This window comes from Rhizobium sp. CF142 (genome assembly GCF_000281145.1).
In the GTDB taxonomy this organism is placed as follows: Bacteria; Pseudomonadota; Alphaproteobacteria; order Rhizobiales; family Rhizobiaceae; genus Rhizobium.
Genome location: NZ_AJWE01000050.1, coordinates 1 through 43,976, shown reverse-complemented (window position 1 = coordinate 43,976; position 43,976 = coordinate 1). Strand labels below are relative to the sequence as shown.

Genomic DNA, 43,976 nt, shown 5'->3' with positions numbered 1-43,976 from the left:
GGCTCGCCCGCTTCGAGCCGGTCAAATTCGACGAACAGATCGTCGCCGCGGTCGAGGACGCCGCAAGAGCCCGCGCCCTGCCGTGCAAGCGCATGACCTCCGGCGCCGGCCACGATGCCCAGATGATCGCCCGCATCGCGCCATCAGCCATGATCTTCGTGCCGAGCAAGGGCGGCATCAGCCATAATCCGAAGGAATTCACCTCTCATGACGATCTCATCGCAGGCGCCAACATCCTGCTCGATGTCGTCAGCACACTTGCGCAGGAGGAATAGCGATGGATCTCGATCAATTGGTCGCGGACATGCGCGCCTGGAGACGCCACCTCCATGCCCACCCGGAATTTGGCTTCGAGGAAAAGCAGACCTCCGCCTTCGTCGCTGAAAAGCTCCGTGAATTCGGCCTCGATGATGTCGCGGAAGGCATCGGCGGCACGGGCGTCGTCGGCACACTGAAACGCGGCAACGGGAACCGCTCGATTGCACTGAGAGCCGATATGGACGCCCTGCGCATTCCGGAGCAGGCCGACCGGCCCTATGCCTCGCGCAACCCGGGCATCATGCACGCCTGCGGCCATGACGGCCACACCGCCATGCTGCTCGGTGCGGCCAGAATGCTCGCCAAAGACGGCGGTTTCGACGGCACTGTGCGCTTCATCTTTCAGCCCGCCGAGGAATGGGGCAAGGGCGCGCTGGCGATGATCGAGGACGGCATTTTCGAGCGCTTCCCCTTCGATGAGATCTACGGCATCCACAACCTGCCGGGCCTTCCCGTCGGTCATTTCCAGACGCGTCCCGGTGCCTTCATGTCGGCGGAGGATAATTTCGAGATCGTGCTCAAGGGCACCGGCGGCCATGCCGCCCGCCCGCATGCGACGAACGAGGTGCTGGTCGCCGCCTGCGCGCTGGTCGTGAACCTGCAGACCATCGTTTCCCGCCGCCTCGACCCAACCGATATCGGCGTCGTCTCCGTCACCGAACTCCTGACCGACGGCACCCGCAACGCCCTCCCTGGCATCGCCCGCATTCTCGGCGATGCCAGAAGTTTCCACCCCGACGTCAGCGCCGAAATAGAAAGGCAGATGCGCATCATCGCCGAAGGCACCGCACTGACCTACAATCTCTCGGCCGAAGTCACCTACACAAGGGAATTCATCCCCCTGTTGAACGACCCTGCCCTTACCGAAGAGGCCTTCGCGGCGGCCCGCGACATCTTCGAGCCCGGCAGCATCGAGCTCCGAAAGGAACCGATGACGGCATCGGAGGATTTCGCCCGTTTCCTCGATGTCGTTCCCGGCTGCTTCGTCTTCCTCGGCAATGGCGAGGCCTCCGCGCCGCTCCACAATCCGACCTTCGATTTCAACGATGACGGGCTCCTTTACGGCGCAAAATTCCACGCCGGCATCGTCCGCCGGCGCTTGCCGCAAAGCGGCGCCTGACCGGCGGCTCCAAGCCTTTCCGCCGTCGACGCCGCCGGCGCGGTTACCGATCGGGACGAATCCCGTTTCGCAAATCAACGTCATCAGCAGTCTTGCTCCTTGAGCCTCCTGCCCTAACTCCTTGGCTGATATAGGAGACGGCATGGACCAAGTTTTGAGCAAGAAGGCGGAGACCGGAATCGAAGGACTGGACGATGTATTATTCGGCGGGTTTACACGTCGTCATGTATTCCTGCTGGAAGGCTCGCCCGGCACCGGAAAAACAACCATCGCCTTGCAGTTTTTACTTGAAGGCGCTGATCTCGGTGAGAGCTGCCTTTACATAAGTCTTTCCGAAACCGAGGAAGAGTTGCGCGACAGCGCCGCCTCGCATGGAATGGAACTCGGCGACGGCATAAAAATCTTCGAACTCGTGCCGCCCGAAAGCCTGCTCGACGCCGATCAGCAGCAGAGCCTCCTCTATTCGTCAGACCTGGAGCTCGGCGAGACCACCAAGCTGATCTTCGAGGCCTTCGAGCGCATAAAGCCGCAGAGGGTCGTCATCGACAGCCTCTCGGAAATCAGGCTTCTCGCCCAAAGCTCCCTGCGTTATCGCCGGCAGATCCTGGCGCTGAAGCATTTCTTCGCCCGGTCGGATGCCACAGTCCTGCTCCTCGACGACATGACGTCAGATAATCTCGACAAGACCGTTCACAGTGTCGTTCATGGCGTGATCCATCTCGAACAGCTTGCACCCGATTACGGCTCGGAGCGTCGGCGGCTGCGGGTCATCAAATATCGCGGCCAGTCCTTTCGCGGCGGATACCACGACTTCGTCATCAAGACCGGCGGTGTGGCGGTATTTCCAAGGCTGCGCGCAATCGAGCACAAGACGGGCTTCGAGCGAACGACCCTCTCGAGCGGTATCAAGGAATTCGATGATCTCCTGGGCGGCGGGATCGAGCGCGGCTCCAGCACGCTGCTGATCGGTCCGGCAGGTACGGGCAAGAGCCTGTTTACCCTGCAGTTCGTCGATGCGGCGGTCAAGCGCGGCGAAAAGGCGGCTGTTTTTATCTTCGATGAAGAGCTTGGGCTGCTGTTTTCGCGCACGAGATCGATGGGTATCGATCTGGAGAAGATGCACGACGACAGACTGATCCATATCGAGCAACTGGATGCCGCCGAGCTGTCGCCCGGAGAGTTTGCGCAACGTGTCCGGGATCGGGTCGCCAGCTACGACGCCAAGACCGTCGTCATCGACAGTATCAACGGCTATCAGGCATCGATGCCGGAGGAAAACGCGCTCATCCTTCACATGCATGAGCTTCTCCAATATCTGAACCGCCAGGGCGCCAACACCTTCCTCACCGTTGCCCAGCACGGCCTCGTTGGCGACATGAAATCACCGGTCGATGTTACCTATCTCGCCGATAGCGTGGTCCTGCTGCGCTATTTCGAGGCGCTCGGAAAAGTGCGCCGCGCCGTTTCCGTCATCAAGAAACGCACCGGCCGCCACGAAGAGACTATCAGAGAATTCCACATCACCAATGAAGGGCTGACCCTCGGCGAGCCGCTCTCCGGTTTCCAGGGCGTGCTTCGCGGCGTTCCGACATTCATCGGAGAAAGACAGCCGCTTCTTGAAAACTCAGACGAGGACGGCCACCATTCCTAACAGCGATGCCATCGGCCTGATCCACGCTCCAATCGGGCGTGATGCGCAGATTGCAGCTTCGCTCCTGCTGGAAGCGGGCGTACAACCAAAAGCGACGACCGATCTATCCTCCTTGGTCGAAAGCCTTAATGACGACGTCGCCTTTGCTGTCGTCACTGAAGAGGCGTTACGTTCCGCCGATCTGCGCGCCATCTCCGCCTGGATCGAGCAGCAGCCGAGCTGGTCCGATCTGCCTTTCATTATCCTGACAAACAGGGGCGGCGGTCCCGAGCGCAATCCCGCAGCCACCAGGCTGTCAGAGGTCCTTGGCAATGTCAGCTTCGTCGAACGCCCGTTCCACGCAACCACCTTCATCAGCGTTGCCCGCTCTGCAATGCGCGGACGCCGGCGGCAGTACGATGCGCGTTTGCGCATGGAGGCCCTAGATGCAGGCGAGCGCCGGCTTCAGACGGCCCTGGAAGCCGGGCGGCTCGGCGCATGGGAACTCGACCTTGCGTCAGGCGTGCTGACGACCTCGTCGACCTGCAAGGCCATTTTCGGCCGTCGTCCCGAAGACCCGTTTACCTACAAGGATCTGCTAAGCTCCGTTCACCCCGAGGACCGGGAGCGCATGGAGGCGGCAGTGAGCAAGACAGTTGAAACCGGCGCGGATTATTCCATCGAATACCGGACCATCTGGAGCGATGGTTCCGTTCATTGGGCCGAAATCCGGGCGCAGCTCTATAAGGATCGCTCCGGCAAGGCGATCAAGATGGTGGGCGTCTCCGCCGACATCACGGCGCGGCTGAAGGCCGAGGAGCACCAGCGGCAGCTCAATGAAATACTGGAGGAAAAGGTCGCCGAGCGCACGCGCGAGCTGGAGCGGGCGCATGCCGTGGTGATGGCGGAAGTCAGCCAGCGCGAGCGCGCCGAAGAGCAGCTTCGCCAGGCCCAGAAGATGGAGGCGATCGGCCAGCTCACCGGCGGCGTGGCGCACGACTTCAACAATCTGCTGATGGCCGTCCTCGGCAATCTCGAACTGCTGCGCAAATATGTCGGAGACGATATCAGAGCCGCCCGCCTGATCGACGGCGCCCTGCAGGGGGCAAAGCGTGGCGCCTCCCTCACCCAGAGACTGCTGGCCTTCGCGCGGCGACAGGACCTGCGCATCGACCCGGTCGACATGCGCGCCCTGGTGCTCGGCATGGCGGACCTGCTGAAGCGCTCCGTCGGCTCCACAGTCCTGATCGAAACCACCGTTCCCGAGAATCTTCCTCTCGTCTCGGCCGATGCCAACCAGATCGAGCTGGCCCTGCTCAATCTTGCCGTCAACGCCCGCGACGCGATGCCAGACGGAGGCACGATCCGCATCGAGTTGAAGGAGGCGGAGCAGATTGCGCCGACCGATGAGCTTGCCGCCGGCAGCTACGTCGTCCTGACTGTCGCCGACCACGGCTATGGCATGGACAAGGAAACGCTGCAAAAGGCGATCGAGCCATTCTTTTCGACAAAGGAGCTCGGGAAGGGAACTGGCCTCGGGCTCTCCATGATCCATGGTCTGGCCCTGCAGTTGAAGGGCGACCTGAAGCTGGAAAGCATGCCCGGCAAAGGCACGACCGCCGAACTGTGGATCCCCGTCTCCACATCGGCCAGCGTCCATACCGAGCCTGATGACGCGATGCCGGCGGACCCAGACAAGGTCTCGGGCCCGAAGCGCATATTGCTCGTCGACGACGACATCCTGATCGCCATGAGCTCTGCCGATATGCTCACCGATCTCGGCCATGAAGTGGTCGAGGCCCATTCGGGGAAAGAAGCTCTCGAGTGCCTGGGCAGCGGCGCGGACTTCGATCTGATGATCACCGATTACTCCATGCCCGGCATGACGGGCGGAGACCTCGCCAAAGCCGCCCGCACCATAGCCCCCGGCTTGCCGATCCTCATTGCATCGGGATATGCCGAACTCCCGCCCGGGCTAGACCTTGACGTAGCCAAGCTCGGAAAGCCCTACACCCAGGATCAACTGGCTCAGGAGATCGGCAAGCTGATGGTCGCGCCCTGAGCAGGCCCGCAAACCGGTTGCCGATACGCAAATGCCTGCTGCGTCACCATGCCGGCCATTTTGCAGAAGACGGCCCATCGCTTTCGCGCTATGAAGATTATCGATAATCCTGCCCCATCCGACACGGAGATCCCTTATGGCTTTGAAGATCCTTTTCATTGGCGGCACCGGCCAGATTTCCTATCCCTGCGTCGAGCGCGCCGTGGCTCAAGGCCATGATGTCAGCGTGTTTAACCGCGGCCTGAGGGGCGATCCCCTGCCCGCTGGCGTCACTTCCATCGTCGGCGAACTTGGATCATCAGCCTATGCCGATCTCGCCAAGGCCAATTACGACGTCGTCGCCCAGTTCATCACCTTCACGCCGGATCAGATCGCCCGCGATATCGAGATCTTCTCCGGTGATTGCGGCCAGTACATCTTCATCTCGTCGGCCTCGGTCTATGAAAAGCCGGCCCGCCACTACGTGATATCAGAAGAGAAGACACCGGCAATCAATCCCTACTGGCCCTATAGCCAGGCCAAGATCGCCTGCGAGGAACTGCTGAAGAAGGCCGACAAGCTCGCCTGGACGATCGTGCGTCCCAGCCACACCGTCCGTACCGGCCTGCCCATCATGATGGGTGACAGCGACGTGATGGCACGGCGCATGCTGGATGGCGAGCCGACCATCGTCGCCGGCGACGGCCATACGCCTTGGACGCTCACCCGTTCGGTCGATTTCGCCGTGCCCTTCGTCGGCCTGTTCGGCAAGCAGAAGGCGCTGCACGATATCTTCCACATCACCAACGACCACGCCCATATCTGGGATGACATCCAGAAGGCGATCGCCAGGTTGCTCGGCGTCGAGGCGAAGATCGTGCATGTGCCGACAGACACGCTCGTCAAGTACAATCCGGAATGGATCGGCCCGCTGACCGGCGACAAGGCCTGGACTGCGATTTTCGATAATTCCAAGGTCAAGAGTGTTGCCGGCGATTTCACCTGCGCCACAAGCCTGGACGAGATCCTCGCCGAGCCGATCATGCACCTCAAGCAGCGTTTCGCGAAGGGCCGTCCGCCGAAGGGTGATTTCGATGCCCTGATCGACCGTATCTGCGCCGAACAGAGCGCTCTCGGCCAAGCGTAACTCTCCCTGGACCCGGCGCTCGCCAGACACGAGCTTCTGCACCGTGAAGAATGTGCCCTTCACGGTGGTATCGACGCCGAAGTCGAATTCGTCTTCCGACACCGGCTCGAAGGAGCCGGGTTTTGCCGTAGTGACGGCTTAAGCCCCGTTACGTCTCGAGCGCGCGAAGGCACTTCATCACCTCGCGCAGCCCCCGCGTCAGATGTTTGTCGCGCCGGATGACCATGCCGAGCTGGCGCACGAGCGGCGGCTGAACGGGTGACGTCACGAACCGGGCCCGGTCACGCTTCAGGGCAAGCCCCGGAAGTATCGACCATCCGAGCCCCGCGGCGATCAGTTCCTTGATCGCCTCGACGCTGCCGAACTCCATGGTCGGCTGGCTCCTGATGCCGGCGGCCTCGAACCATTCGTCGGTGGCCCGACGCGTATTGCCGCCCTCGTAGAGCATCATGATCTTGTCCTTGAAGAAGTCGGGCGCCGGGCCACCCTCCGGCATCGTGCTGCCCTTCGGCGCCACGGCGACAAGCTCATCCTCGTAGAAGGGCTCGATCTCTATGGAACGGCCAGCCGCCGGCAGCGTCACGACGGCGATATCGAGCGCGTTGGTTTCGAGATCGCGGATCATCTCGTCGGTATTGCCGACACGAACCACGATTTCCAGACCGGGCATGCGTTTCTTGACGGCGGCGATCGCGCGGGGAAGCAGGTGAATCGAGGCGGTGCCGCCGCTGCCGATCCGCACACGCCCCACCGCACCTTGCCTGTAAGGCGCCATCGCCTCCTCGGCCGCCGCGCATTCGCCGAGGATCCGGCGCGCATGGGCCAAGAGCTCGACGCCCGCCGCAGATGGCTGCGCCCGGCGACCAACCCGCTCGATCAGCCGAACCCCCATCCTCTGTTCCAGCAATTTCACCTGCAGGCTGACGGCCGGCTGCGTCAGCCCCGCTCTTTCGGCAGCAGCCGTAAAGCTGCCGAGATCGATGACGCTGACGAAAGCGGAAAGCTGGTCGAGATTCGGCATCAGAAGAATTCCTTATGGATTGCATAAGAACCATAAGCTTCCTTGCAGGCATGCGCCAGTCCATCTTGAGCGTCCAAGACGAGTGCTGGAGAGGCCTGATGACGACTGACGTGGAAATATCGAGAACTCCAGATCGCGCCCCGACCGGTGGCGTCATGCGCCGCTGCCTGATGGGCATCCGCCTTTACCTGAACAAGCGCCGCGAGAGGCTGACGCTCTCCTGCCTGTCCGACGACGAACTCCGCGATATCGGCCTCACCCCATCAGAGGCGAGGACGGAGGTCAACAAATCATGGTTCTGGGGATAGCAGCCACAATTTTAAAATGGCGCGCTTGGACTGGAGAAAACCGCTTTCTCCCTTATGTCACTGCCATCAGGGGAAAACACCAAAGGACCGCGCGATGCACAAGAACACGATCTGTGTCTGGTACGACAAGCACGCCGAAGAGGCCGCCCGCTTTTACGCCGGGATCTTTCCGGATAGCAAAGTCGGCGCCGTCCACCGCGCCCCCGGCGATTATCCCGCCGGTCAGCAGGGAGACGTGCTGGTCGTGGAATTCACGGTTGCCGGCATTCCCTGCATCGGCCTGAATGGCGGCCCCTCGATCAAGCATAGCGAGGCCTTTTCCTTTCAGATCTCGACGGAAAATCAGGAAGAGACCGACCGCTACTGGAACGCCATTGTCGGCAATGGTGGCCAGGAAAGCGAATGCGGCTGGTGCAAGGATAAATGGGGCGTCTCCTGGCAGATCACCCCGCGCGCCCTGATGGAAGCGATGCAGGCAGGCGGAGCCGAGGCAAAGCGCGCTTTCGACGCTATGATGACCATGCGCAAGATCGACGTCGCGGCAATAGAGGCAGCTCGGCGCGGCTGAGACAGCAGGTCCTGCAATTGCAGATCACGATGCCAGGGCGGCCGACTGATCTGATCCCTCGAACAAAAGCCGGGCCTGTTCCACGGGCATCGGCTTTCCGAGTTGAAATCGCTTCGAACACGGCCTGTTATCGGCGTGTTCGGCTTGATCTCTCGCTTACGGCACTTCCGGAAAGGTACCGCCGCTGATGGCACTGCCATCATTTCAAGGTGAGCGAATTCAGCTCGACGCCCGGGCATCTTCCATAAAATCCCGAAATCTTCCCCCAACCTCGCGAAAACAGGAGCCTCCCGATGGCCAATGCCCAATGCAGCTGCGGCGCGCTCAGACTGGCACTGCCGGAGAAACCAAATGTGGTGATCGCCTGTCACTGCATTGAATGCCAGAGACGAACAGGCGCCCCCTTCGGCGCCGGTGCCTTCTACCCGGCCGAAGCCGTCACCGTGTCCGGTTTCGGCAAGCAGTACACCCGCGATGCCGTAAGCGGCGGAAAGGTGCATTCCTATTTCTGCCCGAACTGCGGTTCATCGGTCTACTGGAAGGCCGACAACCTGCCGTCCATGATCGGCGTCGCCCTGGGGGCCATATCAGACATCAGCCAACTCCCGGCTCCGGCCAAATCGATCTTCGAACAGTCCAAACACCATTGGACGCAGATCGACGCTGCCGGTGAGCACTTCCAGCAAGGCAGCGTTGCGCGGCCGTCGAGTTGATACTTCGCTCTGCGATCTCAAGATTTCCAAAATTTCTAATTGAGATTGCAGCCGGAAGATGATTCCATGCCACCTGCGTCGCCTGATACGCCCGCCCTCTTCCCGATGCTGCACCTGAGAGGCTTAAGTCGATCATGTCGATTTCAGATGCGATCTACCGTCCGTTCGAAACGCTGATCCGGCCGCTCGATATCCCCTACCGTCCGCTGCCGTCAAAGGGGCCGGTGACGGTGCTGCTGCACTTCATCTCGATGTTTCGTGGCATCCTGATCGCGCTCGCCCTCTGCACCATGGCGATCGAGGCCATGAATCTGACGATCGTCTGGGGCCTGTCGGTTGTCGTCGATGGCGTCACGCAGCAGGGTGCCTCGGCTTTCCTGCGCAATGACCGGCCGCTGCTGATCTTGCTCGGCCTGATGCTCTTCCCTGCCATCCCTATTGCCTCCTTCCTCGTCAACACGCTGAATTCGCATACGCTCGGCATCGGCATGCCGGCTGCCATTCAGTGGCAGGGCCATAGAGCGGTGGAGCGGCAGGATCTCGCCTTCTTCCACGATCTCTATGCCGGCCAGGTCGCCTCGCGCCTGCAGCAGGTGGCCTCCGCCGTCCAGCAGCAGGTTATATCGGCCTTCCAGTCCATCCCGCGCTTCATCATGCAGATGGTCGGCTCCGTCATCCTTCTGAGCGCACTGTCCTGGCAGCTAGCGCTGCCGACCATCGTATGGATCACGCTCAATGTGCTGCTTGCAGTCAGGTTGGCACCTGTCTTCACTGAACGGGCACGCCGCTCCGCCAAGCGCCGCAGCCTGATTTCCGGCGCCATTACCGATCTCTACGCCAATATGCAGATGGTGAAACAATTCGCCGCCGAAGACAGCGAGGCGGGCGCTATCCGAGGCATCATCGGCAAGGCGATCAAGGCCCAACAAAGCGAACAGCGCATCTATCGGACCGCGGAGGTTATCGTCGTCGTCTTCAACATGATGCACTGGCTGGCCATCCTGTCGATCGGCTTTACCGGGCTCGTTGATGGCTTCGTCACGATCGGCGAATTCACTGCCGCCGTTTATGTTCTCAACCGGCTATCCGGTCACACATTTACATTCCTGCAAATGGGCCAGCAGATTTTCCAGGCGATCGGCACGATCAAGGACGCCATGCCGGTCATGACGACACCGCCGACCATCACCGACCGGCCGGATGCGCAGGACCTTGTCGTCCCGAACGGCGAAATCCGCTTCGACGACGTTCGTTTCGCCTACAAATCCGGCAAGCCCGTCATCGACAACCTGTCATTGACCGTCCGTCCCGGCGAAAAAGTCGGCCTCGTCGGCCTCTCAGGCGCCGGCAAGACGACGCTCGCCAACCTGCTCCTGCGCTTCTACGACATCAAAGACGGCACGATCCGCATCGATGGGCAGGATATCCGCTCGGTCACCCAGTCGAGCCTGCGCCGCGCCATCGGCGTCATCGCCCAGGACGTGGCGCTGCTGCACCGCTCGGTCGGCGACAACATCCGCTACGGCCGCCCGGAGGCCACGCAGGAGGAGATCGAGAGCGTCGCGAAGATGGCGAGCGCCGATATCTTCATCGCCGACCTCGCCGACAGCGAGGGCCGCAAGGGCTACGAGGCCTATGTCGGCGACCGCGGCATCAAGCTCTCAGGCGGCCAGCGCCAGCGCGTGGCGATCGCCCGCGTACTCCTCAAGAACGCACCGATCCTGGTGCTCGACGAGGCCACCTCGGCCCTCGACAGCGAATCCGAAGCCGCCATCCAGGAGCGGCTGAACCTCGTGATGGAAGGCAAAACCGTCATCGCCATCGCCCACCGGCTGTCGACCATATCGAGCATGGACCGCATCGTCGTACTCGACCATGGTCGGATCGTCGAGGAAGGCCGGCCGGAGCATCTGATCGAAGGCGACGGGCTGTTTGCCCGCCTGTGGAGGCGCCAGACGGGTGGTTTTATTCCGGAGGAGATCGAGGAGGCTGCGGACTAGCTGTTAGCACCAGGAGGTTGCCTTTGGGCAACGAGCCCCCTTTCCGACGCCGTGACTTGTCGACCATAAACTCGGACCAATCTCAGGGATCAACCCGGTCTGTACCCATCGCGTCCTCCCGCTCCAGCAGCCACTTCCCAAATTCCTGCATAACCTTCACCACAGGAACGAGCCGCTTGCCATCCTCGGTCAGCCGATACTCGACCGTCACAGGAACCGTCGGAAACACCGTACGCTTGATCAGCCCCGCATCTTCCAGCGCCCGCAGATCCAGCGTCAGCATGCGCTGCGATATACCCGGCACGCAGCGGCGCAACTCGTTGAAGCGCCGCGGCCCGTCGAGCAGGAAATAGACGATCAGCAACCGCCAACGGCCACCGAGCAGCCGCATCGACTCCTCGACGGTGCAGTTGGTGACGCTTTCCTTCATGTGGGTTTCTCCCGGTATAAAATATGTACCTACACCACAATATAATGCCTTCTTCAAAAAATATCCTACCCTTCTAGATTGGCCGCGAACCAGAATCCCGGTGGACATCGAAAAGGGAAAAACCATGAAATTATACTATCTTCCGGCCGCCTGCCCGCTCTCGCCGCACATCGTCCTCAACGAGCTCGGCATCGATGCCGAACTCATTGCGGTCGACAACAAGAAGCACACATTCGGCGCGGGTGAAGACTTCGAGGCGGTCAACCCGCTCGGCTATGTCCCTGCGCTCGAACTTGAAGATGGCGTCATCCTCACTGAGGGTCCGGCGATCATTCAGTACCTCGCCGATCTGAAACCGGAACTCGGCCTGGCGCCGGCCAATGGCACGATGGAGCGCTACAGGCTGCAGCAATGTCTGAACTTCCTGTTTTCGGAAATCCACAAGGGCTTCATTCCCCTGCTCTATGCGCGGCTTGCCGGCCCTTATGTCGAGACGGCGAAACCGAAGCTCGAAAAGCGCTATGCCCATATCGACGCCGAGCTTGCCACCCGCCCCTATATTGCCGGCGGGACCTTCACCGTTGCCGATGCCTATCTCTTCGCCCTCACTGGCTGGGGACAAGCACCGTGGCTCGCCTCCTACTACCGGGCAGACATTCACTTCGACGGCCTGTTGAACCTGCAGGCCTGGTACGAGCGGGTGCAATCCCGCCCCTCCATTCAAAAGGCGCTTCGGGCCGAAGGGCTCATGAAGGCTTAAGCGAGCGGCTTCGTCGCACAGATCGCGAAACGGTCCTGCACCATGCGCTCCAGCCCACGCAGGAAAGGCATCTTGCGTGCCTGTGCCCAGTGAATGTCAGAGAGCCTGCGGTCGACGATGATATTGTCGAAGCCCGCCTGGCGCAGCAGTTCGACGATCGCTTCGGCCGGCATCTGCTTGGAGAAATAGACGCGCGAACGGATGGCCTGGTGACGGGCCATCATCTCCGGCTTCATGTGGCTGACAGGCGCCTTGCCGGTCAGCTTCGTCCAGACTTTCTGCAGGCTTTTGACCCAGGTCTCCTTGCCCATGTTGCCGTCGACGATCAGCACCTTGCCGCCGGGCTTCAGCACGGAAAACCATTCGCGGAAGGCCGAGGGCGGATCGACCAGCGTCCAGACGAGATGGCGGTTGGTGATCACATCGTAGCTGTCCTTCGCCTCCATCGTGTTTTCCGCATCGCCCGAGACGAAGCGGATATCGGTGCCGCGCTTCTTCGCCTTGGCGCGCGCCTGCGCCAGCATCGCATCCGACCAGTCGAGCCCCGTCACATTGAAGCCCGCCCCATGCATGAGATGGGAAATGACCGCTGTGCCGCACGCAAGGTCGAGGGCCGCCCGCCCCTGCCCCTCGCCGAGATGCTTGCGGATCAGCCGCTGCCAACCGGCGCGCTCAGCTTCGGAAAAGATTTCGTGGCCGACACTCTCGTCGAACGTCGCCGCTCTTTCCGACCAGAAGTCCCGGATTTCATCGCGAATAGAGTAATTTGTGTTCATCGTGTTCATCATCTGCACTCCGGCCCGGCACTACTTTGGAAAAGCTCTAAAACATAAAACTTGATTCCAAAAGTCAATTTTTCTATGCCTCGGGACATTACCAAGGACGGGGAGAGTTTCCAGATGAATTTTATGAAATTGCTTGCGCTATCCGCAGTTGCAGTTGCGGGCCTGCTGCCACTTTCGGCCTTTGCCGATCCCTTCACCATCAAGGATGTGGCGGGCCGCGAAGTCACCTTCGACAAGCCGGTCGAGCGCGTGATTCTCGGTGAAGGCCGCATGCTCTATGCCGTCGCCCCGATCGAGAAGGACGATCCTTTCGCCAAGATCGTCGGTTGGCGCAATGATCTCTGGACGACCGACAAAGATGGCTTCAACGCCTATGTCGAGAAGTTCCCTAGGGGTAAGGACCTGCCCTTCCTCGGCAACCTGACGGATGGCACGCTGCAGACCGAGACGGTCGTGGCCCTCCACCCCGATGTCATGCTGCTGCCGATCGGCAACAAGAAGGCCGCCGACGAGGTGAAGCTCGAGGACATGCTGAACAAGATCGGCGTGAAGATCGTCTACATCGATTTCCGCGAGCATATCCTCGACAACACCGAGCCGAGTCTGAAAATCCTCGGCAAGATCTTCGGCCATGAGGATCGCGCCGAAGCCGTCGCCGCCTATTGGAAAGAGCAGATGGCGCGCGTCACCGACAAGCTGAAGGAAGCCAACCCTGGGAAGCCAAACGTCTTCATGTACCGCGCTGCCGGCCTCGTCGAATGCTGCGGCACCTTCGGCCCCGACAATTTCGGCCTGATGGTGGATTGGGCCGGCGGCCACAATCTCGGCTCCGATTTCCTGCCCGGCTATACCGGCTCGATCAATGCCGAACAGGTCGTCGCTTCCAATCCTGACGTCGTCGTCGTCACCGGCTCGAACTGGAGCCAGACCAAGGACGCCAAGGATTACGTCAATGTCGGTCCGGCCGCTGCCGCCACCATTGACGACAGCCGCAAGGCGCTGGATGCACTCGTGCAGAACCCGGCCTTCACCGGCTCCAAGGCGGTTGCCGATGGCAATGTCCACGCGATCTGGCACCAGTTCTACACGAGCCCCTACCAGTTCGTCGCCGTGCAGCAGATGGCCAAGTGGTTCCACCCGGACCTCTTTGCCGATCTCGACCCGGATGCGACGTTCAAGGAATTCCACGAGAAGTTCCTGCCTGTCGCCTATCAGCCGGGTTACTGGGTCGACGCCAAGGCCGGAAAGTAAGGCCAATGGCAGAGATCGCCGCCGTGCCGATCGAAACAGAAGCAGGTGGGGCGCGTTATCGCGCCCTCACCCGCCGCAAGCTGATGATCCTTTTTGCCATGACGGCAGCGCTCTGCCTGTCCTTCGCCATCGATCTCGCCTGGGGGCCGGCTCGCTACGGCCTCGATGAGGTCGTGACCGCCCTCCTCTATCCCGACTCCGTCTCGGCGCAGATCCGCGCCGTCGTCTGGGATATCCGCATGCCGGTCGCCGTCATGGCGATCGTCGTCGGCGCCTCGCTCTCGGTTGCCGGCGCGCAGATGCAGACGATCCTCGCCAATCCGCTGGCAAGCCCGTTCACGCTTGGCATTTCCGCTGCCGCAAGCTTCGGCGCGGCCCTTGCCATCGTCACCAGCGTGCCGATTCTGCCGGTTGCCGCCGGCCTGCTGGTACCGGTCAATGCCTTCATCATGGCGCTCGTCGCGACACTCTTCATCCATTTCATCTCGCAGGCGCGCGGCGTGTCTGTACAGACGGTCGTGCTGCTCGGCATCGCGCTGGTCTTCACCTTCAACGCGGCCCTCGCCTTCCTGCAATATCTCGCCTCCGAACAGGCGCTCTCGGCCGTCGTCTTCTGGACCATGGGCAGCCTGACCAAGGCCACCTGGCCGAAGATCTGGATCACGCTTGCCGTATTGCTGATTTCCCTGCCGCTCTTTGCCCGCCACGCCTGGGCGCTGACCGCGATCCGCCTCGGCGAGGACAAGGCGGCGAGCTTCGGCGTCAATGTGCGCCGCATCCGGCTGGAGACGATGCTCATCGTCTCGCTGCTGGCGGCCGTGCCCGTCAGCTTCGTCGGCACGATCGGCTTCGTCGGCCTCGTCGGCCCGCATATCGCCCGCATGATCCTCGGCGAAGACCAGCGCTTCTTCCTGCCGGGCTCGGTCCTCTCGGGTGCACTGCTGCTCTCGCTCACCTCCGTCGTTTCGAAGTCGATCATCCCCGGCGTCGTCTTCCCGATCGGCATCATCACCGCGCTGGTCGGCGTGCCTTTCTTCTTCTCGCTCATCCTCTCGAACAGGAGCCGCTTATGGTAGCGCTTCAGCTACAATCGGTCGGCGCCTATCACGGCCGCAAGCTCTTCGTCGAAAACGTGACCACGCCGAAACTGACGGCCGGCGAACTCGTTGCCGTGATCGGCCCGAATGCCGCGGGCAAATCGACGCTCTTCAAGCGCATCACCGGCCTCCTGAAAGGTCCGGGAAACGTGCTGGTCGAGGGAGCAAGGACCAGGAACGCCATCAGCTACATGCCGCAGGATACTTCGGCCAATGCCGTGCTGACGGTCTATGAATCGATCCTGCTTGCCCGCAAGCAGGGCCAGTCCTGGGGCGTCAGCGATCAGGATCTCAGGCTCATCGACGACGTCATGAAGGCGCTGAACATCGAGGCGATCGCCTTCCGCGATCTCGGCGTCTTGTCAGGCGGCCAGCGCCAGCTCGTCTCCATCGCCCAGGCGCTGGTGCGCGAGCCGGAGATCATGCTGATGGACGAGCCGACCAGCGCGCTCGATCTTCATCGCCAGGTGGAAGTGCTCGATTTCATGCAGCGCCAGGCCCGCAAACGCGGCATGATCGTGCTGATCGCCATCCACGACCTGAACCAGGCGCTGCGCTTCGCAGACAAGGTACTGATCATCCAGAACGGCCGCATGCGCGCCTGCGGCAAGCCGCGCGATGTCGTCACCGTCGACATGCTGCGCGAGGTCTACAAGATCCATGCCCGCATCGAGAAATGCTCCAGGGATCATGACCACATCATCGTCGACGGCACCGCGCATTAAGGCATGTCGCGCAAAAGTGTGAAGCGGCCTTTAGATAATCCGATGCTTGAACAAAAACCTTAAAGCGGCAGAGATGATTCCGTTTTCCTTCCGCCGCTCTAAGGGGGCGCCGGAAACCCGGCATGCCCATGTTTCAGACCATTATCGACCGCGCGGCAACGTCTGCTCCTGCCGCATGCCGTCCACGTCCTGAGCCTGGCGAAGCTCGCGCTCTGCGCGCTCCGTGGATTCCTCCACCGTGCGGTGATGTCCGGTCGGCATGATGTCGTCACGCAGTTCCTGATCGAGCGGTGCCTCGTCATTGAGATCATAGGCACGAACGCGCGGGGAATTCGGATCGAGCCGGCGGGTATGACGTCCGATCGGTGTGGCCGGGCCGGCCATACCGGCCGCACCGGCTGCAAAGACGTCATCCTGCACAGCACTTGCCTGCCGGGCACGCTCGGCATCATCAGCTTCACGAGCCCGGCTTGCATCATATTTCGAGGCTGCGAGAGCCTCGTTCGACTTGCTGATATTCCAGCCCTCTGCGCGCCAGATGTCCGCACGTTCGTCCATGTCGACGGAGCCTTCGTCGTCGAGAATGTCGTAAGCGATACCGTAGGTCGCCTCGTCGACCTCGACAGAGATCAGAAAGCCGCCACGGCGCAGGCCTTCGGCATAGACCGACCGGTCTTCATCCGGAAACAGCCAGTCCTCCAGCTTCGACCAGAAACCGCCACGGTCGTCGCCGGCAACGCCGGCCTTGTCGCCATCCGCTTCATATCCCCGCATCATTCTGACACCAGTGATACCCAGGTTCTTCAGCCGGTCGATCGCCCTGTCGGCATCGTCACGACTGTCGAAGAAAGCGGTCAGCGTACTGTGGCCCCCGCCGCCTGAGAATTCGGGGCCGCTATCATTATGGAGATTACTCATTGGGATTCTTCCTCCAGGTCTTTCCTCTTCGCAAACGGGCGAAAAAGCTCGATGTTCCCACGCGCTCGCGGAAATGCGATCTGCCTATGAGCGCAATGTCCTGAATCCGGCTCGGACCTCCTGGGCGAAGAGTTCCGGCTCCTCCCAAGCTGCGAAATGCCCGCCTTTTGCAGCCACATTGTAATAGATCAACTGCGGATAGGCTCTGCCGAGCCAGTGCCGCGGCGGGCGGTAAACCTCGCCGGGAAAGACCGTGACCGCGACCGGAACCTTGACCGGCTCCAGCTTTGCGCCGGCCGCGACATTCTCCCAGTAGATACGCCCGCTCGAAGGCCCGGTGTTGGTGAGCCAGTAAAGCGTGATATTGTCGAGAATGGCCTGGCTGCCGAGCGCCTGTTCAGGATCTCCGCGGGTAAACACCCAGTCGGCGATCTTGTCATAGAGCCAGGCCGCAAGCCCCACGGGAGAATCCGCAAGTCCATAGCCGATCGTTTCCGGCCGGGTTCCCATGATCGCGGCATAACCGAAGCCATTGGCGAGGAAATCCCGGGCTTCCATGAAAATCACCTTCTCCTCCGGTGACAGGCCGTCGGGCGCCGGCGCCCCGCTCATCAGCGCCTGAGCGGCGTCAGGCGGAAAGGTGGTGGCGCGCTCGACCCTGTTGACGTGGATGCCAAGCAGCCCCTCCGGCGCCTGCCGCCCCAGCGCATCGCTGATGATCGCGCCCCAGTCGCCGCCCTGCGAGACATAGCTGGTATAGCCGAGGCGTTTCATCAACGTGTCCCAGGCGGCCGCGATGCGTTGCGGGTTCCAGCCCTTTTCCGTGGGCTTGCCGGAGAAGCCGAAGCCGGGGATCGACGGGATCACCAGATGGAAGGCATCGCCAGCCATGCCGCCATGCGCGGTCGGGTCGGTCAGCGGGCCGATCACGTCTATGAGCTCGAATATCGACCCCGGCCAGCCATGCGTCATGATCAGCGGCAGAGCATTCTCGTGGCGCGAGCGGACATGGATGAAATGGATGTCGATGCCGTCGATCCCGGTCACGAATTGCGGAAAGGCGTTCAGCCGCTCTTCAGCTTTGCGCCAGTCATAGGAAGACTGCCACTCATCGACCAGCGCCTTCAGCCTTTCCGGCTGCACACCCTGCGAGCGGTCACGTACCGTCTCTCCGTCGGGCCACCGGGTGGCGGCAAGCCGACGCCGGAGATCGGCAAGCGCCGCCTCGGGAATATCGGCCCGGAACGGCCGGACCTCGCCAGCAGGAGCCTCTGCATCGACAGGATCGGCCGCAGCTACAGGCGACGAAAGTATCGCCGTCAGCCCGGCTGCCGTGCCTGTCAGCAACAGCGAACGCCGCGACATCTGCAGTCTCTCGATCGATTGCTCTTTTCCCATGACACGCATCCTTTCCAGCGGAAGGTTCGCAGGCTCATCCGAGCCGCCGATATCATGCGCCTGAAATGCCCACGAAGCGACTATCAGGCCTCGTCCGGCCCGGCGCGACGTGGAAAGAACATGCAGCCTTCAGATAAGCAGTTCCACCCGATCCCCAGGAAAGCGGGTAATAAGAAACTGGATCGGCCGTCCTTCCGCGTCCACATCGATGCCCTCCGCTCTCAAGAGCACCGCGCCGGGCGACAACCCCAGCTGGATAATCTCTTCGGCCTCGGCATGCCTGATAGTGATGCGGGTCGAATGGCGGGTGTAAGTCTCCACGCCGAAGCCCTGCAAAGCCGCCGTGATCGACAGGCGCGCGGCATAGGCCTCCGCGATACCGTCAAATCTCTCCCGCGCAAACCAGTGCGTGCTGCGTGAGAACGGCGCCTCATCCACGAAAGCCATCGTCTCCATCCGGATGACTGGCGCTCCGGGTTTGATGTCGAGACCCTTGGCGACCTCGGACGATGCCTGCTCTTGCGCCTGCGACATCAGTGCCCCACGCACCTGCCGGTCTTGTCCATCAACCCCTTCGGAAAACCGCGTTCGCGGTCCGATGCGGTAAAACACCCGCCGCGCATCCTGCACGAAAACACCGCGCCCCTGCTCCGCGCGGATGACGCCCTCCTGTGCCAGCATCGCCAGCGCCCGGCGCACCGTATGCCGGTTTGCCGAAAAGCGTTCGGCAAGCTTCGCCTCCGTCGGCAGCCGTTCCCCGCGCGCCAGCCGCGCGCCGACGATATCCAGCCGTATTTCATCGGCGATCCGCCGCCACAGCGCGACCCCCGCCAGCTTGGATTTCTGTTTTTTGTCACCAACCGTCATCGTAGTTTAATATCCATATATTATTCAAATACTTATAACGGTATTTATCTATTAAACTATACAAGTTACAAGCTGATGAAGGGCCAACATCCATGAACTCGAACGAGCTCTACAATTTCGGCTATCTCGACGAGCAGACGAAAAGGATGGTCCGCCGCGCCATCCTGAAGGCGATCGCCATTCCCGGCTACCAGGTGCCCTTTGCGTCGAGGGAAATGCCGATGCCTTACGGCTGGGGAACGGGCGGCGTACAGTTGACCGCCTCCATCATCGGCCCCGATGACGTGCTGAAGGTCATCGACCAGGGCGCCGACGACACGACGAACGCCGTCTCCATCCGCAGCTTCTTCGCCAAGGTCGCCGAAGTCGAAACCACGACGCATCTCTCTGAAGCCTCGATCATCCAGACCCGTCACCGCATCCCCGAACAGCCGCTGAGGGAGGATCAGATCCTTGTCTATCAGGTACCGATCCCCGAACCGCTGCAGCGTTTCGAGCCGAAGGAGACCGAAACGCGGAAGATGCATGCCAATGCCGATTACGGGCTGATGCATGTCAAGCTCTACGAGGATGTCACCCGGCACGGCAGGATCACCATCAACCGCGATTACCCCGTCATGGTCGAAGGCCGCTACCTCATGTCGCCGACCCCGATCCCGACCTTCGACAATCCCCGCCTGCACAGGATGCCGGCCCTGCAGCTTTTCGGCTCCGGCACGCAGAAACGGATTTACGCCATCCCGCCCTACTCGCAGGTGGAAAGTATCGATTTCGAGGATCACCCGTTTCGGATTCAGGAGTTTTCGGAGCCATGCGCGCTTTGCGGCAAGACCGGCGTCTACCTCGACGAGATGATCATGGATAACAGCGGCGGGCGGATGTTCGTCTGTTCGGATACGGATAATTGTGAGAACAATCGGAATCCTGCATGAAAACCGTCCGCATCGCTGCCGCCCAAACTCCTGAATACCGCGAGGATGTCGAGGCAGCACTGACATGCGCGCTCGAGGTGATCCGTCAGGCCGAAGCCGAGGGCGCACGGCTCCTCTGCTTTCCCGAAGGGTTTCTGCAGGGCTATCTGACAGAGCCGGAGGCGGCACGGCGCGCCGCGATGGGTCTCGCATCGCCGATGTTCAAAGCCGTGACGAACCGGCTTGCTGCTGCCGGCCCCATGATTGTGATGGGCATGATCGAGTCCGAAGGCGAAGCGCTGTTCAACACCGCCGTCGTCATCGAAAAGGGCAAGCTGATCGGCCGATATCGCAAGGCGCATCTGCTCAAGGGAGAACGGTTCTTCCAGCCAGGCACCGAGGCGCCCGTCTTCACGGTCGATGGCCTGCGGTTCGGCATCAATATTTGCTACGATACCGGTTTCCCCGAGGCCGCCCGCAAGGTCGCACTCACAGGCGCATCCCTCCTCGTCTGCTGCGCCAACAACATGATGCCCCGCGCCAATGCCGAGAAATTCCGGGACGTACACAATGCCGCCAGAGGCGAGCGCTGCCGGGAAACCAGCCTGTGGCTCATCTCCGCCGACGTGACGGGAGAACGCGAGGGACGCATCGGCTGGGGGCCGACGGCGGTGTTGAACCCCGCGGGAGACGTGGTAGCGCAGTTGCCTCTGGAAGCTCCCGGGTTGCTGGTGTTCGATATCGAAAGTGAGCCGTGATGCTTGCCGACGGGTCTGGCCATTCACGGCACGCGATGTCAATGCTGGCTATATCTGATCGACACAGCCCAGGCGACAAGGTCGTCTTCTTCGCTGTGCAGCCGTTTCATCAACCGCTGCACCGGCCAGCAGGTCGCTCCATTTCCAAACTTCAGCGCCACATTCACTTCACCATTGGGGTCGCCGTCATCGGTGACCCAGTCCCCACCAAGCTCCCGGCGCAATAGCAGCCGAGCGCGAAAAGCCTTACACCCAGATTCTCCGACAGCAGGCCACCTGGCAGAGGCTGCCCGCCAACCGTCTGATCCCGAAAAAACCTTTCGAGCTCTGCAATGCTATCGGGCGCAAAATTGGCATCATATCCGGAGCTCAGCAGCGCCTTCGCGATCCATTCGGCGCCTATGTCAATATCGTCCTTCAGGCTGGAACGCTTGGCCTGCAATGTTTTCTGATGATTGAAAAAGCGGAGGAGAAAAGCGGTAAATCCACCGAACGTGAAACGTGTTGGCAAACATATCCCCGGGATTCGAACTACATTTCGCTTCACAGATACCTGAGAACCTTGCGTTCCAACAGGTTGACCAGCACTGGGTCCATGAATTCGTAGTCGTCGGGAATGTCGAGGCAGATAATGCGCTTGCCGTTCAGCGACTTGCGGAATTTGCGGGTGAGTTTGCTGCGATGCGCCTTCTCCATCACGAAGATGATGTCGGCCCACTCCACTTGTTCCGCATCGAGTGGATTGCAGGCGTCGTTATTCGTTCCTGCCGACGACACTTCGATGTCCTCGCGCGCGGAAAACACCTGCTCGGCGGTTGGGCTTCGCAGCTTGTTCTGGCTGCACACGAACAGCACGTTTCGAGATTTGATCGACATATCGGAGCCTGTCCGCAAAGGGATCGAACGGATGATTGCACCAGCATAAGCACCATCCTCGCCCCGGCAAAGCAGATTACGTCGCCGGGATACCGCAGGAAAGGCCGCCTCCCCGCGCCCCCAAGACCGCATCACGCCTTCGTTACCACCCCGCCTGTAACAACCCGCCCTCCCGTTGCGAATACCCCGACGTGCCCCGCTGAAACAGGGGCGTTTCAAGCAACGGAGACTACCAATGTTGAAGACTTCCATCAGCACCGCCCTTCTTGCCGGCGCAATCACGTCAGCTCTTGCCACGATGGCAAGCGCCGCCCCGCTGACCAAGGCTGAGGCCGCTGCTGCAACCGCGGCCCACAAGGAGAAGTGCTACGGCGTTGCGCTGAAGGGCCAGAATGATTGCGCTGCCGGTCCAGGCACGACATGCCAGGGCACCTCGGTCAAGGATTTCCAGGGCAATTCGTGGAAATTCGTCCAGGGCGGCACCTGCGCCTCGCTCGATATTCCGGGCGGCCGTCATGGCGCGCTGAAGCCGCTGACGCGCGACATCTAAGCCGTCGGAAACAGACGAAGATCAAGGAAAGCGGAGGCGAACATGGCAAACGTCAGCATGACGAACAACCTTCCCATGGAGACGGAAAGCACCCTCCGCTTTCCGACATTTTCACTTGCCGGCCAGGCCGGTACCAGCTTCAAGCCGGAGCATCTTGCAGCAATCTCAGCCGTATCAGGCCCGCAGGGTTTCTTCGAAGTTCATGCCGAGAATTACATGGGCGCCGGCGGCCCGCCGCATCGCGCGCTCGAAAGGGTGCGCCGCGACCACCCGATTTCACTGCATGGCGTCTGCATGTCGCTCGGCGGCCCGCAGCCGCTCAACAAGGATCACCTCAAGCGGTTCAAAAACCTCGTCGACCGCTACGAACCAGCGCTGGTGTCTGAGCATCTTGCCTGGTCGACGCATGCCGATACCTATCTGAACGACCTGCTGCCGCTGCCCTATACGGCCACAACGCTTGCCCATGTCTGCGATCATGTCGATCAGATGCAGAACGCCATCGGCCGGCCGATCCTGCTCGAAAACCCGTCCACCTACGTACTCTTTGCGGAATCCTCCATGAGCGAGACGGATTTCATCCGCGAGATATCCAGGCGCACCGGCTGCGGCCTGCTGCTCGACATCAACAATGTCTTCGTCTCCGCCACCAATCACGGCTTTTCAGCATTGGAATACCTCCGCGATTTTCCGCTGTCTGGTGTCGGCGAGATCCACCTCGCCGGCCATGCCGAACAGGAGGATGACGAAGGCGAACTGCTTCTGATCGATAGCCATGACGGGCCAGTCGCCGATGCCGTCTGGCAGCTCTATGAAATTGTCATTGCCCGCTGTGGACCGATCCCGACCCTGATCGAATGGGACAGCAAGATCCCCGATTGGTCGGTACTGCGCGCCGAGGCGCTGGCCGCACAGGCGATCCTTGATCGGCACGCCAGAGACCGGGAGACCTTCCATGCCCTCGGCTGATATCCTGCCCATGCGCCGACCCGCGCCTGACTTCGCGGGACAGTTTTCCGCAGCCCTGCTTGCCCCCGATGCGCCAGCCCCTGACCTGGTGACAGGTCCGCGCGGCAAGCGGGCGGAGAAGCGCTACAATGTCTACCGCAACAATGTCACCGTCAGCCTGATCGCCGCATTGTCGTCGATCTTCCCGGCAGTCGAACGCATCACCGGGCCGGATTTCTTCCGCGCAATGGCTCGCTTCCATGTGCGCGAAACGCCGCCCACCTCGCCGCTGCTCTTCGAATACGGCCGGGATTTCCCCGATTTCATCGGCCGCTACGAACATGCGCAGGACATGCCCTGGCTGTCGGATGTGGCACGTATCGAGCGCGCCTGGCTGGATGCCTATCACGCCGCCGATGCGCCAGCGCTCAAGCCCGAAGCGCTTGCGGCCGTACCGCCGGAAGAGCTAGGCGGCGTGACGTTCCAGCCCCATCCCTCAACGCGGGTGATTTCATCAGTCCACCCGGCTGTCACCATCTTCGCCATGAACCGCGGCGCCGGGCCGGTCGGCCGCGTCGAGAACCGGCCCGAGGAAGGTTTGATCACGCGCATCGACGATGAGGTCACGGTTCGCCACCTGCCGCCGGGCGGAGCCGCCTTCCTCGGCGCGCTGCTCTCAGGCGAATGCCTTGCGGCAGCCGTCGCGGCGGGGCTCGAGGCGGAGCCGGCCTTCGATCTCTCCGGCATGATCGGCGAGATGATCGCAGCCCATACCTTTTCCACTATCAGGGCCTTCTCCCATGTCGAAATGGAGATTTTCAATGTCGAACATGCTTGATTCCCTACCTCGCAACAGGCCTCCCCACGGCGCTCTCTCCCCGCTGGCGCGGCTTGTGGCGACGGCTGACGGACTTGTCCGTGCCGTCGCCCAACCGGATGTCGTCCAGGCCGTCATCCGCGTGGCACTCGCCGTTCCCTTCTGGCGCTCGGGCATCCTGAAATGGGATGGCTTCCTGCAGCTGAACGATACGGCAATCGATCTCTTCACCCAGGAATTCATGCTGCATCTGCCGGGTGGGCCATACCCCTTCCCCATGCCTGCCGTCATGGCTTTCCTGTCCGGCTGCGGTGAGATCATCTTCCCGACGCTGCTCATCCTCGGCCTCGCCACCCGCTTTGCCGGCCTCGGTCTGCTGTTCATGACCTGCATCGTGGAGCTGACCGTTCCCGATGGCTGGCCCATCCACATCACCTGGGCGGCGATGGCGCTTGCCATCATGCGCTACGGCCCGGGCCGCCTGTCGCTCGACCATCTGATCGCGCGGATCTCAGGCGCTGCCAACAGCTAGAATTCACCACAGCAGCGATCCACATAAACACCCGCCCGGCTCCTCATCGCGCCGGGCGGCTTTTGTGCTTTGTTGCCGCACTACTCTTGCCGTTTGCCCGCCGATGCGCTCAATAGGCACCGACGCCGGCTCTGCCTCACGTGCCGCGTCATCAAAATTTTCAGGATGACGGTAACAAACACGTGGCCCCGTGCGTAGAGGTGAGTGGCGGATGAAATATTCGGCCCGCGAAGAGGAATGGGCGGCCTGGATGCGCGCGGCAATCGCCGGCGACGCAACGGCCTATGACCGTTTCCTGAAGGCCGTGACACCCTATCTGCGTTCGATTGCGCGCAGGCGCTGCGACCAGTTCGGTGCCCCGCCGAGCGAGGTGGAAGACGTGGTGCAGGAAGTTCTGCTGGCAGTGCACCTGAAGCGCGGGACCTGGGATGTTTCCCGACCCATCGGTCCGTGGCTCTCGACAATCGTGCGTAACAAGCTGATCGACAGCCTGCGCCGGCGTGGTCGCCATGTCAGCGTGCCGATCGAGGATGTGATGGAAACGCTCGAAGCCGACCACCAGGATGATGGCGCCGACCGCATCGATGTCGACCGCATGCTGGAAGGCTTGCGCGACCCGCAGCGCGAAATCGTGCGGTCGATCTCGCTCGGCGGCGCCGGCATCCGCGAAACGGCCGAGCGGCTACAGATGACGGAAGGCGCCGTGCGAGTGGCGCTGCACAGGGCGCTCAAAGGATTGGCGGCCCTCTATCGGAGCAACACGCGTGAAAACGGATGACCTGATCAACATGCTGGCAAAGGATGCGCGCGTCCGCATCCGCTTTGGCCGCGTCTTCATGATCGCACTGGTCATCGGCGTGGTGATTTCAGCCGCACTTCTTATCTCCACCATCGGCATACGCAGAAACATGGCCGAGATGATCGAGACGCCGCGTGTCCTCTTCAAGCTCGGCACCACCCTGCTGATCGCCGTAACCGCCACCCGCCTCGCCTTCCGGATCGGCAAACCAGGCGTCTCGCTGCGCTCGGCGGCCCTGACACTCATCCTGCCGCTAGCGGTTCTGATCGCCGGCATGGTGACCGAACTCCTCGTCGTGCCGCAGGCGGACTGGGCAAGCAGCATGGAGGGGCGTTTCTCCGCCTTCTGCCTGTTCTACGTCCCGACCCTTTCGATCGCACCGCTTGCCGCCATCCTTTATTCGGTCCGCCAGGGCGCCCCTGAAAATCCGGGCACGGCGGGTGCGGTGGCAGGTCTTGCCGCCGGCGGCATTGCGGCCGCCATCTATGCCTGGCACTGCCCCGACGACAGCCCGCTGTTTCTGGCGACATGGTATTCGATCGGCATCCTGGTGGCGACGGCAGCCGGATTCCTGCTGGGCCGAAAAATCCTCCGCTGGTAGCGACGCATGACGCTCTAACGCGTCCGCTTGCCCGTCAGCGCCTGCCAGGCGAGCCTCAGCGTATCGAGGCGGGAGCGAATGCGCTCCTGTTGCGGGATGGCCAGCCGGTTGCGAAAGTCGGCAAGCGCCTGGGCTTCAAGCCTGCTTCCGAGTTTTTCCGGCAGATGCGGCACGGGTGCGCCCGTCAGCCGGTCGATGACAGTCCAGTCGTCATCGTTCCGGCGCTCGATGTCGTAACGGTTCATTGCGGTCAGGATATCTCTAAATTAGGGATGTGGATCACAAGAAAAGCGGCTTTCCCATCGACATGCAACCGGCAAAATGTGAGCGAACGTCAGAAAATACGTTCATGGTCAAAATTGCGTTGCCAAAGCCTGATGTCATACGTTGGGTTTCGCCGTTCTCGTCTTGCCGAGGCGCTTGCGCACCTTTGCCGGCCTGGCCTTCCATTCGGCCTCCGCATATTTCAAATCCATGCGAGGCAGGGGCTCGGCGTTGATCGTGGCGATCTCGGCCTCGAGCGTGGTCAGACCCACGATGATCTCGTCGAACATTTTTGCTTGCCCGTGCCTAGCTTCCATGCGCCCGTCCTCCCCTACGGTTCACTTCGCAGGCGCTACGGTAGCATCCGACAAAATGGCGGGCCAATCCCACATTGGAGCTAACCCGAATGAACCTCATTTACCGTCTTTTCGCCATCGTCGCGACATGCATTGATAGCAATACGGACTTAAGATGCTTTGAGCGTTGGGAAACCAATTCCTGGAGGATACCATGCACGAGATGACCCCATCGGAAATGCTGAGAGATCCGCTGATCCGCCAGATGCTTCGCGCCGACAAGATCAGCCTGGCATCCTTTGCGGCCCTGCTCGACGCTGCCGCCCGTCAGCACGTCCGTCCTGCAAATGACAGCGCCTTTGCGACGTCGAAGATGCCGGATACCTGGAGCGTCGATGCTGCGGCCTATATCTGATCGACCGTTTTTTGCCGATGCCCGTCCGACTCCGGGCACCCCTGAGACCCGCTCCCAAGTGAGCGGGTCCTTTTTATTTGCGAAGGCGCGCGCCTCGAAAGTCTCCTTGACGTCCGCCGATTTGTCTCGAACCCCTAGCGATGAAGGCGGCAGGCCCTCATGCACGCCTGCCGCCTCCCACCTCCGAGCGTCCGCCGCCAAGCGCTCCAGGAGGGAGGGCCACCATAGCCTGGCATTGTGGCCTTTCGGGCAGTTTGCCCGGAAGATATTCGCGGTGTCGTCTGGCGGTCACATCACCCATCTGGAGCAGGCCGATCGCTTTCGGGCATATGTCGTTGAAAGCGTTGGAGGAGATCGGGCCGCACCTGTGGATAAGCTGTGGAAACCCTGTGGATTGCAGGCCGCATGCCGGCGCAGACCGGCACCGGGCGTTGCCATTTCGTTCCAAATGCGGTCTTCTGAACTGGCCTGCCATCGGCCTCCGCCGCAACTGACGCCGATGCAGCCGCAGGGCGCTCCGACATCAGGTCGTAGAGCGCCCTTTCTTTTGCCCGCGGCAAATAAGTCACGTGCTCAACATTCACGCATTCCGCAATTCCGAATTTCATAATTCACGCGTATAGTGTGTTGGAGGGTCTCAATCTCCATGCCTTGAGGGGTCGAGGACAATGAACTGGAACACGTCATCGGCATTCGCGCCGGTCGGGCTGGTTTTGCGCGGTCGGGAAACGCACACTGTCGTGCGTACGCTCGGCGATGCCGCATACCTGCTGATCCGGGACTGGCCTTTCGATGATGGCGAGGAATATATGATCGCCGTCAAAGCCTGCATCGACGCCATCTGTGGAGACGTTGCCCCGGAACAATTCCGGGAAGCGTTTTTGCGCGCCGCCGACGAGGCGGGCATCGCCGCGCTGACCATTGTCCATTGATGGGCGTCTTTCGATAAGTTTCCATTGAGCCTGTGGCATAGGCTCCATTGATTTTCTCGGCAAAACCGTCATCTGCTGCCGGCGGCGCTATGGTGCGCGCAGGCTCGAAGACCCGAGAGGCAATGAAGACATCAGCAATTATCGGCGCAATCGCCTGCATGGCCTTCGCGGGGCCAACTGTTGCGCAGTCGAGTGTTACCGCCTCCCCGCCACGACCGGATTACGTCGCCGTCATGCAGGCACTCGACAAGGACGGCAAGAAAGTCGATCCGATCGTCACGATTGTCCATCACGACGGCATGTTTCTGAGCGAGACGCTGCGAGGTGGACGGGCCAGCATCGGCTTCGGACCGGATGAGACGAAGCCGGTCCTGCGCTGGAGCAGGCAGGCGGATGGTGAGATCACGTATCTCGAGCTTCTGCTTCGCGACCGCAAACCGGATGCCACGAAGACAGAAACGCCTCAACCACTCCAGGAAGTCTCGACCATTGCCGGCGAGCACTGCACATGGCTCCAAACGGCGAGCAAGCCGCCCGCACCCGGAACATTCATCGCCCGCGAGCAGAACTGCGCCACCAAGGACGGCATCGTCATCGAAACAAGGCTGCTGACCCCGAATGACGTGCCGCTCTACCACACCCGCCTTGCAAGGCTCGACCGCCGCCCCGTCACTCCCGCGGAGATCTATCCGCCATCGGAAATCCTGACTCCGGAATTCTGGCTCAAACCGATCCGCAGCGACAATACCGATCCCTCCCAGCCCGATTTCGACATCACGCTGGAGAGCATAGGCGGCTCAACCATGCGGTTGTTGCGCCATTATCCCTGGTACTATCGTGAACAGCGGGACCGCGGCGGCTCCGTCAGCATCAGGATCTGGAACAAGCGCGAAGATCAGGGCATCTCCTATCGGCAGGCAGGTGGCTATCGCAGGCTCACGGCCGGACGTCCGGCAGACGATGGCTCCCCGCCTTTGAAATTCGATGAGGCAACCGGCAAGACCTCGCTCGGCAGGAGCGAAACAATCCTCGGCGAGACCTGCGAATGGTTTGATCTGATGCCGGGAGTTCAGGACGCCGGAAACAGCCAGTGCCTCACAGGCGACGGGCTGCCGCTCAAGCTTGATATCAGCGGAATGAATCTGGCCTTCCCTTACACCGCCACATCATTCCGCCGCCGCCCTGTCGCTCTCTCGGAGATGCGCCTACCAGCCGAAGCCTTTTCGCTGGAAGAATGGGGGCTGCCGACGCTGCAGTGATGCGGGTTTCTTGGCATTTGCGCTGTACCGTGAATATTTTGTCTGTCATGCGCGTGACACCCCCCTCTGGCCTGCCGGCCATCTCCCCCACAAGGGTGGAGATCGGCAAGTGACCTGACCTTCGCACATCACTACGTCGTGCCGTTTGCAACGTTTCTTGTTTGGGGAAACCGGTGCGCCCAGCCAATCTCCCCACCTGTGGGGGAGATGGCCGGCAGGCCAGAGGGGGGTGTCACGCGGCATACCCTATCGAAAAGAGACACGGTCAGATTCCGCTAAAAATAGCCTTGCATCCGAGCGACAGCATAAAGACAGAGGAATTACGCGTACCCGGTGTCGCAATCAGCCCGGCACTTTCGTCTTAAGGCAGAACTCCTTCTTTCAGACATGGATATAGGAACGCCATGACCAGTGAACCCTTGCTCTCAGAGATCGAAGAACAGGCCGAACTGCCGGTCGAAGACCATAGTGCCCGCAACAGGCTGGTGATCGGCCTGCTGCTCGTCTCCGCCTTCGTGGTCATCCTCAACGAAACCATCATGGGTGTGGCGATCCCGCACCTGATGGCCGATCTGAAGATTCCGGCAAGCTCCGCCCAATGGCTGACCTCGGCCTTCATGCTGACCATGGCCACCGTCATCCCCGTGACAGGCTATCTCCTGCAGCGGCTGAACACGCGTCCGGTCTTCATCCTCGCCATGTCGCTCTTTTCCGCCGGCACGCTGGTCTCCGCGCTTGCCCCCGGCTTCCCCATGCTGGTCGTCGGCCGCATCGTCCAGGCCTCGGGCACCGCGATCATGATGCCGCTGCTGATGACCACGATCATGAACCTCGTGCCGCCGCATTCGCGCGGCAAGACGATGGGCAATATCTCGATCGTCATATCCGTGGCCCCCGCCATCGGCCCAACGATTTCGGGCCTCATTCTCTCCTCGCTCGACTGGCGCTGGCTCTTCCTGCTGGTGCTGCCGATCGCGCTTGCGGCTCTCGCGCTTGGCACCTCGAAAATCGAGAACGTCACCGTTCCGTCGAAGGCGCCGCTCGATGTTATCTCGGTCGTACTCTCGGCTATCGGCTTCGGCAGTTTCGTCTTCGGCATCAGCGAGCTCGGTGCGCCCGAGGCGGGTGCGACGCCGCTCGATCCCCGCGTCATGCTTGTTGCCGGTGCCGCCGTCATCGCCATCTTCATCTGGCGGCAGCTCTATCTCCAGAAGCAGGAACGGGCGCTTCTCGACCTGCGCACTTTGCAGACGAAGACCTTCACGATCGCCGCAGGCATGATGGCGATCCTGATGATGTCGATGTTCGGCGTCTTCATCCTGCTGCCGATCTATCTTCTGTCCGTGCTCGGCCAGACGACGCTCACGACCGGCCTGCTGCTTCTGCCCGGCGGCCTGATCATGGGCCTCTGTGCCCCCTTCGTCGGCAGGCTGTTCGACCGCTACGGCCCTGCCCGCCTGGTCATTCCCGGCGCACTCCTCTTCAGCTCCGTCATGTGGGGCCTGACCTTCCTCACCGTCACGACGCCGATCTGGGTCGTGCTCGGCTTGCACATCGTGATGAGTATCGGCCTTGCCCTGATGTTCACGCCGCTCTTCACCGTCAGCCTCGGCTCGCTGCCGCCGAAACTCTATTCCCATGGCAGCGCCATCATCGGCACCACCCAGCAGGTCGCCGGTGCCGCCGGCACCACGCTCTACGTCGCCATCATGACCTGGCGCGCCGGCATCCTGACTCAAGGGGAAGCAGATGCCGCAACGGCAACCGTCGGCGGCATGCAGTCCGCCTTCTTCGTCGGCGCGCTGATTTCGCTGGCGGCCGTCGTGGCATCCCTTTACGTGAGGCGCCCGCCCAACCAGCCTGACGGCCAGCCGATGGGCGGGCATTGACGGCTTCCGGCGAGCCTAGCGCGCATAATAGCCAGGCTGGTCGAGATCGTCGATGAGGCCCCGGCAGGTCGGCTGCCAGCCGAGCAGCCAGCGCGTATGGGCGCTGGAGGCTGCCATGTTCGTTGCCGCCATGGTGGCGAACCAGCCGAAATGTTCGCGAGGGCGAGGCTCCACCGGCAGTCCGAGCTGGCGTCCGATCACCTCGGCGATCTCTCGGAACGGCACCGCTTCGTCGGCGACAGCATGATAGGCGGCTTCGGTCACGCCGCTTTCGAGCGCCAGGCGGTAAAGGCGGGCCGCGTCCAGCCGGTGCACGCCCGACCAGCAGTTCGTCCCATCGTCAAGATAGGCGGATACGCCTGTCTCCCGGGCAATGCGCACGAGGATCGGGACGAAGCCGTAATCGCCGATGCCGTGCACGCTCGGGGCAAGCCGCATCGTCGCCGCACGGTTCCCTTGCCCGGCAAGCGCACGGGCGGCGGCTTCCGATTTGCGCGGTGACGCCGGGTTCGGCAGGTCCGCTTCCGTTGCCCCCCGCGGAAAGCCCAGCAGGCCCGATGTGACGATGAGCGGGCGATCCGACCCGGCAAGTGCATTCCCGAGTGCATGGATCGCACGCTCGTCCTGCGCCGCATTGTCGAGGAATTTCGAGAAGTCGTGGTTGAAGGCGGTATGGATCACCGCATCGGCCTTGGACGCGGCCTCGCCGAGAAGGTCGAGATCATCGAGCGATCCCGGAACGAGCTTTGCGCCGATGACCGCAATGGCCTTGGCTTTTGCGATCGAGCGGACCAGCCCGCTGACCTTGTGACCGGCGCGGATCAGTTCCTCGACGATGGCAGTGCCGACCCAGCCGGTCGCACCCGTTACGAATATGTGCATTGAAAATCTCCATGACGGGGCGCCCCATCGGGCAGCCCTGTTTGAGGTTAGGGTGGTTGTGCGGGAAATAGTCGAAGTCAGGCCACGCGCATCGACAGCTCGATGTCGTCGGCAAACGGCGTGGACATGTATCCGCCTGCGGCCGAACGGACATGGTCGAGATATTGGGGGCAGTAATCGGCATCGTCGGCAATGACGAGCGCGCCGGGCCGAAGCCGGCCTTCGACCAGCGCCAGCACCTCTGGATAGAGCGACTTGGCCCCGTCAAGCAGAAGCAGGTCGATACTATCAGGAAGATCGGTGCTCAATGTCTGGAGCGCATCGCCTTCGCGGATCTCGACGAGATCGGCAAGGCCGCCTTCGGTGAGGTTCTGGCGAGCCCGCGCAACCTTCGAAACCTCGAATTCGCTGCTGATCAGCCGCCCGCCACCATTGTCGCGAAGGGCAGCGGCAAGATAGAGCGTCGAAATGCCGAAGGACGTGCCGAATTCGACGATGGTCCTGGCATTGGTGCTGCGCGCCAGCATGTAGAGCAGCTCTCCGGTCTGGCGCGAAACGGGCAGCCACAGGTCTTTCAGGCATCCGTAGAAATCGAGATATTCGGTCTTGCTGTGCATGAGCCGTTCCCGCTCATCGCGGGAAAGTGCAGCCATGACCGGGCTGGTGGCCTTGGCGGCTTCGGCAAACAGTTGATCGAGAAGCGGCGCGAGCGGTGCGCCTGCGAGGGTGTTCATCAGAGAAATCCTTCATTTCGGATGGCTTGCTTTCGAAATGAAAATACGAATAATCCGTCGCATTCGCTAATCGCATTTGCGGAACGCCAATATGGCAGAACGTCCAAGCCACGGAATTTCTTCAAGAAAAGCGCCGAGACAAGCGCGCTCGAACGAACTCGTAAACGCCATTCTGCAAGCCGCTGTTCAGGTTTTGGCGCAGGAAGGCGCGCAGCGTTTCACGACCGCACGGGTTGCCGAAAGAGCCGGCGTCAGCGTCGGCTCGCTCTATCAATATTTCCCCAACAAGGCGGCCATCCTGTTCCGGCTGCAGAGCGACGAATGGCGGCAGACCTCGAATCTGCTGGGCGAAGTCCTTGGTGACGAGGCCCGCCCACCGCTCGACCGGCTGCGCTCCCTCGTCCACGCCTTCATTCGCTCCGAATGCGAGGAAGCCGCCGTCCGCGTCGCGCTGAACGACGCCGCCCCCCTCTATCGCGACGCCCCCGAAGCGCAGGAGGCACGCGGCGCCGCCGATGCCATTATCGATCAGTTCATGCGGGAAGCGCTGCCCGATGCCTCGGACGCAATCCGGACCATGGCCGGAGACCTGATCATGACGACGATGAGCACGGTCGGAAAGGAGTTTTCCGAGGCAGCGCATGATGAGAGCGAGATTTCGGCTTTCGCAGACGCGATGGCGGACATGTTCTGCGCCTACCTCCGCAGCCTTAGCTAACAGTTGGGGCCGCTCACCGGCCTAATGATACGTCACAACCGGATCGAACATTCTTTGCAGGAAGGAGCGCTGCGCCACCTGTGCATATTCCCGGGGAATGTTGTGCCCACATTCGAAGACGTGGAGCATGACCGACACTCCTGCGTCGGATAGCGCATCCGAGAACAGCTCGGCTTGGGCAACGGGAGCACGCTCATCGAGCCTTCCGTGCAACAGCAAGGTTTCCGCACGGATTTTCGGTGCGTGATTCAGGGCCGAGCGGGCCAGGAAGGCTTCGTTCGACAGACCGGCTTCCTGCTCGATCGCCCACCGCAAGCCTTTCGAACTGGCCTCGTAGGCAGCCTTGAGGTCGTAGACCCCGCTACGCAGGATAACCGCTCTGAGATCGGAAGCCTGGGCTGCGACCATGGCCGAGGCGACCGCTCCCCGGCTGTTGCCGTAGAGAACGATACGATCAGGATCGACGCAAGGCTGTTCCCGCAGGAAGGAGAGCGCGGCCAGGATCGCCCGCTGGGTGTTCGGGCCGCAGAAATCGGCCGGTCCATCCGAAGCCCCGAATCCCGGCTGCGAGACCGCCGCCGCGGTGATATTCAAACGGGAACAGAAGCGAAGCAGCGTGCCGGTATCGACGGCCTCTTTCGCGCCGATGAGGCGGCCGCCCTGATTTCCGTGGACGAACAGGATAGCGCCCGCAGGCGCTTGGCTCTCGGGCTGAGCTTGAAAAAGCTCTACACTTGCCCCGTCACCCCTATCGATGAGGTGGCGTGTCACATCAGGCATTTTCACCCTCGTATTCACGTCCAATGGTCAGACAAGACAGGAGGCAGACCTCACCACCGAGGCCGCCGGCCGCTCCGCCCGGCGAAACTCGCATATGCGGACCGGCAAGTCTCCCATAAATTTCCCCGGGATTTGTCGGCATGCTGTCGCGTGCTTCGTCCTCAGGCCGAGATCCGGCCTAATGGCGCGGATCACCAAGAGGAGAGACCCCCATGAGAAAGATCATCGCCTCCACATTCGTCAGCCTCGACGGCGTGATGCAGGCACCAGGCGGCCCTGACGAGGACCCTGTCAACGGTTTCAGGTTTGGTGGCTGGGTATTCCCCTATGCTGACGACACGATGGGATCGGTGATCGGCGAGCTCTTCGCAAAGCCCTTTGCCCTGCTGCTCGGCCGCAGGACCTACGACATCTTCGCCGCCTACTGGCCCTATCAGGACGACGACATCGCCAAGGCCTTCAATCCCGCGGTGAAATATGTCGCGACGCATCGGCCTGAAACCCTGACCTGGCAGAATTCGCAATCGCTTGGACCGGACATCGTCGCGGCACTACGCAAGATCAAACAGGAGGACGGGCCGGACCTGCTCATCCAAGGGTCGGGCAATCTCATCCAGACCCTGCTTGCCAACGAGCTGATCGACGAAATGACCGTGCTGACCTTCCCGCTGCTTCTCGGCAAGGGCAAGCGGTTGTTCGAGGGCGACGCGGCGCCGGGCGCCCTCAAGCTCACGAGATCGGTGGTATCGAGCACCGGCATCGTCGTCGCGACCTATGAGCGGGACGGCGCGGTCCGGACCGGCTCATTCGTGTCAGATCAACCGTCCGAGGCCGAGCTCGAACGCCGCCGGACCTGGCGGTAGCCGTGCTGCCAGCGGCAGGACAAAACGCTGGAGGTGACGGGGTCAGGTCCACACCAGCGTCGTGACCGCCAGCAGGCGCTCTGCCGATGACAGTCATTCGCGCACGACGCATTGTCCTCGATGGGCCCTGTGTTGTTCAATCAGATGTCCCACCTTCTCGAAAAACGAGTTCCAGCAGAATGCCGCCAGGTGTGCGCACGAAGAGACGCCGTTCGCCGAGTTCGGCGAGATCCATGGTGGAATAGGGAATTTCGTTCCTGTCGAGCTTCTGCCGAAAGGCCTCATAACCTTCGAGGCGGAAGCCGATATGGTCGATCGTCTCTGCGTCCCGGCCGACGGCCCTGCCGCCGCCGGGAATGAGGTGAACGATCGGCCCATCACCACTGTAGAGCCAGTAGCCGGCAAAGCCGAAATCCGGACGGTAGCCGACCGTCAGCCCCAGCAGATCCTGCAGGAACTGCCTTGTCCCTTCCAGATCCGCCGTGCGTAACGTCACATGGTCGAGCAGCATGGCATCACCCGATCGCCCCGCCGCCATCGACACGCACCGTCGAGCCGGTGGCAAAGGGCGTCACCATCAGGAAGAGCACAGCATTGGCAATATCGGAGGGCTGTCCGACCGTCTTTGCCGGCAGGCTGCCAGCGACGCGCTCGAACATCGCATTGCGGTTGCTCTCATCCATCTTCGACCAGAGCGGCGTGTCGATCATTCCAGGAGAAACCGCATTGACCCTGATCGGTGACAATTCCAGCGCCAGCCCCCGCGCCAGCGATTCCAGCGCCGCATTGATCGCGCCCTGCAGCACAGACGAAGCAGACGGGCGCTCGCTGAGGAAGCCGGAAATGAAGGTTAGCGTGCCGCGCTCGGCAAGGCGGGCAGCGCGTGCAACGCGATAGGCGCCCCAGAACTTGCTGTCCATGGCGCGGGCAGCATCATCGAGCGGCAGCTTGCGTACCGGCCCACTCGCCGTCTGGGCAGCGGAGATGACGATATGGTCCCATGCCTCACGGTTGGCGAAGAAAGCCTCGACGCTGGCATTGTCACCCGTATCGAGCACCGCCGTCTCGACCTTTCCGGCGATCGATCGCGCGGCTTCCTTAAGCTTGTCGGCAGAACGCGAGGCAATGGTCACCTCAGCTCCCGCAGCGGCAGCCTGTTGCGCAACGGCAAGACCGATACCGGAGCTTCCACCGACGACGAGAACGCGTTGTTTGGCCAGGGATATCATCTGCTCTCTCCAGTTTGCGGCGATCCCGCCGTGGTTTCGATGAGGAGAAGCTAGCGCGACAACGCTCTTGCCGGAATAGGCGTTGTTGTCGACTATCTCTTGCGGTATCAGCAAGAATATGAGCGACAATTTCCTCGACATGCTCGTCTTCGTGCGCGTGGTTCAGGCCGGCAGCCTCTCGGGTGCGGCCCGCGAACTGAACTTCTCGCTGACCGTCGTCAGCCGCAAACTGTCACGACTGGAGGAGAGGCTGGGCGTCCGCCTCGTCAACAGAACGACGCGCTCCCTGTCTCTTACCGAAGAAGGCGCGCGCTTCTACGAACGCTGCACAAAAATCCTCACCGAGATCGACGATGCCGAAACCGAGGCGACGAGCGGCAGGGATACGGCAAGCGGTCTTTTGAAAGTAACCGCCACCTATGCCTTCGGCCGCCGCTGGCTGGCGCCGATCCTGCATGAATTCCAGCAGGCCCATCCCGATCTTACCGTCCATCTCGATACCGAGGATGGCCTGGTGAACATCGTCGAGGCCGGCTACGATCTCGCGGTTCGTTTCGGCGCACTGTCCGATTCCAGCCTGATCGCCCGGCAGATCGCCCCCAACCGTCGTGTCATCTGCGCTTCCCCTGCCTATCTCGATCGACGCGGCCGCCCCGAGGTGATCGACGATCTGCTCGCCCACGACGTCATCGCCTTCGGAGACCCGCCCAACACGCACTGGACCTTCGCGGATGGGCGCAGCGCCAATGTCACAGCCAAGCTCACGACCAACAATGGCGAACTCGCCCATCGCTGGGCGCTTCTCGGTGCCGGGCTTGTGCTGAAGTCGATCTGGGATATCAAGGACGATATCGACAGCGGCGCGCTGGAGGTTGTTCTGCCGGGCGCAAAGCTGGCCGCAGCCCCGATCCACGTCGTCTTCCCTCACAGCCGGTTGGCCGCAGCCAAAGTCCGCCTCTGCATCGATTTCCTGTCGCAGCGGCTGCGCAAGGCATCGCCGGCAGAAGTGTCGACGGATCACGGCTGATCTGTCGAAAAAGTGATTTCGTTCCAACCACTTCTGCCTTAAGTGGGCTTGCCAGACACAGGGAATGCCCATCTTCTGCCCGATTGTTGGCGCTTTAGTCAGCCAATGCCCCCACACAGACTGCCCGCACGCGCTGGCCCCAAGACTGCGCGGCGAGACAGTGTTTAAATCAGGTTTCAAGGACGCCAGAATGCCGCTGAAAACATCTTCCCGCTGGATTGCACCGCTCGCCGGTCTGCTGGCGCTCTCGGGAAGTGCAATTGCCGTGCGCGCCGAGCCGCTGCCGGCGCCGCCCGTCACGCAGGCCAGCCCGAGGCCCAACTATACGGTTCCGGCCCGCCGCCCCGCGCATATCGTCCGGCAGGATACGGGCGCGTCGCTGTCGGCGCTCTTTGATTCAGTCAGCGGCAATCAGGCCAAGGTGCTGAATGAAATGGGCGGTCTGACTGTTTCGATGAATAACGACATCGCCGATGCGGTCGAGGCCTATTACGCCCAGCCGAAGGCAAAGCTCATCTGGGTCGACGGCAAGGGACCGACCCCCAAAGCCGCACAGGCCCTGAGCCTTCTGAAACAGGCCGACGACTGGGGATTGAATGCCGGCGACTATGCCGTTGCCCCGCCTCAAGGATCGGATCGCGCGAGAGCACTGGCCGAGTTCGAAGCCTCCCTCTCAGCCAAGATGCTGATGTTCCTGCAGGATAATTTCCGCGGTCGCATCGATCCCAACAAGCTGTCCAACTATTATGATTTCAAGCGCAAGCCGGTCGATCTGAAGGGCACGATCGCCCAGCTCTCGGCCACGCCTGATCTGATGGTGGTCTTCGACCGCCTGCTGCCGAGCAACCCGAAGTTTGCCCAGCTCGCGGCCGAACTGCACTACCTGCGCACATCAGGCCAGGGCGGCGATAGCGCCGCCAACATCAACAAGGTGATCGTGGCTATGGAGGAAATGCGCTGGCTGCCGCAGGAATTTCCCGAGCGCTACGTCTTCATCAACCAGCCGGCCTACATGGCCTACTATTATGAAAACAGCACGCTGACGCTGTCGATGAAGGCGGTGATCGGCCAGCAGGACCACCAGACGAATTTCTTCGACGCCTCGATCAAGACGGTGGAATTCAACCCTGACTGGGGCGTGCCGCAATCGATCATCCGCAACGAGATGCTGCCGCACCTGAAGCGCGATCCTGCCTATCTGGACAAGGAAGGCTACGTGGTTTCGGTTAAGGGCAAGACCATGCCGTCAGCCAAGGTCGACTGGTCGCAGCCGCTCGAAAATATCGGCGTCGTCCAGCCGCCGGGTGCTGACAATGCGCTCGGCCAGCTGAAGATCCTCTTCCCGAATTCGCACGATATCTACATGCACGACACCCCGGCACGCGGTAAATTCGCCTCGCAGGACCGCATGTTCAGCCATGGATGCGTGCGCCTGGAAAACCCGAAGGCGATGGCTGCCGCTGTCCTCAAAACCTCGGTCGAGTTCGTCGATCAGCAGATCGCGGCCGGCGGCAAGCAGGACATGCCGGTTCCCGAAGCGGTTCCCGTTTACGTTTCCTATTTCACCGCCTGGCCGACGGATGACGGCGTTATCCACTATTTCGACGATATCTATGGCCGCGACGCCCAGACCTTGTCGGCGATTTCGGCCACGACCGCGAGCCGCGCGCAGTCCTAGACAGAGAGGACACTCAAGGCTTGAGCCACCCAGCCGCCTGCGCACAGGCGGCGAAGCCGCACCACCCTCACCTGTGCAGCGCCCGTCAACTGTGGCATAACTAGCCAATGGCGATCCATGTCTTGGCGGTCAATCATGATACTGTCGGGACGGAACAGGCGGCAGGCGGTTCGCTTGCAGGAGCCTATTCCGTGGGCGTCCTCTGCTGGCTCTTGTCAGCCGGCGTCTACATCGCAGCCAAATGGGTCTCCGCCGAAATGCCGCCCTGGGCGCTCTGCTTCTGGCGCGTGCTGATCGCCTTCGCGATCCTGCTGCCGATCGTCCGCCACCATTTCGGCGAGATGCTCGCGCTGATGCGGGCGCGCGGCCTGGAACTGCTTTTCATCGGCGGCGTGGGCTTGGCCATTTGTCAGGGCCTGATCTTCGTCGGTCTCGAACATGCCGATGCCACCACGGCCGGCATCATCATCGCGCTGATCCCGATCATCACCATGATCCTCGCCCGCCTGATGCTGGCAGAGCCGATGGGAAGCTGGCAGGTGGCCGGATCGGCCCTCGCCTTCCTCGGCATCCTCCTCATCATCGTCAAGGGCAGCCCGGACGCACTGCTGCGCCTCGACTTCAATCCCGGCGAGCTCTGGATCGTCGGAGGCGCCTTCTGCTTCAGCCTTTACACGGTGCTGCTGCGGAGGGCGAAATTTGATCTGAACCGCCTTGCGCTTCTCGTCCTGCTACTCGGCGCAGCCGCGCTGACGGCGCTGCCCTTCTATCTCTACGAGCTGGCCTCCGACGAACGCACGACGTTGAATACGAGCGGCCTCATCGCGCTCGCCTATGTGGCGATCCCCGGCGGCGCGCTCATGTATTATCTCTTCAATCGCAGCATCGAGGCGCTGGGGGCAGCCCGCGCCGGCGTGCTCCTCTATATCCAGACGATCTTCATCGCCGTGCTCGCCTATTTCATTCTCGGCGAGAAATTGCAGACTTATCACCTCGAAGGTGCGGCCCTCATCATCGCCGGGCTGCTGCTCATCATCCTGCTGAAGCCGAAGGCGAAGACCGTGGTGGCGTGAGGTCGAGCGCGGCGGTAGTCAGCCGCTAATAGGTGTCCCGTCTGTAAAAATGACCGTAAAGATGCTTTTGATCTGAATCCGATGGCGCAGCATCCGCTACATCGCTTTCATCGTAGATCAAGGTGACGAGGTGATTGATGCTTGCTCCGGTGATGCCGGTTGACACGTCCCGCTCCTCAATGATCGCAAACCTCGGGCTGTTTTCGGCGGCGTTGTTTGCGGCAACGACAGCTTCAAATCGCGACTCGTTGATGAGCACATACCAAAACCAAGGATCGAAAATCGGCACGACCATCGTCGCCCACAAGCAACCGTAGACAAGCGTTATGGCAGCGATGTTACTTGCGGCTAAACGAAAACGTCGACGAAACGACGCAATTATCGCGCTCACAAACCAGATAAAAACCGAGAAAAAGGTAACCAGAAACAGCAGCAGAAAACCGGGGAAGTCGAACACATTCCGCAACTGACGACTGAGAACACTTCCGCCTATCGGCCAGAAGTCGAGGATGCGAAGATAAACCCCGCATGCAGTGCCAAGGAGGCAAGCCGCCACCACACGATGGATATACCATGTGTCCTTATGCAAACCTGAAACGGTCGATACATTATCTGTCATCATCGAAATAGTATCCGATGGAAGCGGTAAACGACGTCGCAACCCGTTCTAACCACAGCTCGGACCTCAGCCCTTCACGCCCGCCCCATAACGGAGCCCGTCCACCAGCAGCGCGATCATCCGACGCGTTGCCGCCGGATCATCCCCCTGCCCGAGATTGGAAAGCTGCGCGCCGGCGCGCAGGAGTTCGTTCGCCTCGACATCGCCGCGCGCAGCTCCCGCAGCAACAGCTCTGTCCAGCAGGCCCTGCAGGGCCGGGATCATATGTTTCTCGAAATAAAGCGGGAGCGCCTGATAGGCCGGGTCGCCGGAATGCAGCGCTGCGGCAAGGCCGCGCTTTGCCATGATGAAATCTGCGAAGCGCTGCATCCAGCGGGAGAGCGCCTCCCCCGGCTCATGCTCGGCGGCGAGCGACACCGCCGCATCGGCGCAGGCATCCACCTCGTTGCGCACCACCGCCTTGATGAGATCGGAGCGCTGCGGAAAATGGCGATAGACCGTGCCGACGCCGACACCCGCTTTTTCCGCGATCTCGCGCACCGGTGCATCCACGCCCGAGGTGGCAAACACATCCAGTGCCGCTTTCAGCAGCAGATCGAGGTTGCGCCGCGCATCCGCTCGCACCGGCCTGTCATGGCCGCTATCAGCCTCACGCGCCTCGCCCGGGCTGTCCGTCCCGTCAGTCACATCAACACCCCTTGCAAAACGGAACATTGTTCCGTATAAACGGAACCGCGTTCCGGATGCGCCCTTATACCCTGTTCGGCGCGGCTTTGCCAGATGCAGGGCCCGCCACCGGGGCTTTTGCCAGATTGAAAAACCTGCCCTTGCGGGCAGTTCAGGATTCAAAGGAAACGAAGATGCAATACCGTCCCCTTGGCCGCACCGGCATCAAGGTCAGCCCCTATTGCCTTGGCGCCATGATGTTCGGCGCCATCGGCAATGCCGATCATGACGACTCCATCCGCATCATCCACAAGGCACTCGATACCGGCATCAACTTCATCGACACCGCCGACATGTACAGCCACGGTGAATCCGAGGAGATCGTCGGCAAGGCACTGAAGGGCCGGCGTGACAATGTGGTTCTCGCCACCAAATGCTTCATCCCGATGGGCCAGGATCCGAACCAGCAGGGCAGCTCGCGCCGCTGGATCTATCGCGCCGTGGAAGATTCGCTGCGCCGCCTGCAGACCGATTATATCGATCTCTTCCAGATGCATCGCCCCGCCCCGGACACCGATATCGAGGAAACGCTCTCGGCGCTGACCGACCTGATGCGCGCAGGCAAGATCCGCGCCATCGGCTCCTCCACCTTCCCCGCCTCCGATATCATCGAGGCGCAATGGGTGGCCGAAAAGCGCGGCCTCCCCCGCTTCCGCACCGAGCAGCCGCCCTACTCTATCCTCCATCGCGGCATCGAACGCGAAGTCCTGCCGACTTTGGAACGCTACGGCATGGGTGCCCTTGTCTGGAGCCCGCTCGCCATGGGCATGCTGACCGGCCGCTATCGCCGGGGTATCGCCCAGCCCGACAGCAGCCGCGTTGCCTATTTCCCGAAGCAGATGTCGAACGAGAACAGCCTCGATGCCGTCGAGCAGCTCATTCCGCTCGCTGAAGGTGCCGGCATTTCGCTCACCCACATGGCGCTTGCCTTCGTCATCGCCCATCCGGGTGTCACTTCGGCGATCCTTGGGCCGCGCACCATGGAACAGCTCGATGATCTTCTGGCCGGCGCGCAGGTGCGTCTGAGCGACGAAATCCTCGATGCCATCGACGCCATCGTACCACCAGGCACCGAAACCGGTCCGCTGGAAGCCAACTACAAGACCCCGGCGATCCAGACCGCGAGCTTGCGCCGCCGTCCGCCCGCCGAACGCGCCGCCGGCTGATCGGCAAAACCGCGTCGAAGGCTCCGCTATTCCAGCGGAGCCTTCGACACAACAGCGGATCGAAATTCCTCGACAGGCAATTGCTGTAGCCTGCGTTGCGCCTCTTCCACCTCGACGGCAAGCTCTTCCAAGAGCTCGTCCCACATATCGAGCGCCCGCAGCCCGTCACGCGTGCGGAACAGATAGTCGGCCGAGCTGCCGATGCTACCTGCGGCCGTCGCAAGCCGCTGAACGGTCGCCTCCCTGGAAAGCCCGCCAGCATAAGTGTTTGCCTGCGGGTTCATGGTGAAAGCGATGCCGCTTCCAAAACGGGCGCCCTCTTCATCAAGCAGATCGACCCAGCGCGGAATATAGGCCTCGGCCACCATTTCCCGCCGCCACAACAGCTCGAGTTCGTGCACGACATCGTCTTCTTCCAGACGCAAAGCCACGCCGTCGCAGGCGCCGCCCGCATCCAGCCCGAGCACGAGGCCGGGATTGTCGGGCGAGCCGCGCCCGGAGACGGTGGCAAGACAGAAGGACCGGCGCCAACCCTCGATGCGGGCTTTCCGGCTTTCGACGCTCAGAATGATCGGATTCCAGATCAGCGAGCCATAGGCGAAAATCCAGACATCGCCCTCCGGCCGCGCAGCAAGCATCGATGCGAGCGATGCCCGCCGCTCCTCGTCGCTCAAAAGCCGGAGCGACGGCGCCTCCCCGGCAATCAGGTCAGCGAAAGTACCGCTTAGCAGCAGTTCGCGCGACAGGATTTCCTCGCCGCAGCAGGCGACTGCTTCCGAACGTTTATTGTTGATGGTCATAACACCCCCAATGACAGGCCATGGATATCAGGATGGCCCTATTTCGCGGCCATCATCCACGCCTAGCGCGTCGGATAAAGCCTGCCAGCACAGACACAGTGTCTCCACAGCCGCAACAATCGATCCTCTTGCCTCCCCTTCCCGCCACAAAGATCAGCACCACATCGCTCTGGAATACACGCAATGAACGGGAGCCCGACATGAGCGAAATCGGCCGTCTGCTCGGCGCCGGCAAGGAAGCGGAAGTCTTTGAGCATGGCACGCTGGCGCTGAAGCTCTACCGGACCGGCCGCCCGAAAGCCCCGGCCTTCCGCGAGGCTGCCAATCTGGCGATCGCGGAAAAGCTTTCACTGCCAGCACCCAGGATCCACGTCGTCGGCGATTATCACGGCCGCTGGGGACTGCTTATGGATCGCGCGCCGGACTTCAGCTTTGCCGACGAGATGACGCCGGAGCCGCCGCTCTCTGCCATTAAGGACATGGCAGAGCTTCAACTGCGCCTGCACCACGAGCCCGGCACCGGCCTCCCTTCCCTGAAAGCAAGGCTGTCGGCCAATATCGAGCATACGGAGGATCTGCCGCACGGCTTGCGCGAACGTCTGCTTTTCGCGCTCGACGCTCTCCCCGATGAGGACAAGGTCTGCCATGGCGACTTCCACCCCTGGAACATCCTGGGTTCCGGCCCCGACGTCATGATCATCGACTGGCTGGACGCCTGCAGCGGCAGCCCGGCCGCC

Annotated in this window: 50 protein-coding genes; 32 read left to right on the top strand and 18 right to left on the bottom strand. The window is 61.6% G+C overall.

The window, feature by feature from the left end; all coding sequences use genetic code 11:
* From PMI11_RS13270 to PMI11_RS13250, 5 genes are all read left to right on the top strand, one after another.
* Positions 1-275, top strand: a 275-nt coding sequence (locus PMI11_RS13270) for a M20/M25/M40 family metallo-hydrolase (protein ID WP_007817706.1), incomplete at its 5' end; no start/stop codon positions are given.
* Positions 272-1,438 (top strand): M20 aminoacylase family protein, encoded by a 1,167-nt coding sequence (locus PMI11_RS13265; protein WP_037071268.1) that lies wholly within the window; start codon positions 272-274, stop codon positions 1,436-1,438. The genes PMI11_RS13270 and PMI11_RS13265, both read left to right, overlap by 4 nt.
* 142 nt (positions 1,439-1,580) lie before the next feature.
* The gene (locus PMI11_RS13260) at positions 1,581-3,089 is read left to right on the top strand and encodes an ATPase domain-containing protein (RefSeq protein ID WP_007817703.1); all 1,509 of its coding nucleotides are present in this window, start codon (positions 1,581-1,583) and stop codon (positions 3,087-3,089) included.
* The gene (locus PMI11_RS13255; protein ID WP_007817699.1) at positions 3,055-5,130 is read left to right on the top strand and encodes a hybrid sensor histidine kinase/response regulator; all 2,076 of its coding nucleotides are present in this window, start codon (positions 3,055-3,057) and stop codon (positions 5,128-5,130) included. The genes PMI11_RS13260 and PMI11_RS13255 overlap by 35 nt, the downstream gene beginning before the upstream one ends.
* 136 nt (positions 5,131-5,266) lie before the next feature.
* The gene (locus PMI11_RS13250; RefSeq protein WP_007817696.1) at positions 5,267-6,256 is read left to right on the top strand and encodes an SDR family oxidoreductase; all 990 of its coding nucleotides are present in this window, start codon (positions 5,267-5,269) and stop codon (positions 6,254-6,256) included.
* Positions 6,257-6,404: 148 nt separating this feature from the next.
* Here the strand turns inward: PMI11_RS13250 and PMI11_RS13245 are convergent, their stop codons facing one another.
* A complete protein-coding gene (locus PMI11_RS13245; RefSeq protein WP_007817694.1) occupies positions 6,405-7,277 on the bottom strand; it encodes a LysR family transcriptional regulator in 873 nt (290 codons plus the stop codon).
* A 155-nt stretch (positions 7,278-7,432) separates the two neighbouring features.
* Between PMI11_RS13245 and PMI11_RS13240 the strand changes: the two genes are divergently transcribed.
* The 4 genes from PMI11_RS13240 to PMI11_RS13225 all read left to right on the top strand — a co-directional run bounded on the left by PMI11_RS13240 (position 7,433) and on the right by PMI11_RS13225 (position 10,866).
* A complete protein-coding gene (locus PMI11_RS13240; RefSeq protein ID WP_244430567.1) occupies positions 7,433-7,585 on the top strand; it encodes a DUF1127 domain-containing protein in 153 nt (50 codons plus the stop codon).
* A 94-nt stretch (positions 7,586-7,679) separates the two neighbouring features.
* On the top strand, positions 7,680-8,153 hold the full coding sequence (locus PMI11_RS13235; protein WP_007817690.1) for a VOC family protein: 474 nt from the start codon (positions 7,680-7,682) through the stop codon (positions 8,151-8,153).
* Positions 8,154-8,446: 293 nt separating this feature from the next.
* The gene (locus tag PMI11_RS13230; protein WP_007817688.1) at positions 8,447-8,866 is read left to right on the top strand and encodes a GFA family protein; all 420 of its coding nucleotides are present in this window, start codon (positions 8,447-8,449) and stop codon (positions 8,864-8,866) included.
* Positions 8,867-9,000: 134 nt separating this feature from the next.
* Positions 9,001-10,866: an ABC transporter ATP-binding protein gene (locus PMI11_RS13225; RefSeq protein WP_007817686.1), complete on the top strand. Its 1,866-nt coding sequence runs from the start codon at positions 9,001-9,003 to the stop codon at positions 10,864-10,866.
* Between the two features lie 82 nt (positions 10,867-10,948).
* Here the strand turns inward: PMI11_RS13225 and PMI11_RS13220 are convergent, their stop codons facing one another.
* On the bottom strand, positions 10,949-11,296 hold the full coding sequence (locus PMI11_RS13220; RefSeq protein ID WP_007817684.1) for a winged helix-turn-helix transcriptional regulator: 348 nt from the start codon (positions 11,294-11,296) through the stop codon (positions 10,949-10,951).
* A gap of 124 nt (positions 11,297-11,420) precedes the next feature.
* Between PMI11_RS13220 and PMI11_RS13215 the strand changes: the two genes are divergently transcribed.
* The gene (locus PMI11_RS13215) at positions 11,421-12,056 is read left to right on the top strand and encodes a glutathione binding-like protein (RefSeq protein ID WP_007817683.1); all 636 of its coding nucleotides are present in this window, start codon (positions 11,421-11,423) and stop codon (positions 12,054-12,056) included.
* On the opposite strand, the gene PMI11_RS13210 is transcribed toward PMI11_RS13215, so the two are convergent.
* On the bottom strand, positions 12,053-12,841 hold the full coding sequence (locus PMI11_RS13210; protein WP_037071277.1) for a class I SAM-dependent methyltransferase: 789 nt from the start codon (positions 12,839-12,841) through the stop codon (positions 12,053-12,055). The two genes, PMI11_RS13215 and PMI11_RS13210, sit on opposite strands and share 4 nt — an antisense overlap.
* Before the next feature lie 114 nt (positions 12,842-12,955).
* Between PMI11_RS13210 and PMI11_RS13205 the strand changes: the two genes are divergently transcribed.
* Genes PMI11_RS13205 through PMI11_RS13195 form a run of 3 tightly spaced genes read left to right on the top strand, consistent with a single transcriptional unit; the run spans position 12,956 to position 15,914 of the window.
* Positions 12,956-14,092, top strand: coding sequence for an ABC transporter substrate-binding protein (locus PMI11_RS13205; protein ID WP_007817679.1), 1,137 nt, complete (start codon positions 12,956-12,958; stop codon positions 14,090-14,092).
* Positions 14,093-14,097: 5 nt separating this feature from the next.
* Entirely contained in the window at positions 14,098-15,168 is a 1,071-nt protein-coding gene (locus PMI11_RS13200; RefSeq protein WP_007817677.1) for a FecCD family ABC transporter permease, read from the top strand.
* On the top strand, positions 15,162-15,914 hold the full coding sequence (locus PMI11_RS13195) for an ABC transporter ATP-binding protein (protein ID WP_007817674.1): 753 nt from the start codon (positions 15,162-15,164) through the stop codon (positions 15,912-15,914). Before PMI11_RS13200 ends, PMI11_RS13195 begins: the two co-directional genes overlap by 7 nt.
* Positions 15,915-16,055: 141 nt before the next feature.
* On the opposite strand, the gene PMI11_RS13190 is transcribed toward PMI11_RS13195, so the two are convergent.
* The 3 genes from PMI11_RS13190 to phnF form a co-directional block, all read right to left on the bottom strand.
* Positions 16,056-16,832, bottom strand: a complete 777-nt coding sequence (locus PMI11_RS13190) for a hypothetical protein (protein ID WP_007817671.1) — start codon at positions 16,830-16,832, stop codon at positions 16,056-16,058.
* A gap of 84 nt (positions 16,833-16,916) precedes the next feature.
* On the bottom strand, positions 16,917-18,230 hold the full coding sequence (locus tag PMI11_RS13185; RefSeq protein WP_007817669.1) for an epoxide hydrolase family protein: 1,314 nt from the start codon (positions 18,228-18,230) through the stop codon (positions 16,917-16,919).
* Between the two features lie 129 nt (positions 18,231-18,359).
* On the bottom strand, positions 18,360-19,097 hold the full coding sequence (gene phnF / locus PMI11_RS13180) for a phosphonate metabolism transcriptional regulator PhnF (RefSeq protein WP_007817667.1): 738 nt from the start codon (positions 19,095-19,097) through the stop codon (positions 18,360-18,362).
* A gap of 92 nt (positions 19,098-19,189) precedes the next feature.
* Here phnF and PMI11_RS13175 point away from each other — a divergent pair, with 92 nt between their 5' ends.
* On the top strand, positions 19,190-20,029 hold the full coding sequence (locus PMI11_RS13175) for an alpha-D-ribose 1-methylphosphonate 5-phosphate C-P-lyase PhnJ (RefSeq protein ID WP_007817664.1): 840 nt from the start codon (positions 19,190-19,192) through the stop codon (positions 20,027-20,029).
* Entirely contained in the window at positions 20,026-20,766 is a 741-nt protein-coding gene (locus PMI11_RS13170) for a carbon-nitrogen hydrolase family protein (protein ID WP_007817661.1), read from the top strand. The genes PMI11_RS13175 and PMI11_RS13170 overlap by 4 nt, the downstream gene beginning before the upstream one ends.
* A 163-nt stretch (positions 20,767-20,929) precedes the next feature.
* Here the strand turns inward: PMI11_RS13170 and PMI11_RS13165 are convergent, their stop codons facing one another.
* Positions 20,930-21,277 (bottom strand): hypothetical protein, encoded by a 348-nt coding sequence (locus PMI11_RS13165; RefSeq protein ID WP_007817659.1) that lies wholly within the window; start codon positions 21,275-21,277, stop codon positions 20,930-20,932.
* Between the two features lie 32 nt (positions 21,278-21,309).
* On the bottom strand, positions 21,310-21,642 hold the full coding sequence (locus PMI11_RS13160) for a low molecular weight protein tyrosine phosphatase family protein (protein ID WP_007817657.1): 333 nt from the start codon (positions 21,640-21,642) through the stop codon (positions 21,310-21,312).
* A 235-nt stretch (positions 21,643-21,877) separates the two neighbouring features.
* Between PMI11_RS13160 and PMI11_RS13155 the strand changes: the two genes are divergently transcribed.
* From PMI11_RS13155 to PMI11_RS13130, 6 genes are all read left to right on the top strand, one after another.
* A complete protein-coding gene (locus tag PMI11_RS13155) occupies positions 21,878-22,192 on the top strand; it encodes a BufA1 family periplasmic bufferin-type metallophore (RefSeq protein ID WP_007817656.1) in 315 nt (104 codons plus the stop codon).
* Between the two features lie 42 nt (positions 22,193-22,234).
* Positions 22,235-23,161 (top strand): MNIO family bufferin maturase, encoded by a 927-nt coding sequence (locus PMI11_RS13150; RefSeq protein WP_007817654.1) that lies wholly within the window; start codon positions 22,235-22,237, stop codon positions 23,159-23,161.
* On the top strand, positions 23,148-23,978 hold the full coding sequence (locus PMI11_RS13145; protein WP_007817652.1) for an HvfC/BufC N-terminal domain-containing protein: 831 nt from the start codon (positions 23,148-23,150) through the stop codon (positions 23,976-23,978). The genes PMI11_RS13150 and PMI11_RS13145 overlap by 14 nt, the downstream gene beginning before the upstream one ends.
* On the top strand, positions 23,971-24,489 hold the full coding sequence (locus tag PMI11_RS13140; protein ID WP_037071273.1) for a DoxX family protein: 519 nt from the start codon (positions 23,971-23,973) through the stop codon (positions 24,487-24,489). Before PMI11_RS13145 ends, PMI11_RS13140 begins: the two co-directional genes overlap by 8 nt.
* A 211-nt stretch (positions 24,490-24,700) precedes the next feature.
* On the top strand, positions 24,701-25,267 hold the full coding sequence (locus PMI11_RS13135; RefSeq protein WP_007817648.1) for a sigma-70 family RNA polymerase sigma factor: 567 nt from the start codon (positions 24,701-24,703) through the stop codon (positions 25,265-25,267).
* The gene (locus tag PMI11_RS13130; protein ID WP_007817647.1) at positions 25,254-25,889 is read left to right on the top strand and encodes an NrsF family protein; all 636 of its coding nucleotides are present in this window, start codon (positions 25,254-25,256) and stop codon (positions 25,887-25,889) included. Before PMI11_RS13135 ends, PMI11_RS13130 begins: the two co-directional genes overlap by 14 nt.
* A 14-nt stretch (positions 25,890-25,903) precedes the next feature.
* On the opposite strand, the gene PMI11_RS13125 is transcribed toward PMI11_RS13130, so the two are convergent.
* Both PMI11_RS13125 and PMI11_RS13120 read right to left on the bottom strand, forming a co-directional pair.
* Positions 25,904-26,134, bottom strand: a complete 231-nt coding sequence (locus tag PMI11_RS13125; protein WP_007817645.1) for a hypothetical protein — start codon at positions 26,132-26,134, stop codon at positions 25,904-25,906.
* A 135-nt stretch (positions 26,135-26,269) separates the two neighbouring features.
* Positions 26,270-26,443 (bottom strand): hypothetical protein, encoded by a 174-nt coding sequence (locus PMI11_RS13120; protein WP_244430566.1) that lies wholly within the window; start codon positions 26,441-26,443, stop codon positions 26,270-26,272.
* 220 nt (positions 26,444-26,663) lie between these two features.
* Between PMI11_RS13120 and PMI11_RS13115 the strand changes: the two genes are divergently transcribed.
* The 4 genes from PMI11_RS13115 (at position 26,664) to PMI11_RS13100 (ending at position 30,944) form a co-directional block, all read left to right on the top strand.
* Complete coding sequence (locus PMI11_RS13115; RefSeq protein WP_007817641.1) at positions 26,664-26,864, top strand: hypothetical protein; 201 nt, start codon at positions 26,664-26,666, stop codon at positions 26,862-26,864.
* Between the two features lie 668 nt (positions 26,865-27,532).
* Complete coding sequence (locus PMI11_RS13110; protein ID WP_007817636.1) at positions 27,533-27,796, top strand: DUF982 domain-containing protein; 264 nt, start codon at positions 27,533-27,535, stop codon at positions 27,794-27,796.
* A 122-nt stretch (positions 27,797-27,918) separates the two neighbouring features.
* Positions 27,919-29,055, top strand: a complete 1,137-nt coding sequence (locus PMI11_RS13105; RefSeq protein WP_007817634.1) for a hypothetical protein — start codon at positions 27,919-27,921, stop codon at positions 29,053-29,055.
* 404 nt (positions 29,056-29,459) lie between these two features.
* The gene (locus PMI11_RS13100; protein ID WP_007817632.1) at positions 29,460-30,944 is read left to right on the top strand and encodes a DHA2 family efflux MFS transporter permease subunit; all 1,485 of its coding nucleotides are present in this window, start codon (positions 29,460-29,462) and stop codon (positions 30,942-30,944) included.
* A 15-nt stretch (positions 30,945-30,959) separates the two neighbouring features.
* On the opposite strand, the gene PMI11_RS13095 is transcribed toward PMI11_RS13100, so the two are convergent.
* Positions 30,960-31,826, bottom strand: coding sequence for an SDR family oxidoreductase (locus PMI11_RS13095; protein WP_007817630.1), 867 nt, complete (start codon positions 31,824-31,826; stop codon positions 30,960-30,962).
* A 77-nt stretch (positions 31,827-31,903) separates the two neighbouring features.
* A complete protein-coding gene (locus PMI11_RS13090) occupies positions 31,904-32,560 on the bottom strand; it encodes an O-methyltransferase (RefSeq protein WP_007817629.1) in 657 nt (218 codons plus the stop codon).
* Positions 32,561-32,651: 91 nt separating this feature from the next.
* Here PMI11_RS13090 and PMI11_RS13085 point away from each other — a divergent pair, with 91 nt between their 5' ends.
* Complete coding sequence (locus PMI11_RS13085; protein WP_007817627.1) at positions 32,652-33,278, top strand: TetR family transcriptional regulator; 627 nt, start codon at positions 32,652-32,654, stop codon at positions 33,276-33,278.
* A 21-nt stretch (positions 33,279-33,299) separates the two neighbouring features.
* Here PMI11_RS13085 and PMI11_RS13080 read toward each other — a convergent pair whose 3' ends face one another.
* A complete protein-coding gene (locus tag PMI11_RS13080) occupies positions 33,300-34,058 on the bottom strand; it encodes an alpha/beta hydrolase family protein (RefSeq protein WP_007817625.1) in 759 nt (252 codons plus the stop codon).
* Between the two features lie 212 nt (positions 34,059-34,270).
* Here PMI11_RS13080 and PMI11_RS13075 point away from each other — a divergent pair, with 212 nt between their 5' ends.
* On the top strand, positions 34,271-34,921 hold the full coding sequence (locus PMI11_RS13075) for a dihydrofolate reductase family protein (protein WP_007817622.1): 651 nt from the start codon (positions 34,271-34,273) through the stop codon (positions 34,919-34,921).
* A 136-nt stretch (positions 34,922-35,057) separates the two neighbouring features.
* Here PMI11_RS13075 and PMI11_RS13070 read toward each other — a convergent pair whose 3' ends face one another.
* The gene (locus PMI11_RS13070) at positions 35,058-35,459 is read right to left on the bottom strand and encodes a VOC family protein (protein WP_244430565.1); all 402 of its coding nucleotides are present in this window, start codon (positions 35,457-35,459) and stop codon (positions 35,058-35,060) included.
* On the bottom strand, positions 35,437-36,150 hold the full coding sequence (locus PMI11_RS13065) for an SDR family oxidoreductase (protein ID WP_007817619.1): 714 nt from the start codon (positions 36,148-36,150) through the stop codon (positions 35,437-35,439). Before PMI11_RS13065 ends, PMI11_RS13070 begins: the two co-directional genes overlap by 23 nt.
* 85 nt (positions 36,151-36,235) lie before the next feature.
* Here PMI11_RS13065 and PMI11_RS13060 point away from each other — a divergent pair, with 85 nt between their 5' ends.
* From PMI11_RS13060 to PMI11_RS13050, 3 genes are all read left to right on the top strand, one after another.
* Positions 36,236-37,177, top strand: coding sequence for a LysR family transcriptional regulator (locus PMI11_RS13060; protein ID WP_244430564.1), 942 nt, complete (start codon positions 36,236-36,238; stop codon positions 37,175-37,177).
* A gap of 190 nt (positions 37,178-37,367) precedes the next feature.
* On the top strand, positions 37,368-38,855 hold the full coding sequence (locus PMI11_RS13055) for a L,D-transpeptidase family protein (protein ID WP_007817615.1): 1,488 nt from the start codon (positions 37,368-37,370) through the stop codon (positions 38,853-38,855).
* Between the two features lie 107 nt (positions 38,856-38,962).
* Positions 38,963-39,928, top strand: coding sequence for a DMT family transporter (locus PMI11_RS13050; protein ID WP_007817613.1), 966 nt, complete (start codon positions 38,963-38,965; stop codon positions 39,926-39,928).
* Between the two features lie 25 nt (positions 39,929-39,953).
* On the opposite strand, the gene PMI11_RS36160 is transcribed toward PMI11_RS13050, so the two are convergent.
* Positions 39,954-40,550 (bottom strand): hypothetical protein, encoded by a 597-nt coding sequence (locus PMI11_RS36160; RefSeq protein WP_007817612.1) that lies wholly within the window; start codon positions 40,548-40,550, stop codon positions 39,954-39,956.
* Between the two features lie 63 nt (positions 40,551-40,613).
* Positions 40,614-41,234, bottom strand: coding sequence for a TetR/AcrR family transcriptional regulator (locus PMI11_RS13040; RefSeq protein ID WP_007817610.1), 621 nt, complete (start codon positions 41,232-41,234; stop codon positions 40,614-40,616).
* Between the two features lie 173 nt (positions 41,235-41,407).
* Here PMI11_RS13040 and PMI11_RS13035 point away from each other — a divergent pair, with 173 nt between their 5' ends.
* Positions 41,408-42,439 carry an aldo/keto reductase gene (locus tag PMI11_RS13035; protein ID WP_007817608.1) on the top strand — a complete coding sequence of 344 codons (1,032 nt, stop codon included), beginning with the start codon at positions 41,408-41,410 and terminating at the stop codon, positions 42,437-42,439.
* A 26-nt stretch (positions 42,440-42,465) separates the two neighbouring features.
* On the opposite strand, the gene PMI11_RS13030 is transcribed toward PMI11_RS13035, so the two are convergent.
* Positions 42,466-43,239: a gamma-glutamylcyclotransferase gene (locus PMI11_RS13030; protein ID WP_007817606.1), complete on the bottom strand. Its 774-nt coding sequence runs from the start codon at positions 43,237-43,239 to the stop codon at positions 42,466-42,468.
* A 200-nt stretch (positions 43,240-43,439) separates the two neighbouring features.
* Between PMI11_RS13030 and PMI11_RS13025 the strand changes: the two genes are divergently transcribed.
* Positions 43,440-43,976, top strand: a 537-nt coding sequence (locus PMI11_RS13025) for a phosphotransferase family protein (protein WP_007817604.1), incomplete at its 3' end; no start/stop codon positions are given.

Coding starts and splice junctions, on each gene's coding strand:
- PMI11_RS13260 (WP_007817703.1), top strand. CDS start 1,581: ATGGACCAAGTTTTGAGCAAGAAGGCGGAGACCGGAATCGAAGGACTG.
- PMI11_RS13250 (WP_007817696.1), top strand. CDS start 5,267: ATGGCTTTGAAGATCCTTTTCATTGGCGGCACCGGCCAGATTTCCTAT.
- PMI11_RS13245 (WP_007817694.1), bottom strand. CDS start 7,277: ATGCCGAATCTCGACCAGCTTTCCGCTTTCGTCAGCGTCATCGATCTC.
- PMI11_RS13240 (WP_244430567.1), top strand. CDS start 7,433: ATGCGCCGCTGCCTGATGGGCATCCGCCTTTACCTGAACAAGCGCCGC.
- PMI11_RS13235 (WP_007817690.1), top strand. CDS start 7,680: ATGCACAAGAACACGATCTGTGTCTGGTACGACAAGCACGCCGAAGAG.
- PMI11_RS13230 (WP_007817688.1), top strand. CDS start 8,447: ATGGCCAATGCCCAATGCAGCTGCGGCGCGCTCAGACTGGCACTGCCG.
- PMI11_RS13225 (WP_007817686.1), top strand. CDS start 9,001: ATGTCGATTTCAGATGCGATCTACCGTCCGTTCGAAACGCTGATCCGG.
- PMI11_RS13220 (WP_007817684.1), bottom strand. CDS start 11,296: ATGAAGGAAAGCGTCACCAACTGCACCGTCGAGGAGTCGATGCGGCTG.
- PMI11_RS13215 (WP_007817683.1), top strand. CDS start 11,421: ATGAAATTATACTATCTTCCGGCCGCCTGCCCGCTCTCGCCGCACATC.
- PMI11_RS13210 (WP_037071277.1), bottom strand. CDS start 12,841: ATGAACACGATGAACACAAATTACTCTATTCGCGATGAAATCCGGGAC.
- PMI11_RS13205 (WP_007817679.1), top strand. CDS start 12,956: ATGAATTTTATGAAATTGCTTGCGCTATCCGCAGTTGCAGTTGCGGGC.
- PMI11_RS13200 (WP_007817677.1), top strand. CDS start 14,098: ATGGCAGAGATCGCCGCCGTGCCGATCGAAACAGAAGCAGGTGGGGCG.
- PMI11_RS13195 (WP_007817674.1), top strand. CDS start 15,162: ATGGTAGCGCTTCAGCTACAATCGGTCGGCGCCTATCACGGCCGCAAG.
- PMI11_RS13190 (WP_007817671.1), bottom strand. CDS start 16,832: ATGAGTAATCTCCATAATGATAGCGGCCCCGAATTCTCAGGCGGCGGG.
- PMI11_RS13185 (WP_007817669.1), bottom strand. CDS start 18,230: ATGGGAAAAGAGCAATCGATCGAGAGACTGCAGATGTCGCGGCGTTCG.
- phnF (WP_007817667.1), bottom strand. CDS start 19,097: ATGACGGTTGGTGACAAAAAACAGAAATCCAAGCTGGCGGGGGTCGCG.
- PMI11_RS13175 (WP_007817664.1), top strand. CDS start 19,190: ATGAACTCGAACGAGCTCTACAATTTCGGCTATCTCGACGAGCAGACG.
- PMI11_RS13170 (WP_007817661.1), top strand. CDS start 20,026: ATGAAAACCGTCCGCATCGCTGCCGCCCAAACTCCTGAATACCGCGAG.
- PMI11_RS13160 (WP_007817657.1), bottom strand. CDS start 21,642: ATGTCGATCAAATCTCGAAACGTGCTGTTCGTGTGCAGCCAGAACAAG.
- PMI11_RS13155 (WP_007817656.1), top strand. CDS start 21,878: ATGTTGAAGACTTCCATCAGCACCGCCCTTCTTGCCGGCGCAATCACG.
- PMI11_RS13150 (WP_007817654.1), top strand. CDS start 22,235: ATGGCAAACGTCAGCATGACGAACAACCTTCCCATGGAGACGGAAAGC.
- PMI11_RS13145 (WP_007817652.1), top strand. CDS start 23,148: ATGCCCTCGGCTGATATCCTGCCCATGCGCCGACCCGCGCCTGACTTC.
- PMI11_RS13140 (WP_037071273.1), top strand. CDS start 23,971: ATGCTTGATTCCCTACCTCGCAACAGGCCTCCCCACGGCGCTCTCTCC.
- PMI11_RS13135 (WP_007817648.1), top strand. CDS start 24,701: ATGAAATATTCGGCCCGCGAAGAGGAATGGGCGGCCTGGATGCGCGCG.
- PMI11_RS13125 (WP_007817645.1), bottom strand. CDS start 26,134: ATGAACCGTTACGACATCGAGCGCCGGAACGATGACGACTGGACTGTC.
- PMI11_RS13120 (WP_244430566.1), bottom strand. CDS start 26,443: ATGTTCGACGAGATCATCGTGGGTCTGACCACGCTCGAGGCCGAGATC.
- PMI11_RS13115 (WP_007817641.1), top strand. CDS start 26,664: ATGCACGAGATGACCCCATCGGAAATGCTGAGAGATCCGCTGATCCGC.
- PMI11_RS13110 (WP_007817636.1), top strand. CDS start 27,533: ATGAACTGGAACACGTCATCGGCATTCGCGCCGGTCGGGCTGGTTTTG.
- PMI11_RS13105 (WP_007817634.1), top strand. CDS start 27,919: ATGAAGACATCAGCAATTATCGGCGCAATCGCCTGCATGGCCTTCGCG.
- PMI11_RS13100 (WP_007817632.1), top strand. CDS start 29,460: ATGACCAGTGAACCCTTGCTCTCAGAGATCGAAGAACAGGCCGAACTG.
- PMI11_RS13095 (WP_007817630.1), bottom strand. CDS start 31,826: ATGCACATATTCGTAACGGGTGCGACCGGCTGGGTCGGCACTGCCATC.
- PMI11_RS13090 (WP_007817629.1), bottom strand. CDS start 32,560: ATGAACACCCTCGCAGGCGCACCGCTCGCGCCGCTTCTCGATCAACTG.
- PMI11_RS13085 (WP_007817627.1), top strand. CDS start 32,652: ATGGCAGAACGTCCAAGCCACGGAATTTCTTCAAGAAAAGCGCCGAGA.
- PMI11_RS13080 (WP_007817625.1), bottom strand. CDS start 34,058: ATGCCTGATGTGACACGCCACCTCATCGATAGGGGTGACGGGGCAAGT.
- PMI11_RS13075 (WP_007817622.1), top strand. CDS start 34,271: ATGAGAAAGATCATCGCCTCCACATTCGTCAGCCTCGACGGCGTGATG.
- PMI11_RS13070 (WP_244430565.1), bottom strand. CDS start 35,459: ATGGCGGCGGGGCGATCGGGTGATGCCATGCTGCTCGACCATGTGACG.
- PMI11_RS13065 (WP_007817619.1), bottom strand. CDS start 36,150: ATGATATCCCTGGCCAAACAACGCGTTCTCGTCGTCGGTGGAAGCTCC.
- PMI11_RS13055 (WP_007817615.1), top strand. CDS start 37,368: ATGCCGCTGAAAACATCTTCCCGCTGGATTGCACCGCTCGCCGGTCTG.
- PMI11_RS13050 (WP_007817613.1), top strand. CDS start 38,963: ATGGCGATCCATGTCTTGGCGGTCAATCATGATACTGTCGGGACGGAA.
- PMI11_RS36160 (WP_007817612.1), bottom strand. CDS start 40,550: ATGATGACAGATAATGTATCGACCGTTTCAGGTTTGCATAAGGACACA.
- PMI11_RS13035 (WP_007817608.1), top strand. CDS start 41,408: ATGCAATACCGTCCCCTTGGCCGCACCGGCATCAAGGTCAGCCCCTAT.
- PMI11_RS13030 (WP_007817606.1), bottom strand. CDS start 43,239: ATGACCATCAACAATAAACGTTCGGAAGCAGTCGCCTGCTGCGGCGAG.